This is a genomic window from Pseudomonas saponiphila, assembly GCF_900105185.1.
GTDB classification, from domain to species: Bacteria; Pseudomonadota; Gammaproteobacteria; order Pseudomonadales; family Pseudomonadaceae; genus Aquipseudomonas; species Aquipseudomonas saponiphila.
The window spans coordinates 2,503,776-2,561,446 of the sequence record NZ_FNTJ01000001.1 but is presented as its reverse complement, the minus strand read 5'-3'; the positions used below and the strand labels follow the sequence as shown (position 1 = coordinate 2,561,446).

Genomic DNA, 57,671 nt, shown 5'->3' with positions numbered 1-57,671 from the left:
GCGTGATCCCCAGTTGCCGCGCCAGGGCCCGGCCGCCGAAGCCCTGGGGTCCCAACGCCTCCAGCAGCGCCAGGCCGGCGTCGAGAACCTGGTCCAGGCTCAGCTCGCGACCCGCCGCCGGACGGCCGCTGCGCTTGGGGTGCTCAGTCATGGGCGGCCTCGCGCTCGACCCGATAACGAGTGCTGACCAGCCCGTCGGGATAGCGCCGGGAGTCGATGCAGCTCAGGCGCAGGTCCTGCGCCAGGGCGCCGAACAGTGGCCGGCCAGTGCCGATCAGCACCGGCACCCGGGTCAGGGTCATTTCATCGATCAGGCCGGCCTGGAGAAAGGCCTGGATCAGCTTGCCGCCGTCGACATAGGCGCTCTTCCAGCCCTCGGCCCGCAACTGCGCGACCAGTGCCACAGGCTGCGCGGCACTGATACGGACCTTGCCCTCCAGGCGCTGTGGCACATCCTGCTGGCCAAGGGTGCGGCTGAGCACCACCACCGGCTTGGTGAAAGGCCAGGGGGTGAAACCCAGCACGCTGTCGTAGGTGGCGCGGCCCATGACGATCCCGTCCACCGTATCCACGAAGGCGGCGTAGCCATAGTCCTCGGCGGATTCGCCGCTGGGCAGCCAGTCGATGGCGCCATCGTCGCGAGCGATGAAACCGTCCACCGAAGTGGCGATGAATACCTTGCCGAATGCCATGGGCGTTGCCTCCTGAGGGCTTAAACATACAGCGTATGATAAACCGCTGCCGGGGCCGCCGGACATCCCTTCTCAAGCTCCCGGCCGTCAACCGCCCTCGGCGTAGGCCGCCAGCCCCTGCACCAACGCGGCAAAGGTCACCGCGCAACGCGGGCTATCTCGCAGGTCTTCGTGCATGGCCACCCAGGTTTCCAGACGCGGCGCGAACTCCGCGGCCAGGACCCGCACCAGCCGCGGATCGGCACTGGCCAGCCGGACCTGGCAGGCACCAATGCCGAACCCCGCACGCAGCGCCGCCAGTTGCGCCAGATCGCTGTCGCTGCGCAGGGCAAAACGACCGCGGGAGAGCAGCGGGTACTGCTGTTGCATGCGGCGGATAAAGGCGCTTTCCCGGTCGAAGCCGATCAGCGCATGCCCCTCCAGCTGCTCCTGGGTCTGCGGCGTGCCCTCACGCGCCAGATAATCGCGATGGGCATGCAGACCCAGTTCGATCTCCCCGACACGGCGCACCAGCAGCGCTTCCTGGGTCGGGCGAAACATCCGCACCGCGATGTCCGCCTCGCGCTGCAGCAAGTCCTCGGCACGGTTGGACAGCACCAGCTCGACCACCAGCTGGGGATGCTGCTGGCGCAAGCGGGCAAGCATCGGCGGCAATACCTCGACACCGATGACTTCGCTGGCCGAAATCCGCACACAGCCTTGCACGCCCTGCCCGTGGCTGCTGGCCACCCGGCGCAAGGCCGCCTCTCCCGCCGCCAGCTGCAGCAGGTAAGGCTTGAGCTCCAACGCCGCTTCGGTGGCGGCGTAACCGTCGAAGGAGCGGATGAACAGCTTCAGGCCCAGGGCGGCTTCAAGCTGATCGATATGCCGGCCGACCGTGGGCTGGGTCAGGCCCATGGCACGGCCGGCAGCGGAAAGCGAACCGGTTTCCAGCACCGCGAGAAAGCTGCGGTACCAATCCCAGTGAGGAGTGCTGTCTGTCTGGGTATGCATTTTTTTATAGAGACCATCAAGGAACAGGCAATTTTCATTTAGCCGAGGATTTTGCACCCTGCAAGCACTCGTCAACCAGAAGGAACCTCAGCATGCCAAAAATCGCTCTGTTTGGTGCCGTCGGCGCCATCGGTCAAAGTATCGCCAGCAGCCTGCGCAGTCAGGGCCAGGCCTATCGAGTGGTGGGCCGCGATGCTGCCAGCCTGCAACAGGCGTTCGGCGCCGACCCGCTGGCCGAATGCGTGACCTGGAATCCCGACCAGAACGCCAGCATCGAAGCCGCAGCCGCCGGCATCGACACCCTGATCTATCTGGTGGGGGTCAACTACTGGCAGTTCGAACTGCACCCGCAACTGATGCGCAAGACCCTGGACGGGGCGATCGCCGCCGGGGTACGCAAGATCCTGCTGATCGGCACCGTCTACCCCTACGGCCCGGCCCAGAGCAATCCAGTGACCGAAGATCACCCGCGCCGGCCCAACAGCTACAAGGGGCGCATGCGCATGGCGCAGGAACAGGTGCTGTGGCAGGCCCACGCTGCGGGAAAAATCCAGGCCACGGTGCTGCGCCTGCCGGACTTCTACGGACCCGGGGTCGACAAGAGCCTGCTGCACAGCGCGTTTCAAGCCGCGCTCCAGGGCGGCACCGCGAACCTGGTGGGGCCCCTCGATCGCCCCCACGAATTCGTCTTCGTGCCCGACGTCGGCCCGGTGGTATGCCGCTTGCTCGAACAACCCGCCGCGTTCGGCAAGACCTGGCACCTGGGCGGCGCCGGCGTCACCAGCCAGCGTGAACTGCTGGACCTGATCCGCCAGCATGGCGCCGTGCCCTTCAAGCAACGGGTGATCGGCAAGACCCTGCTGCGCCTGCTGGGACTGTTCGACCCGTTGCTGCGGGAGATGGTGGAGATGCACTACCTGCTCAGCTCGCCGCTGATCCTCGACGATTCGGCCCTGCAACGCTTGCTCGGGCCGATCGTCAAGACCTGCTATGCCGAAGGCGTGCGCCAGACATTGGCCGCGGCGATGCATGCACCTCAGAAGCTGAAGCGATAACCCAGGTTGGCGGCCCACGGCCGGTCGATGTTCGAGCCCTCACTGGTCTCAAGCTCGGCATACAGCTGGTGGTGGCGGCTCAGCTCGGCGTTGATGCCGACGCCAGCGTACCAGCCGCCACCGCTGCCATCGGGGCGACTGGCGATGCCGTTGGTGCGGACCTTGTTCTGCGCCGACAGGTCCTCGACCCAGCCAGCCTTGAGGTAAGGCTGCAAACCCGTGCCATCGTCCAGTTGCAGGTAGCGCCCGGCCCGGACACCGCTGCGGATCTGGGTCGACAGGCCTTCGCCAGGCTGCACCTGCAGGCCGTTGTCCAGGCGGTAGTTGTCGGAGCGCGCATAGAGCATGGAGACCTGCGCCTGAGGCTCGACGAACCAGCGGTTGCCCAGGTCGATCTGCTTGCCGGCTTCCACCGACAGGCCGGCACCCTTGCTGCGTGAATGCCCGGCAACCTTGGCGCCGTCGGTGCCCCGCACATCCAGGCGGGTGGACCAGCGGTTGAGGGTCAACAGGGTATCGGTGTACCAGCCCGAATCATCCAGGTAGGTGGCGTAGCCGCCCACATGGTAACTGTCGAGCTTGCCACTGCCCTCGTGCTTGAAGTCGCGGTCGGTCTGGCTGTAGCCGGCCAATGCACCCAGCACCAGCGCACCGCCGGCGGTGTCGATCCGCGTATCCATTCCCAACTGAGTGCCCTGCACACGCTGGGAGAAATCGCGGCCGACGCCATTGTCCAGCGACTGCTGCTGGCCGAACCCGCGTATCCACAGCCCTTGGCGATCCGCCCCCTGGCGCAGGTCGCCCAGGCGCTGTACCAAGGTTGCGCGCTCGGCGTCCCAGGTGGCTCGCAAGCTGGCGATGGCGCTGCTGTTGACCGCCGCGCTGGCGCCGGTGGAAAGGTTGTCCGGTCCCGGCGCCGGTTGGGTACGGCCGACGTTCACCAGGTTCCAGTTGCCCGAGCCGTCGGCCTGCAAGCCGTAGCGGTAGGTGCCGGCATCCACCACGCCGTCACGGTTGGCCAGGCTGAACGCCCCCGGGCCACCCGCGCTTTGCACCAGGGTCAGGCTTTGCCCTTCGGCCCCTGGCTCACTGCCGGAGTTGCGTACCAGGATGTCGTTGTTGCCGGTGACCTGGCCACCGACGATCAACCGGTCACCCTGCTCCCGGCCCAGGTCGGTGTTCATGATGTAGTGGCCGTTGCCTTCGAGGTCGCCACTGACCTGCAACTGCTTGAAGGCCCCCGCCAAGCCGGGATCGGCGAACTCCACCACGCCGTTGTTGCTCAGGCGAGTGAGCTGGGAGTCGCCACGCAGGGTCCAGGCACTGCTGTCGTCCAGGCTCAACCGAGTGTCCCGGCTGCCACCCCTGATCGCCCCATCCAGGCTGGAATGGTCGGCCAGGGACAGTTGCAGGCTGCCGCCGTCCACCTGCACGTCACCCACCAACTGCGACCTGACAGCCTCCAGTTGCACCACGCCGGCCAGCACCCCGTCGGCGCGGTCGGTGATCCACAAGGCGGTGCCCGGCTCGCCAGCGCTGCGACCCGTCAGGCTGCTGTCGGTGAAGCGCGTGCTCAGGCCGCCGCCGTTGACCAGGATGCCGGCGCCGTTCTGGGTCTGGATATGGCTGGACGTGACCTCGACGTTGTTCACCACCCCGGCGCCGGTGGCGTAACTGACAATGCCGTTGGCGTCGGTTCCGCTGGTTGCCAGGGTCGCCCCCTGCAAGCGGGTGGTGGCGTTGTTGCTGATGGCCAGGCCGTGGGCCTGCGCGCCCGCGGTCTGCACGTCGCTGTCGAGCAGTTGCACGCTGGCGCCACGGCCCGAGGCGAACAGGCCATAGCCCAGATCACCGTGGGTGACGATGCGGCTGTTGCTCAGGCTGATCTTGGCACCCGACATCCGTGCCAATGCCCCTACGGCGCCACGCCCGCTGGTTTCGATCAATACGCGGCTGACGTTGAACTCCGCGCCGGGGCTGTTTGAAGTGTCCGGCGAGGCGTACAGCCCATGGGCGCTGTTGCCCTGGGTGATGATCGAACCGCCGTCCATGCTGAACACACCGCCACGGTTGTCGATGGCCACGGCCTGAGTGCCGCTGGTTTGCAGAATGCTGTTCTTGACGTCTACCCGGGTGTTGCTGCCCGGCATCCAGATCGCCGAGCCATAGTCACCCAGGGTGGTGATATGCACGTTGTCCAGGTCAGCGGCGGATTGGTTGGCATTGACGTTGATGCCGATGCCGTTCTGCGAGGTGATCCGGCTGTTGCTGACCACCGCCGTGCCGCCCGGCTTCTGGTACAGGCCGCTCAAGGTGATGCCATCGCCCTTGGCATTGATGGTGCCGTTGCTGAAGGTCAGCGCAGCACTGTTGACGCCCACGCCACGCCCGTTGCTGGCATTGATGTTGACGCCATTGGCTCCGATGGACGACCCCACGCCTTCGGCGGACAGCGCCGAGGAAGAGCCCTGGTAGTTGATATCAACCTGCTCCAGTTCGATGCTCGCGCCGTCCTGGGCCTGCACGACCTGGGAAAATCCGCTCGAGGTGCTGCTCAGGGTCAGGTTCGAGGCCTTGATCACCGAGCCCTTGCCAGTGGCCGACAATGCCGAGGCCTGGTTGCCCGAGGTACTGATAGAGCCCCCGGACAGTACCGCCTGACCACCGGCAGAGGCCACCACGCCGCTGCTCTGGTGACCTTGGGTGGTGATGTTCACGTCGTTGAGGATCAAGCGGCTGCCGGCGCCAGAGGACGTGGCGCCGGTGGCGAAGTCGGAGCCGCCAGTGGTGATGGTCACATTGGACAGCTGGGCCTTGCCGCCCGCCGCCACCTGCACGCCCACCACCGAGTTGCTCGGGCCTCCCGCGGTGGCGTGGATCTCGTATCCGCTGCCCTGCAACTGATTTTGCGAACCACTGACACGCACGGCCGGGCCGCTGCCGGAGTGGTCAACGCGGGCATCATCCAGAACCCGCGATTCACCTTCCGCGGAAGAAACATCGATGTTTTCAAAATCGCCAGCTCTGGCGGAGGGAGCAACAAGTGTCATCAATGACAGCGCGGAACTGACCGCGAGACTGACGGTTTTTTTAACCAGAACCATAACTTCCAAGCCTTTGCGTTAGAGCACAAGAGGCAGAAATGGTCGAGTCAACAGGCAAACTAACAAATGAGAATCTTCTTAAACCGCCGGCATTAAGAATATTCTGAAGATTGGCCTGGAAAGTTATTTCTACCATGGCCCAATGCATACACCAGCCCATTTCGAAAGCCTTACCAGCCACTTTTCCGGGTCCCATGCCCCGGTGATCCTGCTGCGGCTGTTCATGTACAGCCTGCTGTTCTGCATTCTGATCATCGCCGGCTTTGTGATTCATTGGTCACTTAATGAAACACTGTCCAACTATCGTCGGCAGATGAATGCCGCGGCATTCAAGGCCCAACAATTCTTCAATCAACGGGAAAACCTGTTGAAGGCCATTTCTTCCTCGGTGGTACGCACTAGCGATGATCGCCTTAGTTCTTCCACCCGCCATTTCCTGGCAACTAACGATCAACTGCGAGTATTACCATTCGGCCATGCAGGATCATCGCCCTGGGCTCTGGTACTCACTGCCCGCGATCTGATCGAGGTCGACAACACTCGCAGCCAACTGCTCTACATGGCCCCGGAACAGGGCCTGGTCAGCACCCTCTACCAGCCGCCAGGCCGCAAACCCATCTCGTCATCCGAGGACGCCAGCGCCGCCCCCTGGCTCAAGCAGCTTGACCTGCGCACCGCGCAGAACCTGCTGACCCAGCACCCAGGGGCGCGAACCTTGTGGTACTGGACCGGTGCCGACGGCAACAAGCAGGTGTACCTGCTGCGCCCGGTGGACGAGCAGCACGCCAGCGAGGGCTGGCTCGGCCTGGAGCTCACCGAGGCCGACCTGGCGCTCGACCCGCTGGAGCTGCACCAGGGCAAATACCTGCTCTATGACGCCGAAGGCGCGCTGGTGCTGCACAGCGCGAACTGGCAAGTGCCCGTGAGCCTGTCGCACCTGCCGGCCGACGCAGACTCCTTCGGCCTGCACCGCCTGGGCGGGCTGCCCGACTACATCGTGCTCAACCTATCGGTGGGCAACGCCGGCTGGCGCCTGGTGTACTACGCGCCGGTCAGCCAACTGCTGCAAGACAGTTCCGGCCCGCTGTACAGCACCCTGCTGGTGACCTTGCTGCTGTTCGCGGCGATTTTTCTCGGCGCGCGCTATATCCGCCTGCGCCTGGTGGAGCCGGCGATACGGCACTACAGCGCCCTGGCGGACAGCGTCTCCCTCAACCGGCGCTTCATCGAGGTAGCCCCCGTGGGCCTGTGCCTGATGCGCCGCGACAACGGCCGGCTGATCCTCGGCAACGAATCCGGGCGGCGCTGGCTGACTTCGGTCCCCGGCTTGCGCGAACGGATTCTTGGCGAATCGCATGGCCGCGTGCACGCGATTGACCATGCCCTTGAGGATGGCACGTTCATCCAGCTGACCTGCGCGCCCACCGGCTACAACGGCGTGGCTGCGGTGCTGTGCTGCATCAGCGACGTTACCGACTTCAAGGTGGCCGAGCAGTCGCTGCGGCAGGCCAAGCGGCTGTCGGACCAGGCCAACCGCGAGAAAACCCTGTTCCTCAGCACCTTGAGCCACGAGATCCGCACTCCCATGTACGGCATCCTCGGCTCCCTGGAAATGCTCCGTACCACCGCCCTCAGCGCACAGCAGAGCGACTACCTGGAAGCCACCCAACAAGCCTCCTCGGCGTTGATGCGGACCATCAACGACACCCTCGACCTGTCACTGATCGAGTCCGGTCGGCTGAGCTTGAACCACGCGCCGTTCTCGCCGATCCAGTTGGTGGAGGAAGTGGCCTTCAGTTACTCGGCCCGGGCCCGCAGCAAAGGCCTGCGCCTGTACGTGACCCTGGACCCGAATGTCGCCGAGCAGGTGCGCGGCGACGGCGAGCGCATTCGTCAGATCCTCAACAACCTGGTGAGCAACGCCATCAAGTTCACCGAGTCCGGCCATGTGGTGCTGCGCCTGCATGCCCAAACGCCGGTGGGCCAGGCTCCCGGCCTGCGTTTCCAGGTGGTGGACAGCGGCCCGGGAATAGCTCCGGAGTTCCAGGCCAACCTGTTCGAGCCCTACTACCGCGTCCCCAACTGGCTGGAACAGAAGACCTCGGGCACCGGGCTCGGCCTGGCGATCTGCCAACGACTGGCGCGCATGATGCAGGGTCAGTTGACCGCCGTCAGCGAGCCGGGGTTGGGGTCCAGCTTCAGTTTCAGCCTGGCCCTGGAGCCCTGTAGCGCGGCACCGGCGCCCGACCTGCCGCGCCTGGGGCTGACCCCGGTGTATGTGCGCGGTGATGTTCAGGAAGTGAACCTCAACCTCTGCCACTGGTTGCGCCGCTGGGGCGCATTGGCGATCCCCTACGTCGCCGACCGCGACCCGCCGAGCCACAAGGCGGTGCTGGTGGAGGCCTTTCTCGGGCCATCGCGGCCGGTGGCCTGGAGCGGCCCGCGAGTGATCATGCACGCTCCCGGCATGGGCCCGCCACGGCGCCAGGCCAGCGACAGCTGGATCGCCCGCACCTTCAGCCTCGACAGCCTGCGCAATGCCGTGGCCCAGGCCCAGTCCGGCATCGTCGCCGAGCGCTGCTTCGCCTCTCCCGAGGCTCTGGCTCCGAGCCTGGACCTCAAGCTGCTGGCGGTGGACGACAGCCCGCTGTCGCTGCAGGTGATCGTTCAGCAGGGTCGCTACCTGGGCAACCACATGGAGGCCTGCGACTGCGCCACCGATGCCCTGAAACGCAACGACCTGCTGTCCTTCGACGCAGTGCTGACCGACCTGCAGATGGAACACATGGACGGCCTGTCGTTTGCCCGTGCCCTGCGCAAGAGCGGGTTCCGCGGCCCCATCATCGGCATCACCGGCGAACTTTCACCGGTGCTGCGCAGCCGCTGCGAAGCGGCCGGGATCCGCCAATTACTCATCAAGCCGGTTCCCCTGGACGCCTTGAGCGAGGTATTGCAATCCATCAAGAGGAAAGTCATGTGAGCGTGCCCAAAACCCTGCGCGTCCTGGTGCTGGACGACCACCCGATGCACTGCATGCAGGCCCGGCAACTGCTACTGCAGGCGGGGTTCGGCCCGGTGGACAGCGCCCTGGATGCGCGCCAGGCCCTGGCCATGCTGCACCGCCAGGTCTACGACCTGGTGCTGGTGGACCTGCACATGCCGGAAATGGATGGGGTGCAGTTCATCCACGCCCTGACCGGTGTCGAGCAGGTGCCGATCCTGGCGATCGTTTCATCCTGCTCGCGACGGCTGAGGAACAGCGTCAGCCTGATGGCCAAGGAGCAAGGCCTGGCGGTGCTCGGGACCTTCCCCAAGCCACTGCAAGCAGCCCACGTCGAGCAGATCGGCACCATCATCGGCAACCGCCAGGCCCACGGGATAGCGCCCAGGCCCGAGCATGCGGCGGTGTTCGACCGCCAGTTGCTGGAGCGGGCCATCGAGCGTCGCGAACTCAAGGCCAGGTTCCAGCCCCGGCGCTCGCTGAGCAGTGGCCGGATCGTCGGCGCCGAGGCCCTGGTGCGCTGGGACAGCCCGTCATTCGGCCTGCTGATGCCGGATTCGTTCCTGGCCTCGATCAGCCGCTGCCAGCTGGACCATCAACTGTTGCTGCTGATGCTCGACGATGCGATCCAGGCGCAGCAGCACTGGCAGCGCCTGGGGTATCGCCTCAAGGTCTCGGTCAACCTGCCCACCGGGCTGCTGGACGATCCCGGCCTGCCGGACCAGTTGCAGCGCCTGACCGTTGCCGCGGGGCTGTCCACCAGCGACCTGTGCTTCGAGCTGCTGGAGACTGAACGGCCGCTGTCCCCGGGCCAGTACCACATGGGCGCCAGCCGCCTGCGCCTGAAGGGCTTCGGCCTGGCTCAGGATGATTTCGGCATGGGCTACAGTTCGATGTACGCGCTGATCTCCACGCCATTTACCGAGATGAAAATCGATCGCCACTTCGTCCATGGCGCCGCCGCCGATGACGCCCGTGCAGCGGCCCTGGTGGCGGCGGTGCAACTGGGCCGGCAACTAGGCCTGGAAGTGGTGGCCGAAGGCGTAGAATCGGCCCGCGACCTGGAGTTCTTGCGCTTGATTGGCTGCGATAGCGCCCAGGGCTATCTTATTTCTGCGGCATTGGAGCTGGACGCTTTTACACAATTGCTGGGATGCAGTGTCACCCCCCATTTTTCTTCACCCACCCGGCCCGTCTCTCCACATCCATGCCAGACCTCCCGCTACGACGCATTGCACAAAACTTCCGACGACTGAATCTGGTTCTGTTCGTCATCCTGCCCTTGCTGCTGATCATGGGTGGCGCCCTGTTCTGGGGCGGGCAGCGGATCATTCGCCAGGAGCAGGAACGGATTGCCGTGGACTTCAAACTGCTGACCCACTACCTGGGCGAGCAGAAGGCCCTGCTCGAACGCCTGCAGAACGAGCCGTTCGGCGACGACGACCTGCAGAGCACGGCTCGCATCTTTCACCTGATGGACCAGCAGCAGGCACTCGGCGCGACCCTGTTCCAGGGCAACCCGTCGTCTGTGGAAACCCCCTTCACCCTGGTCTGCGAGGACATGCTCCATTGCCCCCTGGACAGCGCGCGAGCCGCGAGCTTCGGCCGCTACCTGGCGGACCTCTACTCCAGCTTCTGGGTCCGCTCCAGTTACCCGGCCTCGGCCTTGCTGGTGGTGGATGCAGACACCGGCAGCAGCTTTGCCGTGCCGACCGTCGGCGCGCACCAGTCGCAACTGTCCGCCGCCCTGGTCATGACCAGCATCCAGGCGATCCGCAACAGCGCCCGCGGCGTCGGCAACGATGAACTCCGCTGGATCAGTCTGCCGGGGTTCGCCGACCACCTGCTGGCCTTCAAGCCCCTGCGCAACCCGCGCTTGAGCGATAGAGCCACAGACACCTATGTCGCCGCCCTGAGCTACCGCCAGCGCATCAATGTCTTTTCCCAGCCAAGGCAACCGACCTTCTATGACGCCTTCTGGCTGGAAAACCAGCGCGATGGCCTGCTGCTGGGGGAACGGCCGAAACCGGCGGACATGGACCGGGCGGTCAACCTGCGCAGCGACGGCCTGGTCTTTCGCGTCAGTGACGCCAGAGCCACCTGGACCGGCTACTACCTGCTGAGCTACCGGACCCTGTTCCTCGGCCATTCCTGGCCCCTGGCGGGGCTCCTCCTGCTGCTGGTGCTCAGCCCCGTGGCCGGCCGCGCCTACACCCGTTGGTATCAGCGCCGGGTCATCGTGCCGGCGCAGCGAGCCCACCGCGAGCTGGTGGAAAGCGAACAGTTCAACCGGACCTTGCTGGAAACCACCCCGGTGGCGCTGTGCGTGTTCCGCCGCGAGCGCAGCCTGATTGTCTTCGCCAACACCCTGGCGCTGAAATGGTTCGATACCCAGGTCGGCCAGAGCCTGCAGGACAGCGGCCTGGAACCGGCGCTGCTGGCAACGATCAGCCAGGCCAGGGAGCCGGGGGAAATCGAAAACTATCAGAGCCACGACGGTCGCTCGTTCTACATCGCCTACGCCCCGACCCGCTACCGCAACCAGGACGTGCTGGTCTGCGCCTTCGCCGACCTCAGCGTCCGGGCCCAGATGGAACAGCAGTTGACCCAGGCGAAGCAGACAGCCGACAAGGCCAACAGCGCCAAGTCGGTGTTTCTGGCGACCATGAGCCATGAAATCCGCACGCCGCTGTACGGCGTGCTCGGTTCGCTGGAGCTGATGGGCCTGACCGACCTGGACCGCGAGCAACGCCAGTTGCTCGAACGCATCCAGGTGTCCTCGGGCCTGTTGCTGCAGATCATCAGTGACATCCTCGACATCACCCGCATCGAATCCGGCCAACTGTCCCTGGCCGATCAGTCGTTCGACCCCAGGGCGCTGGTACAGCGCTGTACCGCGGCGTTTGTCGACGCGGCGCGAAGCAAGGGCCTACTGCTGTTTGCCTCGGTCGACCCGGCCCTGCCGCCATTGTCGGGCGACCCCGGGCGGATCAGCCAGATCCTCACCAACCTGATCAGCAATGCGGTCAAGTTCACCCATTCCGGACATGTGATCGTGCGGGCCCGCAGCGAGCCCGGCAGCCAGGGGCGGGTGCGCTTGTCACTGCAGGTGGTGGACACCGGGATCGGCATCGGCCAGGAAGAACAGCAGCAGTTGTTCATCCCCTTCTACCAGATCGACGCCCATTCCCACACGGTGCACGGCGCCGGACTGGGCCTGTCGATCTGCGCCCGGCTGGCGACACTGATGGGCACCCAGATCCACCTCACCAGCGAGCTGGGACTGGGCAGCAGCTTCACCATGAGCCTGGAACTGCCGGTGGCGGACGAGGTGCCCGACACGCCTGCGCCGGACCTCGGCGGTACGCAGATCCATGTCCACAGCCCGCACCACGAGCTGACCGACAACCTGTGCCTGTGGCTGCAAAAATGGGGCGCCCAGGCCAGCCCCCTGGACGCTGCGGCCGCCACGCTCCAAGGCGAGGGCATCCTCCTGCGCCTGCTGGACGACGGCACGCAAGCGCCACCGGCCAGCGGCATGCTGCACATTGACCTCGGCGGGCAGCCCCCGGCCCCAGGCACAAGCCTGGCCGAAGCCTGTGATTTCATGGCCATCGGCCGTTTGATCGAGCGCCGCCTGGGGCGCGCACCTGAGCCCGACGGACCATTGCCGGGCGACTTGAGCGGCCTACCGGCCCTGGGCCTGAACGTGCTGGTGGCCGAGGACAACCCGATCAACCAGGCGACCCTGAGCCATCAGTTGCAGCAACTGGGCTGTCGCAGCACCGTGGCCGCCGACGGCGCGGAGGCCCTCGACCTGTGGCGAGTGGGCGACTACGACGTGCTGCTGACCGACGTCAACATGCCACGCATGAACGGCTACGAGCTGACCTGCATCCTGCGGGCCTCGGGGGATGACCGGCCGATCATCGGCATCACCGCCAACGCCATATGCGATGAAGAAGCCCGTTGCCAGGCCGCCGGCATGGACACCTGGCTGGTCAAGCCGGTGCCCCTGCTGACCCTGCGGGCCAGCCTGGCGCGGCTGACACAGTTGGCCCCCGAGGACGATCAAGACCCGTTGCCCGACGCTCCGCCGCCCCCCGATAGCGGCAGGCTGCCGGCCAACCTGCAACAGCTTTTCACCCACACCATGAAGCTCGACCTCGAACACCTGCGCCGGGCCCTTGATCAACAAGACTACGAACGCATCTTCCAGCTGCTGCACCGGATTCGCGGGTCGTTGGCGGTAGCCGGCCACGAAACCCTGGTCCAACAGCTGGAAGCCTTGGGCCAGAGCCTGCGCGAAGCCGGTTTGACGGCCACCACGCGCACGAATAGCCTGACGCTGTTGCACGCCTTGCAGGACATCAGCCAGCCCGACTGACCTCTCGCAGCACCCGCATCCCTGCGCATCTCCTTTGACGAAAATGGATCGTGTCCACCATGAAAAAAATCCGAGTTGCCCTGGCTGACGATCATCCCCTGGTGCTCGCTGCCGTCAGCGACCTGTTGCACAAGACCGGCAAATATGAAGTGGTGGCCGCCGTCACCACCCCGAGCGCGCTGGTCCAGCAGTTGGCGGACGACCCACGGATCGATGTGGTGATCACCGATTACTTCATGGAGGGCGACGAGACGTTCGGCGACGGCATTCGCCTGGTGACCTACCTGATCCGCCACTTTCCCAGGGTCCAGGTGCTGGTGCTGACCATGATGTCCAACCCGATGATCGTGGCCGCGCTGTATGACATCGGCGTGCGCTCGGTGCTGCTCAAGCGCCACGACATGAGCGAACTGCTCAGTGCCCTGGAAAACGTCCGGCTGGGGCGCATCCACCACCCGCCGAGCCTGGTGCCGAACGAATTCCACAGCAGCCCGCTGCGCTCCATGGCCGACGGCCTGAGCAGCCTCACACCCAAGGAATACGAGGTGCTGCGGCACTTCGTGCGCGGTGAGTCGATGATGCAGATCGCCGCCAACCTCAAGCGCAGCGTGAAGACCGTCAGCGCGCAGAAGATCTCGGCGATCCGCAAGCTCAACCTCGACAGCGACCAGGCGCTGGTCGCCTTCTGCCTGGAGTCCGGCGAGTTCCAGTAGGCGCTGGGGCTTGGACAACGACAGCGCCGCGACCAGGGCTGTACAGCCAAGATTTCATGGCTCTGCCGGGGCAATCCTCAGGGAAACCGTTGCCCTACCTGGGCAGCGGCCGGGGAATCGCCAGCCGGCTGCTGGCCTTGATCTCGCACAGCGCCAGGCTCGACTGGATCGAGGCAATGCCCGGCTGGCGCCGGGGCACCTGTTCGCCGCCATGATCAAGCGTCACGCCCTGTCGCAAAGGCGCATTTATGGCGCCAAACGAATGACATGAATCAGTCACCAATCGAGCCTCCCAACACCTCCTCCCCACGCTGCAGATTTCAAATTAAATCCATGTAAAACAATAAGTTAAGCCAAACAAAGCCAAGCCAAAGAATTAACCGTTGACTTAGTAAGGCGCCAAGATAAACTGCGCCTTATGAATATTTTAGAGAACAAACATCACATCATGCTGCAGGCACTGGAGAACATTTCTCCCGAGGCTCGCGAGAGCGTCAGACTGTGCTTCGAACTGCTCTCGGCCGCAGCGGCAATCAACCGCGTCTGTGCTGTACGGCTTGCCCGCTACAGCCTTTCAGAGGGGCGCTTCGTGATCATGCTGACCCTCAAGAGTGCGGGCGGGAAGCTCTCGCCACTGGAGCTCGCGACGCGCTTGTCCATCACCACCGGCACCGTGACCGGACTGCTCGATGGCCTGCAAGGCGATGGCTTCATCAAGCGCAAGCCGGACCCGACGGATCGACGCAAGCTGATCATCAGCCTGACCCCGGAAGGCAAGCAGGTGGTAAACGAAGTCTTTGCCGATCACACCGATTGGATCTGCAGCATTATCGAAGGCCTGAGCGCGGAACAACGCCAGGCACTGACCGAAGCGATCTATTGCATTTCTGCAAGCCCCGCTCTGGCGCTGCAACCTCCTGACAGGGATTAGCGCCAGGCGTCAATGGTAGTAGCAACACATGGAGGTGACTGATGTTGCAGAGTCAAAAGGTAATGACCAATTTCGGCAGGAAGCCGCGTCTTCACAGTAGCGTCGATACGCTCAGGCATGGCCTGGCCTCATTGGAGCGTTACATTCCTCCCCCCCTCTACCGCCACCTGTTCCTCACGCGCATCGCCCGTGCACCACTGGCCATCGAGGGCTTCGAGTTCCGCCCGATACAAAGCCTCTTCGAGTTGGAAGAAGCCCTGCGACTGGTCAACGAGAGTTATGCGCGCCGGGGAATCTCCACCATCTGCCGTGCCGGCATGCGCTTTTCTGCCTTTCACCTGTTGCCCGGCACCACGACCTTCGTCGCGATCAAGGAACAGCAGATCATCGGCACGGTGTCATTGATCGAAGACTCGATGCTGGGCTTGCCGATGGAGGAAGTTCACGGCAACGAAGTACTGCTGCAGCGTTTGTCCGGTCAGCGCCTGGCTGAAGTCGGGACCCTCGCGGTATCCGCGCACTATCGTGGCAAGGGTGTGCCACTGATGCTCTACAACGCGATGTTCCGTTGGGCCATGCACTACCGTGGGATTGAACGGCTGCTGATCGCCGTACACCCCAGGGCCAGCTCCTTTTATCGCAAGGTGCTGTTCTTCTCGCCGATTGGCCGCGTGGAGCGCTACACCAAACTCAACGACGCCCTCTCGCAGCCCTTGTCACTGGGACTGGCAGACGCCCAGGACACTTTCAAAAGTGTTTACCAGTCCTCCAGCGTCAAGTTTGCGGTGGCGGGACAGAACACCAACTTCTTCGATTTTTTCTGCCAGCGCGACTTCGATGCGATTCGCCTGCCGGCCGATGCGGGCGTGCATCGCTGGCAGGAACAGGAAGTGCTGATCCATATGGCCCGTTGCGGGGTCCATGGCAGGCACCTGGGCAAGCGCATCAAACGGGCGCTGGCCCTGGCGTAAACACGCCCTTCCCCTGCCGATTTTCACACATCATTTCATGGAGGATGAGTCATGGATACGGGATTGCTGCGGGCGATTTACAGAGAAATAACCACCAGACAGCCGTTCACTCGCACACCGGAACCGGAGCTGGTCATGGAGAGCCAGCCCTGCGTCGCGTCTTATGCCAGCAGTGCCGGACAGGGCCAGGCCCTCTCTGGAACCTACCTTTATCACGCGGCGCAGATGTGCGCGCTGATCAAGCCCGGGGACGTGGTCCTGGATATCGGCTGCGGGCCCGCCAGCCTGTTGCTGCAGGTGGCGCGACTCAACCCGCGGGCCGAATTCGTGGGGGTCGACTTATCCAAAAACATGCTCGACATCGCCCGCGATTCGATCCGGCAACAAGGTATCGACAACGTCGAGTTGATTGAGGACGACATGTCTCGCCTGGGCCGGATCGGCGACCGCAGTGTCGACGTGGTGATCTCCTCCATGGCCCTGCACCACCTGGCGAGCCTGGAACAGCTGGAATCGACCTTCAGGAACATCGCCCGGGTGCTGCGTAACGACCGCGCCATTTACCTGAATGACTTCGGACGCCTGAAGTCGACCGAGTCGGTGGATTATTTCGTGCAGCGCGCCAGCGACGGCGCCGATCAGGAAACCCTGCTGGACTACCGCAACTCGCTGTTGGCGGCCTTTTCCCTGGAAGAGTTCCAGACGCTGGCGGCCAGTTATCTGGGGCCTTGCGCCAGGGTCTACAGCACGGCACTGAGCCCACTGATGATGGTGGTCCGCACGCCCAAGCGACGCTGCGTCAAGACCATGAAGCCGGAGTTCAAGCGCCGTTATGCCGCGTTGCCATCCAGCCGCAAGGCCGATGTACAGCAACTGCGCCTGTTCCTGCGGCTGGGAGGGTTGGCCAGTGCTTTCTGAGAGCACCCGCCTGCAGGCCGCCCTGGAGCAGTGGCGCGAAGTGCTGGGAGAGTCGCAAGTGCGCCTCGACCACGCCGGCATCGCCCACGTCCAGCACGACACCATGCATTCACCGGCCTATGCCCGGGCGGTGATCGCGCCGCTGTGCAGCGAGCAGGTGGCGGCCTGTGTGGTCATTGCCCGGCGGCACCGCATCGCCCTGCACCCCATCAGTACCGGCAACAACTGGGGCTACGGCTGCGCCGCGACCGGCCGCGAGCACTGCGTGGTCATGGATTTGTCGGGCATGAAGCGGATTCTGTCGTTCGACGAAGAGCTCTCGGTGGTCACACTCGAGCCCGGCGTTACCCAAGGCGCGCTGGCGCAATATCTGCAGGAACACGACCTGCCCTACCTGACCCCGGTCACCGGGGCCGGCCCCTCTTGCAGCCTGCTGGGCAATGCCCTGGAACGCGGTTACGGCATCACCCCGCAGACCGACCACTTCCAAGCCGTCCTGGCCCTGGAGGCGGTACTGCCAGACGGCCAGATCTACCGCTCACCGCTGTCGATGGGCGGCGCCAGCCCGTGTTTCAAATGGGGAGTGGGCCCCTATCTGGACGGCCTGTTCAGCCAGAGCGGGCTGGGCATCGTGACCCAGATGAGCCTCGCCCTGGTGAAAAAGCCCCAGGTCATCCAGCCGTTCTATTTCTGGATCGAAGACCCGGCCAGGCTTGGCGCAGCGCTGGAGGGCGTGCGGCGCATCATCGAACAGGCCCAGGGCCAGGTGGGCGGAATCAACCTCATGAACCGCACTCGCCTGCTGACCATGGCCAGTGAAGGCCAGGGCATCGCCGGACTGCCCCGCGAACAGCTGCGCCAGGCCGCCGATAGCCTCGGACTGCCGGCCTGGATGGGGGTCGGCTCGATCTATTGCCACGCGGACCAGTTGCCCTCGCTCAAGCGCATGATCCGCCGCGAACTCAAGGGCTTTGCCAATCGCTCGATGTTCAGGACCCGTCGCCAGCTGAGCCTGGCCCATGCCCTGTTGCAGCGGCTGCCGGGGAGTTGGTCGCGGCGCTGGCAGCGGACCCTGGAAAAGATGTTGCAAGGCGTTGAATTGATGGCCGGACGACCCAACGAGGTCGCCCTGCCGCTGGCCTACAGCGCAGGGGCCAAACCGCCTCCCGGGCCGGGATTGAACCCCGCGCGCGACCACTGCGGGCTGATCTGGTACGCCCCGATACTGCCGTTCAAGAAGCAGTTGATCGAAGACTTCCTGCACGCCATCAGCGAGCAGTGCCAGACCCAGGACATGCTCTGCCCGATCACCCTGACCACGCTCTCGACCCGGGCCATTGACTGCACCGTGCCACTGCTGTTTGCACGCAACGACGCTCTGGCATCCGCTCGGGCCCATGACTGCTATCAGCAACTGTTCCAGCTGGGCAAGGCTCAGGGGATCGTGCCCTATCGCGTCCCGGTGGCCTTCATGCCGCTGCTGGCAGACCGGGAACAAGCTGCCTGGCAACTGGGGGCTCGCCTCAAGCACGCCCTCGACCCCCATCATCTGCTCTCGCCAGGCCGCTACTGCCTGCCTGCCGACACCCGAGCGCCCCTTGCCAACCCCGAGCCGGTAGCCTGCCATGAGTGAAGACACCACCCACCTGATCAATCAGGGACTGATCGAGACCCGCAACCTGGCGCAGTGCCTGGCCGTTGACCAGACCGCGCTGGCCACGGCCATTGCCGGCCAGCTCGATGACAGCCTGGGACAGGCGCTGATCGCCGCCGCCCAGGCCACCGAGAAACAGGGCATCTCGAAAAGAATCGCCGCCCTGGGGCTGGCTCTCGGGCAATGGCTGGAGCATGCCCCGCCTCCCGTGCGGCAACAGGCCTGGAGCCTGTTGCAGGCCCATCCATCGGACACCGTGCGCAGTTGGGCCGCCTTCGCCAATGCCTACCGCGAGCGCAACCAACCCCTGGCCACTGCGATCCAGAGCCAGTTGCACTTTGCCTGCGACAGCCACTTCGGCGTGCGCGAATGGGCCTGGATCGCCTTGCGGCCATTGCTCAGCCAGGACCTGGCGACGGCCCTGTCCCTGCTGCGCCAATACACGCTCAGTGACGACCCGCTGATCCGCCGTTTCAGCATTGAGGTCCTGCGCCCCCGAGGCGTCTGGTGCGAGCACATCGCCGCCCTCAAGAACACCCCGGAATTAGCCGAACCGCTGCTGGTCCCGCTGCTCGCTGAAAGCCAGAAATACCCCCAGGACTCGGTCGCCAACTGGCTCAACGATGCCAGCAAAACCCGCCCGGACTGGGTTCGCCAGCTGTTTCAGCGCTACCCGCCTGCTTGCAAGGCCTCCCACAGGATTCACACCCGGGCTACCCGAAGCCTGTCTCACTAGCAAAAAGGAGTTACTCATGTCTCTCAAGGAAAAGCTGCAAGGTGCAAAACAGCAGATGGCCGAACAACTGCCGGGCGAGATCCTGCAGAAGTTCGGCGCATCACTGCAGTCACTGGTAGACAGTGGCCTGGCCGCGAAAGCCCTGAAAGCCCAGGACAAGGCGCCTCTGGCGGTGCTCAAGGATCCGGATGGACAGGATGTCGACCTGCGTCAACTGCTCGACAAGGGTCCTCTGGTGTTGGTGTTCTACCGCGGCCTGTGGTGCCCGTTCTGCAACCTGGCCTTGAGCGCCTACCAACAGATGGTCGGCGACCTGGCAGCCTCCGGCGCCACTCTGGTCGCGGTTTCGCCACAGACACCGCAATCCTCGGCCAAGACCCGTGAAGCGCTGGGCATTCGCTACTTGCTGCTCAGCGACCCGGAAAACCGCCTGGCCAAGCAATACGGCATTGTCTTCAAGCTTGAGGATGAACTGGACGCGGTCTATCGCTCGCTGGGCGCCGACTTGAAAGTCTTCAACGCTTCGCACGCCCTGACGCTGCCCATGGCCAGCGCCTTTGTGATCGGCCAGGACGGAGTGATTCGCCACGCCTTTATCAATGTCGACTACTCGGAACGCGTCGAGCCGCAAACCCTGATCGAGGCCGTTGGCCGCTAAACCGATCCACCCCGGCCGAAGGCCGTCACACCTTCGGCCCTCCCTATTTGTTCACGGACTGAGCCAATGAAACGTATCGCTATCATGGGGGCCGGCGTTGCCGGTCACCTGGCTGCCCTGTACTTCAAGAAACGCCTCCCCGGAGTCGAGGTCATCCTGATCGGCCGCCCGGATCGAAAGCGCCCGATAGTGGGCGAGTCGACCGTTGAGTTGACCACGCACTTCTTCAAGGGCCTGGGGCTGGGCAGCCTGCTGGAGGAGAAGCACTACCACAAGTACGGCCTGACCTATTACCTGAAGCTGCGTAACAACCCGGAATGCCGCAACTATGTGGTGCACGAGGCGCCGGGGGTGATCCGCATGCCGGCCTACAACCTCAACCGGTTCAGTTTCGACCGGGACCTGCGGCGGATCGTCGACGAGCATCAGGTGCAGTTGATCGAGGCCGACGTCAGCGCGGTGGACCTGCACCAGGGCGAGCATGCCACTCACCTGCTGACCTTGCGCAGCGACAGCGACGCGCACCAGCAACTGACCGCGGACTGGATCGTCGATGCCACCGGACGCAACCGCTTCATGGCCAAGAAGCTCAAGCTGCACAAGGAACCTACCTATCAGCGCAGCACCTTCTGGTTCCGCCTCAAGGACTTCGACCGCAACCTGCTGTCCACCATCGACATCCACAAGGTCAAGCACCACTGCTACGACCCCTACTACGTCACCCATCACTTCTATGGGAAGGGCTACTGGATCTGGATGATCCCGATGCGCAGCGACGATGGCAAAGACATGATCAGCATCGGCATCACCTACCGCCCGGACATGCTCGAGCAGAAGATCGGCACCCTCGAACAGTTCACCAACAAGGTCATGGCCGACCATCCGGTGATCACCGAACTGATCGCCACCGGCCAGGTGGTCGATGCCCACGCCATGTACAACTACATGTATGAAGCCCAGCAGTACTACTCCACCGATGGCTGGTTCCTGCTCGGCGACGCCGCGTTCACCTTCGATCCGGCCAACAGTGCCGGGCTGGCGTATGTGGCGCAGCAGATTCCGCAGATCGCGGCCATGATCGAGAAGGACATCCATGCCAGCCTGACCCCAGCCTATGTCAACTGCCTGGAGTCTCACATTCAGGCACAACTGGCGCTGCAGGACACCTGGAGCAAATGGTACGAGGTCATGGACGACCCGTTCATGATGGGCTGGACCCTGTTGTTCGCCAACATGGCCTACTTCCACGTCGTGTTGCCGATGTACATGACCGGCGACTTCCTCGACGGGCACCAGGCCCAGCAGTTTGCCGACCTGCTGCCGCGCTATCCCCGGGAGTTGCAGCCCTCGCCCCTGCCCTTTGCCTGCCTGCTGCGGGAAGTCCGCCGCTCCAACCCGGGCCTGAGCCCGGAGATGATGCCGAACCTGTACTCGCGCACGATCAACTTCGACCTGTACAAAGCCGAGAATCGTGCCCGGCCGCTGTATGCCGCGCATTACTACCTGCGTTCGGCGGCACTGCGGGTCCGCCTGATGAAGATGGTCAAGTGGTCACCGACACCGCGGCACTTGAAACTGTTGCTGCGCCACAGCTGCGGCGTGGTGCAGGACCTGGCGCGGTCCCTGAGCCTGAGGCTCAAGCCCTCGCTGTTCTACAAATATGGCGAATCGCCGGAACTGCTGAAGTCGCCGTTTGGCAATGACGGCGGCTTTCTCGATCTGGCCCGCCGTTGATGTCCGCGCTGAAGCCGTCGGCCTCCTGCAGCCGCTCGCCCGCATTGCTGGAACTGAGCGCCGTGCAACTGGCGCAGCTGATCAAGCGCAAGGAAATCTCGCCGGTCGAACTGGTGGAGCAGTCCATCGAGCGCTGCCAGGAGATCCAGGCCCTGTGCAACCCGATAGCGGTGGAACTCTACCGCTGCGCTCGTAGCGCTGCGCGTCGGGCGCAGGCTGATGTGTTGCGGGGCCAGCCCTTGGGGCGCTTGCATGGAGTGCCCTTCTCGATCAAGGAAGGCCTGGGGCTCGCGGGGTGGCCACAGACCTGCGGCTCGACCTTGCGTCGGCAGGTCACGGCCTCCTCGACGGCGACGGTCGCCCAGCGCCTGATTAGCGCGGGGGGCATTCCCGTGGCACTGGGCAACCAGGCGGAGATGGCCCTGTGGCCGGAAACCGACAATCTGCTCTATGGCCGCACCCTCAACCCCTATCGCGCCTCGCGCACCGCCGGCGGCAGCAGCGGCGGCGATGCGGTCATGGTGGCCAGCGCCTGCGTGCCGTTTGCCCTCGGCACCGATGGCGCAGGCTCAGTGCGCATTCCTGCCGCGTTCAATGGGGTCTTTGGTCTCAAGCCATCGCGCGGCCTGGTGCCCTTGAGCGGCCATTTGCCACTGGACGAGCGTGGTCGCCAGCAAGCCAACGCGCAGGCGGTATCCGCTCATTTTGCGGCCGGCCCACTGTGCCGACATGCCGAGGACTTGAGCGAAGTCCTGCAGATCATCGCCGGCCCCGATGGCATCGACCGCAATATCCATTCGCGGTACGCACCCGCTGCCGAACCCGCGCGCCTCAGGCGGGTGCACCTGTACCTGCCGGACAAGATGAAATGGAGCAGCCCGGTGTCCGAGGCAGTCGCCCAGGCCTTGAACGACGCTGGGCAATGCCTGGCCAGCCAGGGCGCCACGCTGCATGCCTGGCAGGAACCAGGCATGCACAACGCCTTTTTCATCTGGCTGGCGGTGCTGAAGCTTGAGGCGCAGGTCCGCCTGGCGGACTACCTGGGCGATGGGCAACCGCTGAGCTATTGGCGGGCCGCTCGCGCCAGCCTTGCAGGGCGTGCGCGACATGCCACGGGGCCGTTGCTGGCGACCTGGCTGGACAGTGTCGGCGACGCCCTGGGCAATCCGGGGCTGGGGCGCTTTCTGGCCCAGCGCGATCATTTGCAACGCGCCTTCGCCGAGCTCTTCGACGGCCATAGCCTGCTGCTGATGCCCGTCACGCCAGGCGTCGCACCGAAACACGGGCATGCCCTCAAGCGCCCCTTGGACGTTGCTTACTGCGCCCTGTTCAACGCCTTGGGCCTGCCGGCCCTCAGTGTGCCAATGGGGCGCCTGGATCAAGGGTGCCCGGTGGCCGTGCAGTTGGTCGCCGGCCCCGGCCAGGACGCTTTGCTGCTGGACGCCGCAGTATTTCTGGAAACTCAGTTTGGTGGCTGGCTCAAGCCAGCGTTTTCACACTTCAAGGGATAGGAAGTCTCTATGCAAACCACCAGCGCGACAACCCAACAGCCCGCCAGCCCACCCATGGGTCAATCTGCCGTGGGCTCCCAGGCCGAACACCTGACGTTGCTGTTCCTGATCCAGCTGATCGTGATCTTTTCCGTCAGTCGGGTGATCTCCTGGCTCAGCACCCGCTGCCTGGGACAAACCCCGGTGGCCGGTGAAATCCTTGCGGGCCTGGTACTGGGTCCCAGCTTGCTGGGGTATTTCTTTCCGGAGCTGCTGCACAGCATCTTCGTGCCACAGACCTCTACCGCCTTCATCGCGACGGCTCAGGTCGGGCTGATTCTACTGATGTTCCAGGTGGGCCTGGAGTTCGAATTTGGCGCGCATCTCAAAGGCCGCAAGCGCTCGATCATCTTCATCAGCCTCGGGGGCTTGCTGGTGCCTTTCGCCAGCGGCTTTTTCAGCGCCGAATTCTTCTGGCAGCAGATAACCGGTGACCGGCCTCCGCTGCTGGCCTTTCAACTGTTCTTCGCCACCGCCCTGTCCATCACCGCCCTGCCGATCCTGGGGCGAATTTTCATGGAACTGGGCCTGTCGCGATCACGGGTGGCCACCCTGACCATCGGTGCCGCGGCCATCGACGACGTATGTGGTTGGCTGATCCTGGGCGGCGTGACGTCGATCATCGCCTCGAACTTCAACGTCTGGACCTCGCTCCTGAGAATGCTGGCCCTGGCGCTGTTCATCATCGTGGTGCTGTGGCAGGTCCGCCCCTTGATCCTGCGCTGGATCATCGGCGACCTGGAGCGTCGGCCGCTGTCGGCACACGGCATTTCACTGATGCTGATCGTGCTCTTTGCCAGCGCCGTCATCACCAACCTGATAGGGGTGTTCTCGATCATTGGCGGCTTCATCATGGGCGTGGCACTGCATGCTCACCGGCCCTTTGTCGCGCAGTGGAACGCCAAGGTCGGCGGCCTGGTCAATGCGTTCTTCCTGCCGGTATTTTTCGCCTATACGGGCCTGCGCACCGACGTTGGTTCGTTGGAGGGCAGTCACGCCCTGCTCAACTGTCTCCTGGTGTGCATGGTGGCGTTTGCCAGCAAGTTCTTCGGGGCCTACGGTTCCAGCCGGCTGCTGGGAGAAAGCCCGCGAAACTCGGCGCTGATCGGGGTCTGCATGAACACTCGCGCGCTGATGGAACTGGTGGTGCTCAACGTCGGTTATGACCTTGGCGTGCTGCCCAAAGAGTACTTCACCATCCTGGTGATCATGGCGATTATCAGCACCTTCATCGCCTCACCGCTGATCCGCCTGCTGACCGCCCGCGAGCGCCTGGGGCAGCCGATGCCGATAGCCGGCAATCAGCCCGCCCAGTCGTGACACCTGCGGTCTGGTCGGTCGCGCCACCGACCAGATCCGCGCATCAGTCATGCGCCGAGGGTGGGCAGGCTCAAGGCAGTGTCCGGCTGCCTTGCCGGGTGCTCTGAGGCACAGGCAACAAAGTCTTCCTTGCGCAGCACCACCAGGGCAATCAGCGACGCCACGCCGGTGGCCACGTAGAAGTACCAGGGCGCGGTGATGTCGCCGGTGAGCTTGATCAGCCAGGTGGAGATCAGCGGCGCGCTGCCGCCGAACACCGCCACCGGAATGTTGTAGGCCACGGCGATGCCGGTGGAGCGGATGCGGGTGGGCAGCAGTTCGCTCATCAGCGCGTAGGTCGACGACGCGTAGAGCCCGAACAGGATCGCCACCGCCATCAACGGCCAGAACAGCGTGGCCGGGGTGGCGTTGGGCGCGGTCTTGAAGAACCAGTACATGGCCAGGGTCGCCAGGGTGCCAATCACCATCAGGAACGGCTTGCGTCCATAGCGGTCGGTGAAAGCCCCGCCCAGGGGCATGACCAGCGCCGCCGAAAGGCTGGCGACGAACACATAGAGCAAGGTGGTGCCGCTGTCGAACTTGAGGGTGTTGGACATGTAGGTCGAGGCGAAGGTCAGCACCAGGTAAAAGATCGAGCTGTGCAGGGTGATGATGAAAAACACCAGGGCAATCGAGCGTTTCCATTGCCAGACTTCGCGCAGCGGCGCCTTGGAGGTCTGCCCGGCCTGGGCCAGGGCGAGGAACTCCGGGCTGTCTTCCAGCTTCAGGCGGATGTACAGGGAAATGAAGCCCAAGGGACCTGCGAGCAGGAACGGCATGCGCCAGCCCCAGTCCTGCATCAGTTCCGCGCCCAGGCCCCAGGTCATGCCATTGGCCACCGCACCGCCCAGCAACAGGCCGAGCACCGCGGTGACCATCAGCCAGCAAGTGGCGAAGCCGCGGCGCCCGGGGCCGGCGTATTCGGCAATGAAGCTGGTGATGGTGCCGATCTCGCCACCGGCGGAAAACCCCTGCACGCAGCGGATCAGCACCAGCAGGATCGGCGCGGCGATGCCGATGCTGGCGTAGGTCGGCAACAGGCCCAGGAGGAAGGTCGAGCCGGCCATCAGCACCAGCACCGTGATCAAGGTCCGGCGGCGGCCGATGCGGTCCGCCAGCGGACCGAAGAACAGGCCGCCCAGGGGCCGGATGAAAAAGCTCAGGGCAAAGGCCGCGAAACTCGCCAAAAGGCTGCTGGTGGGGTCATCGGAGACGAAGAACGCCTTGCCGATGTACACCGCCAGAAAGCCGTAGACGCCGTAGTCGTACCACTCGATCAAGTGGCCGGAGGTGGCGCCGATAAAGGCCCGGCGCCGCTGGCGCTGGGGATTGCTAGAGGTCACGTCCATGTTGGGAGACTCCTGTCGTATTGCGGTCCATGGGAAAACGCGTTCAGCGGTCGGCGATGGTCCCTGTCGGGTCCTGCAGCCACTGACGCAAGCGGGTCTTGAGAATCTTGCCGTAGCTGTTCTTCGGCAGCTCGGTACAAAACAGGTATTTACGCGGTTTCTTGAACGACGCCATGCGCGTCACGAACCACTGGTTGAGCACCTGCGGATCGAGGCTGTCGGGGCTGCGAGGAACCACGAAAGCCACCACCGACTCGCCCCATTCGGCATCCGCCTCGCCCACCACGCACACCTCGAACACCCCGGGATGCTGCATCAGTACCTCCTCCACTTCCCGCGGGTAGATGTTGCTGCCGCCGGAAATGATCACATCCTTGGAGCGGTCGGTCAGGGTCAGCAAACCGCGGCTATCGAGGAAACCGATATCCCCGGTGAGCAACCAGCCGTCCACCAGGGTCGCCCGGGTAGCGGACGGGTTGCCCCAGTAGCCGTGCATCACCGGGGCGCCGCGCACGGCGATTTCCCCTGGCTCGCCGGCTGGCAGCGGCTGCCCGCCGGCATCGAGGATGCGCACTTCGACACAGGCCTGCGGGCGCCCCACTGACGCTGCGCTGGTCGGCCAGTCCGGATGCTCACGCCCGGCGATCAGCTCCCGGGACAGCGCGCTGATGCTCATCGGGCACTCGCCCTGGCCGTAGATCTGCACCAGCCGCGGACCGAAGGTGTCCAGGGCCTGGGCCAGGTCCGCCAGGTACATGGGCGCCCCACCGTAGACGATGGTCTTGATGCCCGTGCCGTCATAGCCTTGCCGCCGGGCCTGCTCGACCATGCGCTTGACCATGGTCGGCGCGGCAAACAGGCTGACCTGCCCCAGTTCCCGCGCCAGCCCGAACAGCTCTGGCGCATCGAACCCCCGGGACTGCGGCACCACGTGCCGGGCGCCACAGCGCACGTGAATGAAGTTGTACAACCCGGCGCCGTGGGACAGCGGCGCGGCATAGACCACGGCATCGCCGCCCTGCACCGGGTCGACATCCAGCGGGTAGCACAGCGACATGGCGATCAGGTTGCCGTGGGACAGCATCACGCCCTTGGAACGGCCGGTGGTGCCCGAGGTGTAGAACAGCCAGGCCAGCTCGTCGTCCGCGCACGGCCAGGGCTCGCGCAGTTCGCCGTCCGCGGCACCTGCCGGCGTCGGCAGGAGTTCGGCGGGCAGCTCGCGGCAATCGGCGGGCAAGTCCGGCAGCTCGAAGGTCCGGCCGCCGTCGGTGAAGATCAACCTGGCCCCGGCATTGCCGACGATCCAGGCCGCCTCCCGCGGGTGCAGCTTGGCGTTGACCGGCACCGCCACCGCTCCGCTCCACCAGATGGCGTAGAGCAGTTCCAGGTAGTCGCAGCTGTTCTTCAGCAGCAAGGCCACCCGGTCCCCGGCGGCGATGCCGTGCGCATGCCGCAGGTGCAAGGCGCGGCACCGGACCCGCGCCGCGAAGCCCTGGTAGTCGGCCACCTGGCGGCAGCCCTCGAACAGCGCCGGGCGCTGCGGCCAGCGTTGGGCCGCGTCCAGCAACCAATGGGCGATATTCATGTTCAGGCCCTGAGCGCTTGCAGGACCGAGGCGTAGTTGGCCACCGCCATCCCGCCCATGTTGAACAGCAGGCCGAACTCGGCCCGGGGTACGCCCAGGCCAATCGGCTCGCCGATCAATTGGCGAAAGCCCAGGGCATGCATCGACACGCCGGTGGCGCCCACCGGGTGGCCCTTGGCCTTGAGCCCGCCGGACAGGTTGACCGGCAAGCGGCCGCCGGGGCGCACGATGCCATCGTCCAGGGTCCGATGGCCTTCGCCCTTGGGCGCCAGGCCCATGGCTTCGTAGATCAGCAGCTCGGCGATGGTGAAACAGTCGTGGACCTCGGCAAAACTCATGTCGCCCAGGCTGACCCCGGCCTCGCGCAAGGCACCGTGGATGGCCCGCTGCGGACCGTCAAAGGCCAGGATGTCGCGACTGGCCATCGGCAGCAGGTCATTGACCTGGCTCAGGGCGCGGATCGCCACTTCACGGCGGAACGAGCGCGCGCGCTGCGGCGAAGCCAGGACGATCGCCGCCGCGCCGTCACTGATCAGCGAACAGTCGGTGAGACGCAGCGACGGCGCGATCAGCGGATTGCTCTGGGACACATTGTTGCAATGCTCGAAGTCCATCGGCCGATGCATCTGCGCCAGCGGGTTGGCCATGGCATTGGCGTGGTTCTTCACCGCAATCGCCGCCATCGAGGCCAGCGGACTGTGGTAGCGCTCGGTGTACTGCTGGGCGACCCGGGCAAACAGCTGGGCAAAGCTCAAGCCGGCCTCCGCGGGGTCGTTCTGGTAACCGGCACCGGCCAGGGCCTGAGTCACTTCGGCGGTGGAGTTGTCGGTCATCTTCTCCGCGCCCACCACCAGCACCAGTTCAGCGGCGCCACTGCGGATCGCATTGACCCCCGCGAGGATCGCCGCCGAGCCGGAGGCGCAGGCGTTTTCGCATCGGGTGGCCGGTTTGAAGCGCAATTGCGGGTCGGCCTGGAGCATCAGCGAGGCGGGAAAACCGTCCGGCACCAGGCCTGCGTTGAAATGCCCGAGAAACAGTGCGTCGATCTCGGCGGCGTCGATCGCGGCATCCGCCAGGGCCTCGCGGGTGACCTGGACAACCAGGTCCTCCAGGGTCAGCCCCTGAAGACGACCGAACGATGTGTGGGCGGCAGCGACAATGGATACGGAAGCATGATTCATGGTGATTTTCTTCTGTGCTTGAAGCGGACGTTCCCTACAATGGCGAGCGCCACAATCAGACGCTAGTTAGGGCAACTACGTACAACAGTAAGTAGTGCCCGGCCAGCCAGAGCGGCGCAACGACTTCCACCAGGCAGGATGCCCCATGACCGTATATGCCCAGCAGCTCCAGGACCTTGAGCGCCTGGCCTTCCAGGTGTCCCCCGCACCGCAGTTGATCACCGGGCATCGGCGCATGCTCGACTGCAACCAGGCCTTCCTGCGCCTGTTCGGCTATGAGCGCGAGGAGCTGCTGGATCACCTGACCCTGTTGCTGTACCCGTCCCAGGCCGACTACCAGAGCATCGGCGAGCGCAGCGAACACTGGCTGCGCAACGGCCAGGGCGCTTCCTACACCGACGAACGCTTCATGCAGCACCGCAATGGCGAAGTGTTCTGGGCCCGGGCCCACGGTTTCTCGCTGACCCCGGACGATCCGTTCGGGCTGATGATCTGGCACTTCGAACGCCTGGACCGGCAATTGGCGCCGACGGTGAGCCTGACCCCGCGCGAGCGGGAAATCTCCCTGCACATCGTCAACGGCCTGACCTGCAAGGAAGTGGCGCGCAAGCTGGCGATCTCCCACCGCACGGTGGAGGTGCACCGCGCCCGGCTGATGAAAAAGCTGCAGGCCAAGAACAGCGCCGAGCTGGTGTCGAAGATCATCTACATCAGCTAGATGCCTGCCCCAGCACCTCGCTGGCGCTCAGGCGGAACAACTGCAAGGGCCCGATCGTCCCGCCCTCCAGGCTGCCACCCTGGTTCAGCACTTTATTGGCGGCGTTCATCTCGGGGCTTTTCTGGGTGACGCTGACAAAGGTGCTATGCGGCAACTCTTCACTCCAACCGTCTTCGAGCGTGTTGTAGGCCAGCATCAGCGCGGCGGTGAAATAGTGCTGGCTGGAAACCGGGATCTGCACCTCCTGGTCATTGTCGTCGAAGGCGATGAAGTGCCCGACGAAGCCCTCCACACCCAGGCGCTTGAGCAGCGGCCAGCTCAGGGCCGAGGGCACGAAGGCGTTGAGCTTCTCGGCGACGATGGCCGAGTAGCCACGCGCCTGAAGCAGTTGCACGATCTCGTCTTCGCTGGCCTCGGGGTAGGCGCCCATCACTTGCAGGGCTTCGACCACGGCCTGGTGGGCGCTCTGGTGGTCGGGGTTTTCGGCGCAGTGCGCGCAGTTGGGCGGGCAGGTATCGGTCACGGGAGGCGAAGGTCCATATCGGTCTCGAAAAATGAGCCGCAGGGTAACCCCATGGCCTGCGGCCCGCCAGTGCCGCGTCATGCCGACCGGCATGACGCGGCGACGGTCACTTGATGACGATGGGGTTCACCGGCGCCCCGCTGCCGCCGACGATCTTCAACGGCGCGGCGGTGTAGAGGAAGGTCCACTGGCCGTCGGCGGCGCAATCCTCGGCCAGGTCTTCGAGCAGCACGATCTCGGTGAAGGCGATCCCCAGGTTGCGCATCAGCGCGCAGTGCAGCGGGATCTGCACCCCGGACACCGGGTCGGTGATCACCTCGTTGGCGATGGTGTCGGTCACCAGGTTGGGGATTTCCATCTGGTTGAACCAGTCCACCAGTTCGCGGCTGTAGGTCAGGCCGGGCTCCACCAGGTCCTTGAAGAACTCGGTCTTGCCGTACTCGTAGAAGGCGCCCATGGAACCGGTGCGGATGATCAGGATGTCGCGCTTCTCGATGGCCACGCCCTGGGCCTTGGCGGCGGCCAGCAGGTCCAGGTGGTTGAAGGTTTCGCCGCGGCCCAGGTACTTCTTGCCGCGATGCCGGGCCATGTCGATCAGCACCGCGCGGCCCACCACGCCACGCTCGGCAATCGGCAGCACGCTGGCCTTGGCCATGCCGCCGACGGTGCTGCTGGCGTCGTAGCCGTTCCACAGCTGGTTGTCGTACCAGGCGTGGCCCAGGGCGTCGTACTGGGTCGAGCCCTGCAACTGCATGAAGATCACGTCGTCGCAGTACTCGGCGCCGCCGGTCATCGACGGCTGCTTGCCGGCCTGATAGTGGCTGCGGTCCAGGGTGTTGAAGCGCATCGACGGGTTGCGCGCGGGCCACATCGGGTCGCCGCCGGGGTGGCCGATCTGCACCTGCAGGGTGAAGGTCTTGCCCTGGCGCACCGCGGCGACACCGCGCAGCACCTCGGCCTGTTGCAGGTAGTTGAGGGCGCCGACCTCGTCGTCCGGGCCCCATTTGCCCCAATTCTTCGGCAGGCCTTCAAGAAGCTGCTGGGTATTGGGGTGGTTCTTGTCGTTTTCGATCCCACACATGTCGACTGCACTCCATAGCTGGTTCAGGTCTGGCCAACAGGGTTCTACCGGTCATCAGACGCAACGTCCACCATCCACTTCCAGGCAGGTGCCGGTGATGAACGCAGCCTCGTCAGAGGCCAGGTACAGGCAGGCGTTGGCCACGTCCTGGGGGGTGGAGAAGCGTCCCAGGGGAATGGTCGCCATGAACTTCTGGCGGTTTTCCGGGGTATCCGGCACCCCCATGAACTCACTGAGCAGCGCCGTGGCGCCCACCACCGGGTTGACGCAGTTGACGCGGATGTTGTCCGGCCCGAGCTCGGCGGCCATGGTCTTGCTCATCACCACCACCGCGCCCTTGCTGCCGTTGTACCAGACCAGTCCGGGACGCGGGCGGATCGCCGCGGTGGAGGCGATATTGATGAACACCCCGCCGCCCTGGCCGCGAAAATGCGGCACGAAGTGCCTGGCGCTGAGGTAGATGCTTTTCACGTTGACCGCGAACACCCGGTCGAACTCGGCCTCGTCGACTTCCAGCATCGGCCGGTTGCGGTGGGTGGTGCCGGCGTTGTTGACCACGATATCCAGGCCGCCGTATTGCTCCAGGGTGTCGCGCAGCAAGGCACCAACGCTGGCGTCCTGAGCCACGTTGACCTCGACGAAGTGGGCCTGGCCGCCGGCGGCGCGGATCTCGTCCACCACCCGCTGGCCGCCGCTGGCGTTGATGTCGGCGACTATGACCTTGGCGCCCTGCCGGGCGAAGGTCTTGGCGATGCCTTCACCAAAGCCGGAACCGGCGCCGGTGACGATGGCAGTCTTGTTGGCTAGACGCATGGGAGTGACTCCTGTTTTTGTTGTTATCAGCCGCCGACATGGCGGCCCTCAGTCGTGACGAATGGCTATGGTCTTCAAGGTGGTGAAACCCAGCAGCGCCTCGAAGCCCTTCTCCCGGCCATAACCACTGGCCTTGACCCCGCCGAAGGGCAGTTCGACACCGCCGCCGGCGCCGTAGTTGTTGATGAACACCTGACCGCAGCGCAACTGGTGGGCCATGCGCAACTGCCGCGCGCCGTCCCGGGTCCAGACTCCAGCCACCAGGCCGAAGGCGCTGTCGTTGGCCAGGCGAATGGCCTCGGCCTCGTCGTCGAAGGGCATCACCGCCAGCACCGGGCCGAACACTTCCTCCCGGGCCAGGCGGCTGTCTGGCGGCACATCGCGAAACAGCACCGCCTCCTGGAAGTAGCCGCCACTGTCGGCATCGGCCACCACCTGCCCGCGCGCCGCCACCGGGATGCCGGCGGCCTCGGCCTCGCGGACAAACTCGCGCACCTGACGCAGCTGCTTGTGGTTGATCAACGGGCCCAGGTCCAGGTCCAGCTCCGAAGGCCCGGCGCGCAATTGGCCAAAGCACTGGGCCAGGCGCTCCAGCAGCGGCTCATAGAGGCTGCGCTGTACCAGCAGGCGGCTGCCGGCGGAACAGGTCTGCCCGCCGTTCTGCACGATGGCGTTGATCAGCACCGGCAACGCGCGCTCCACATCGGCATCGGCGAAGACGATCTGCGGCGATTTGCCCCCCAGTTCCAGGGTCACCGGGCAATGCCGTTCGGCCGCGGCCTTGGCCACCAGGGCCCCGGTGCCGGTGGAGCCGGTGAAGGAGATATGCGCCACCCCGGGATGGGCGCACAGCGCCGCGCCGGCTTCATGGCCGTAACCGCTGACCACGTTGATCGTGCCCGCAGGGAAGCCGACCTGGGCCGCCAGTTCCGCCAGGCGCAGCAGCGACAGGCTGGCGTCCTCGGCGGGCTTGACCACGCAGGCGTTGCCCGCGGCCAGGGCCGCGCCGACGCTGCGACCGAAGATCTGCATCGGGTAGTTCCAGGGAATGATGTGCCCGGTCACGCCATGGGGCTCGCGCACCGTGAGCACGGTGTAGCCGGCCTGATAGGGCAAGGTGTCGCCATGCAGCTTGTCGGCAGCCCCGGCGTAGTACTCGAAGTAGCGCGCCAGGGCGCTGGCGTCGGCCCGGGCCACCTTGAGCGCCTTGCCGGTGTCCCGGGCCTCGATCTGCGCCAGTTCTTCGTGGTGCTCCAGCACCGCCTGGCCCAGGCGCGCCAGCAGGCGTCCGCGCTCCAGGGCCGACAGGCCGCCCCAGGGCCCGTCGAAGTTGTCGCCCAGGGCCCGCTGCGCGGCCTGCACCGCCAGGCCGATGTCCTCGGCGGTGCCCCGGGCAATGTGCGCGTAGGTGATGCCGGTGCAGGGGTCGAGGACCGGAATGTTCTCGGCCCAGGACGAGGCGTGCCATTGGTTGTCGATGTAGTGTTCCAGACTCATCAGCTCAGCTCCTGTTGCCAGCCAGACATTCGGCAATCGCCCTGCCCACTTCCACGGTGCTGGCATTGCCGCCCATTTCCCGGGTGCGCGGGCCTTCGGCGAGCACCGTCTCGATGCTCTGGACAATCGCCGCCGCGGCCCGCTGGTAAAGCTCGTCGCCCTGCCCCAGGTGCTCGATCATCAGCGCCGCCGACCAGATCTGGCCGATCGGGTTGGCCACGCCCAGCCCGGCGATATCCGGCGCCGAACCATGCACCGGCTCGAACAGCGAGGGGTACAGGCGCTCCGGATTGAGGTTGGCCGAGGGCGCGATGCCGATGGTGCCGGTGCAGGCCGGGCCAAGGTCGGAAAGGATGTCGCCGAACAGGTTGGAGGCCACCACCACATCGAACCAGTCCGGGTGCTGGACGAAGTGCGCGCAGAGAATGTCGATGTGGAACTTGCGCGTGTCGACCTGGGGGTAGGCCTTGGCCAGTGCCTCCACCCGCTCGTCCCAGAACGGCATGGTGATGGCGATGCCATTGGATTTGGTGGCCGCCACCAGGTTGCGCCGGGGCCGGCGGCTGGCCAGCTCGAAGGCGTACTGCACCACCCGGTCGACGCCGTGGCGGGAGAACACCGACTCTTGCAGGGCGATCTCCCGCGGGGTGCCCTGCCACATGCGGCCGCCGACGCTGGAATATTCTCCCTCGGTGTTTTCCCGGACCACGATGAAATCGATGTCGCCGGGCTCCCGCCCGGCCAGCGGGCACGGCACCCCGGGCATCAGCCGCACCGGGCGGAGGTTCACGTACTGGTCGAACTGGCGGCGGATCTTCAGCAATGAATCCCACACCGCAATATGGTCGGGGACGATGTCTGGCGCGCCCACGGCGCCGAAGAAGATCGCCTCGTGGTCGCCGATCTGCTCGGCCCAGTCGGCGGGCATCATGCTGCCGTGGGCCTGGTAGTGCTCGCTGCACCAGTTGAAATGATCGAACTGCAAGGCGATGCCGAAGCGCCGGCTAACGGCGTCCAGCACACGCAAGCCTTCGGGAACCACCTCGCGGCCGATGCCGTCACCGGCGATCACCGCGATGCGATGGGGAGGTTTTACAGCGGGACTGATCCTGGACAAGCCGTCTCTCCTGGTCTGACGTGTTGTTGTTATGGAGGCAGGTCAAGCGCACGGGCGAGCCCATTCTGGGCATAGGAAGAGACGGCGGGGAATTGCTCATTACGGAAACCGCCTTCGCAAAATTCGAAGGCAGGGTTGCAAGGTTCAGCGACGACCCGGGGCTAGCCAGCCGTGGGCGCGGCCTGCCCGCAACCGGCCAGGTAGTCGAACAACTCGCGACTGGCCAGGGATGGCTGCTCCTGGCGCCGGCAGAGATACATCTGCCGATCGGCCCAGGCGTCGTCGATTTCAATAAAACGCAAGGCCATCTCCTTGCGAAAGATCTGCACCGCGCCCTGGGGCAATACCCCGACACCCTGCCCGGCGGCGATCAGCCGGCACACCGCCTCGAAGCTGCGCACCTGCACCCGCAGGCGCAGGGGCATGCTCACCGCAGCCGCAGCTTCGGTGATCAACGGGGTGATGGCGGCGTTGTCCTCCAGGCCGACGAAGTCGTAGCCCAGCAGGTCCTGGAAACGCGCCCGGCTCATCTTGAACGGGTGCTCCTGGGGCACGATCAGGCACAGGCGGTCGCGGCAATAAGGGATGTAGTGCAGGTCCTGGCCCCGCGGTCGGGTGGTGACGATGCCCACATCGGCGATGCCGTCACGCACGGCGAGGAGGATCTCGCGGCTGCGCTCCTCGCGGATGTCCACACGAATGCCCGGATGCAGGTCGCTCCACTGGGTCAGTTGCCGGGGCAGCTCCTGGCTCATGGCCGAGCTGTTGGCATACAGGCTGACCCGGCCGGTGGCGCCCTTGGCGAAGTCGGCCAGGTCGGCGTGCATCACATCCACCGCCCGCAGCAGGCCGCGTGCGTGCTCGGCCAGGGCCAGCCCTGCCGCCGTGGGCTGGACCCCGGTGGAAGTACGGATCAGCAGCGTCACCTTGAAATGCTGCTCCAAGAGCGACAGGCGCCGGCTGGCGGCGGACAGCGACAGGTGCGACTGTTCGGCAGCCCGGGACAGGTTGCCCAGGGTCAGGGCCTTGAGAAACAACTCGATGGAAGTCAGGTCCGGGGCCATGGCAGGTTCCTTGTGCACAGTCCGTGGAAACTACCCACTCGGGCGCACCCGGTGCAACCTGATAGCGCGGCTGGCGAGCCTGTTCAACGACGTCCCGCCACGCCGCTCGAGCGCCCGCCCCCAGCCTCGACATATTGTCCGACAATCATTGCGAAAGCCCCGCCCACACGGGGCCAAAACACCAATGATGGCAAACTGGAATTCCGCCAAAACTCGACAATACTAGCCCTCGGCAGGACGCCGGTGTCCGCCTCCGACCGAAAGGGAATTCCCATGAAAACTCCAGAACTCGAACTCGATGTGGCGGTTGTCGGCGGGGGGGCTTCAGGCACCTACAGCGCCTGGCGCCTGCAACATGAACAAGGTGAAAAACTGCGTGTCGGCCTGTTCGAATACAGCGATCGCATCGGCGGCCGGCTGTTCAGCATCAACCTGCCGGGCCTGCCCAACGTGGTCGCGGAAGTCGGTGGCATGCGCTACATCCCAGGTCCCGGCGGCCATGTGCTGGTGGACAACCTGGTCAAGCAGTTGCGCCTGCCGAGCCAGCCCTTCCCCATGGGCGCACCGCCGCCGGTGGGCTCGCTGAACAACCTGTTCTACCTGCGGGGCAAACGCTTCCGCTACCGCGACTTCAAGGAAGCGCCGCACAAGATCCCCTACGACCTGGCCTGGTCCGAGCGCGGCTTCGGCCCCGAGGACCTGCAAGTCAAGGTGATGAACTACGTGTACCCGGGCTTCGACCAGCTCAGCCTGTGCCAGCAGATGCAGGTCAAGGTGTTTGGCAAGGAGATCTGGAGGTACGGCTTCTGGGACTTGCTGTACCGGGTCATGAGCAACGAGGGCTACCAGTTCATGAAGGACGCCGGCGGCTATGACGCCAACGTCGCCAACGCCAGCGCGGTGACCCAGTTGCCCGCCACCGAATACAGCGACAACACCGTCTTCCTGACCCTGACCAAGGGTTTCCAGAGCCTGCCCCTGAGCCTGGCGGCCAAGTTCGCCAAACTGCCGGGGCTGCTGCCCGCCAAGCAGCGGGTGCAGATGAACCAGCGCCTGGTGAAAATCAGCTACGCCAAGGACCGCGACTTCCCCTATCGCCTGCACTTCCAGAGCACCGTCACCGAGGATGGCAACACCCGCGACACCACCGGCAGCCAGGTGGTGAAGGCCAGGCAGATCATTCTGGCCATGCCGCGCCGGGCGCTGGAGTTGATCGAGGCGCCGTTGTTCGACGATCCCTGGCTCAAGGAAAACCTCGGCTCGGTGCTGATGCAGTCGGCGTTCAAGCTGTTTTTGGCCTACGAGCAACCCTGGTGGCGCAGCCTCGGGCTGGTGGCCGGGCGCTCGGTCACCGACCTGCCGGTGCGCCAGGTCTACTACATGGGCACCGAATGCGAACAGCCCGGCGGCGAGCCGAGCCTCAACTCGCTGCTCATGGCCTCCTATAACGACATCGGCACCGTGCCTTTCTGGAAGGGCCTGGAAGGCGGCGCGCCCTTTGTCGGCCATGTACCGTCCAGCCATGCCGGGCAGTTGCAGGCCACCGAGGTGGTGCCGCGCTGCCAGTTCCAGGTCAGCGACGAAATGGTCCGAGTGGCGCAGATGCAAGTCACCCAGGTGCATGACCAGGTGGAATTGCCACGGCCCTATTCGGCGGTCTATCACGCCTGGGACGCCGATCCTTACGGCGGCGGCTGGCACGAATGGAAGGCCAACTACCGGATCGAGCAGATCCTCTACCGCATGCGCAAGCCGGTGGCCGACCAGCAGATCCATATCGTCGGCGAGGCCTATTCCATGGGCCAGGGCTGGGTGGAGGGCGCGCTGACCGTGGCCGAGTCGACCCTGCAGGAGTTCTTCGGCCTGAAACGCCCCAACTGGCTGCCGAAAAACTACGACCTGCTGCCGGCACTGACCCCGGATGACGGCGCCCTGCCCTGCCAGGACTGCGGCAAGACCTTGAACGCGGTCACCACCTTCGCCTACGAGGGCATCGACCATGGCCAGCAATGACAGCTTTACCGTTGCCGACTACCTGCTGACCCGCCTGCAGCAACTGGGCCTGCGCAAGGTATTCCAGGTGCCGGGGGACTACGTTTCGCATTTCATGTCGGCCCTGGAAGACTTCGACGGCATCGACGCGGTGGGCGAAATCAACGAAATGGCCGCGGCCTACGCGGCCGATGGCTATGCCCGCTACGCCGGGATTGGCGCGGTATCGCTGCAATACAGCGTCGGCACCTTCAGCGGCCTGAACGCCATCGCCGGCGCCTACGTCGAACGCAACCCGGTGGTGCTGATCAGCGCCAGCCCCACGGCGCAGAACCGCGAGCTGATCTGGTCCCAGGATGTGCTGTTCCACCATTCCACCGGTGATCTGGAGGTGGGCCGCAAGGTCTTCGAGCCGGTGACCGTGGCCAGCCTGATCCTCGATGACAGCAGTAGCGCCCCGGCGCTGATCGATGAGGCGCTGGTCAAGGCCATCAGCGAGCGCCGGCCGATCTACCTGGAGGCCTGGCAGAACGTCTGGGGCGAGCCCAGCCCACGACCGCAAGGCGAACTGCAGGCGCTGCCAGCGCGGTGCGACGAGGATTCGCTGAAAGCGGCCATCGACGCCAGCCTGCTGCGCCTGGACGGCGCCCGCGCGCCGCTGATCATGCTCGGCATCGAGATCGCCCGTTATGGCCTGCAGGAGCAGGCGATGCGCCTGATCGAGGCCAGCGGCCTGCCGTTCACCACCACCCTGGAAGCCAAGACCGTGGTCGACGAAAGTCACCCGCAGTTCATCGGCACCTACGCCGGCACCGCGTCGCGGCCATGGACCCAGGCCTTTATGCAGGACGTGGACTGCATCCTGGCCCTGGGGGTGATCTTCACCGACGACTACCTGCAACTGCTGAACCAGGATTTCAGCCGGATCATCCTGGTCAACAGCCAGCTGGCCCGCACCGGCCTGCAGTACTACCCCCACGTGCCACTGGCGCACTACCTGCAAAGGCTGCTGGGGGTCATGGGCCTGGACAGCGACTACCCGCTGCGCAACCACGCCCCTGAACCCGTGCGCCCGCCCCTGCTACAACAGGGCCTGGCCGACGATGCCCTGGGCTACGAGCTGTTCCTGGAGATCCTCGACGGCTTTGCCCGGCAGCAGAACCTGTGGTCGGGCAGCAGCCTGATCCTCGGTGAAAGCTCGGCGCTGTATGCGGCCAGCAACATCAACGGCCTGCCCCGGGACAGCTTTGTCGCCGATGCCATCTGGGGCTCCCTGGGCCACGAGACCGGCTGCGCCCTGGGGGTGGCCATGGCCAGTGGCCGACGGCCCATCGTGGTGGCCGGAGACGGCGGCTTCATGATGATCTGCCAGTCGCTGTCGACCCTGGTGCGCAACCGGGTCAACGCCCTGGTGTTCGTCATGAGCAACGAGGTGTACGCCATCGAGCAGGCCTTCGTCGACATCAGCGCCTTCAAGCCGGGCGGCCAGTTCGCCCCATTCGACATCCTGCCCGGCTGGGATTACCTGGCCCTGGCCAAAGGCTTTGGCGCCGAGGGCTTCAAAGTCTCGACCCGCTCCGGGCTGGAACAGTTGCTGCCGCAACTGCTGGCGCTCAAGGATCGCCCGGCGCTGATCCAGGTGGTGATTCCCCAGCGGGACCTGGCGCCGCAGATCAAGCGCCTGGCCCAGCCGGATGGCGAGCAGTTCGTCGCCCGCCACAGCCACGACAACGACTGAACCCCGGCCGTTGTCATTACCCGTTTCTCGGTAGGAGCCGGCGTGCCGGCGAACAGGTCGGCAAGCCGGCTCCTACCGAGCGTGTCCTTCAAGGAGCAAACCCGCATGGACGTCCCCTCTCTGCGCTCGACCCTGGCCGCCGGCCTGCTGCTGGCCAGCGCCGGCGCCCTGGCCCACAGCATGCACCACGGTGCCGATGACCACAGTGACGGCTTCACCCCGGTAGCGCCGGACACGCCCTACCTGCAAGTGCTTCACCAGTGCGTCAGCCCCCAGGACACCGAGGGCGACCAACTGCTCTCGGGCCTGGGCGGCACCCGCTACCCCCTGGTCAGCCTCAAGCAACCGGAACAGGTCCAGGCCTTCTACAGCCAGGGCATGGCCCTGCAATACGGCTTCAACTTTTCCGCGGCGATCCGCGCCTTCTACCAGGCCAGCCGTTTCGACGAGGGCTCGGCCATGCCCTATTGGGGCATCGCGCTGTCGGCCAACTCCAACATCAACAGCGTCGCCACCAAAGGTTGCAACCAGCTGGCCTACCGCTCGGCGCAGATCGCCCTGGAGCACGCCAGCGCCCGGCTCAAGGACAGCGCCGCACAAGCCGCCTTCAGCCAGCGCCAGCTGCAGCGCGAGGTGGATTACGCCAAGGCGCTGCTGAGCCTGTATAGCGAAAAGGACGGCCGGGTCAGCCTCGGCGATGAGGGTAACCAGCGCTACGCCGCCGCCATGAAAGCCCTGTCGGAAAACTACTTCGACGACCTCGATGCCGCGACCCTGTACGCCGACGCTCTGCTCAGCCGCGACCCGTGGAAATGGTGGGACGGCACCGAGGCGGTGTCCAACCAGGTCAAGCCGACCGACGCCGCCTACGAGGCCCTGCAAGTGCTCAACCGGGTGCTGGTGCAGGACCAGCAGCACACCGGGGCCAATCACTTCTACATTCACGCCATCGAGGAATCGCCGTTCCCCGACAGCGGCCTGCCCATGGCCAATCGCTTCCGCGAGCAGAACCCGGCCATCGGCCATCTGGTGCACATGGCCTCGCACATCTACCAGCGCACCGGCAACAACAACCTGGCCAGCGTGGCCAACTACACCGCCGTCTCGGTGGACCGCGCCTACGCCCACCAGGTGCAGCCGCAAAGCCCCTATGCCCTGCACTACCTGGGGCACAACCTGCACTTCCTGACCTGGACCCTGTCCATCGAGGGACGGCAGAACGAATCCCTGAACATGGCCGAGGAACTGGTGGAAAACACCACCCAGTACTCCGCCGTGCCCTTCCTCTGCCAGCAATACCGCGACGAGCTGAAGACCAAGACCGACTACTTCTACGCCGTGCCCTACTACTTCGCCGCGCGCTTCGAGGACTGGAATGCCCTGGCGCGGATCGAACCGAAGATCGACGCCGGCCTTGCGACCATCAACCAGACGTGCAAGGCGGCGAACCCGGACTGGCAGGACCTGAGCAAGCCCTACACCCAGCTGATGAAGGCCTATGCCCAGGCGTACCGGCAACTGGGCGCTCCGGACTTGAGCAAGGACGGGGCCCGCGATGCCCTGAAGGGGTTCTGGCAAGCAGTCGCCAGCTCGCCCCAGCCGTTGACCGGCAAGGACGCCCTGCAATACGGCAACAACCCGGCGTTGCAGCTGCTGCGCATCGCCAACCTGACCCTGCTCAACCGCGCCCAGGCCGGCGCCGCCGGTCCGCTGGAGCTGGCCGCCCTCAAGAGCCTGGGCAACCAGGTGTTCAACAACGATCAGGGGGGGCTGAACGCCGACCTGCAGGCCCTGACCGGCGATGCCGGCCAGCAGCAGATCGCTGCCTGGCGCAAGGCGGTGCAAGTGCAGGACGCCCTGGCCTACAACGAGCCGCCGGACTGGTACTACACCCTGCGCGAATCCCTCGGCTACGCCTTGCTGGAGCAGAAACAGTACGCCGAGGCGGAACAGGTGTTCCGTGAGGACCTGGCGGGCAATCGCCTCAGCGGCCGCTCCCTCAACGGCTTGAAGCTGAGCCTGGAAAACCAGCCCGACAAGCAGGTGCCGGCGCTGCTCAACGAGCAGTTGCAGACCGCCTGGCGCAATGCCACGGTGAGCCCGGTGCCGAGGCTGTAGGCTTTAAGCAAGGGTGGCCAGGGGAGGGATCGCAATCGCGGACAACCCGCCCCTGGGCGACGTTAGACAATGACTAGGACAGTCCCCGCGGATGCCGCGGCCAGGGCCAGTACCAGCGCAAGACCCGAGGCCGCAACAGGCGTTCGTAGAGCATCCACAGCATGCCCAGCAACATCAGCGCCACATGCCCCTGCTCCAGCAGCACCGGCAACAGCATCAGCGGCCAGCAGGAACCTACGCACCAAGCCCCAGCGGACAGGCCAAACCCCAGGCAGTCCCTCACATAGCCCAGGCCAAATGCACTGATCCGCGGCTGCCGGTGGCACTGGTTCAGGCAATGCTGCTTGAACGGCGAGGCCTGCCAGACCAGACACGGCAGCACCACGGCGAAAAAAAACGGCCACGCGCTCAGGCCAAACCACACCCGGACCGCCACCACCAGCCCCATCAGCAGCACCCCTGCCAAGCTCCAGACCGCACCAAAGCCCAGCACGAACAAGGCAATGCCCTGCCAACGCTTGCGCCGCAAGCTACGGTGCCAGACGTAGAACAAGGGTTGCGCCAACAGCAAAGGCAGCATGGCGAGCAGCATCAGCCACCAGCCCAGCAACAATTGCTGCGGTGGGTTGAACAGCAACACCTGCTCGATACCCTGCCAGCCCAAGGCATAACCGGCCAACGGCAGGCTGCCGCAGAACGCCGGAATCGACAGCATTGCCGTCGACCCCAGCAACCATCCCCACCCCGCTAGGCTGGCCAGCAGCAACCAGGGCAGCGGGCCTTGGCCCAAGGATCGCTGCCCACTGAACATGCCCCTCAACCGCCGAGCCGGGTGAGGCTGACCCGTGCCACCGTAATCTGGTCTTCGGCCGGCACCGCCGCCCTGGAGACCAGGCGAACATTCAACTGATCCGCCGAGGTGATGCCCCCCAGGTGCAGGGCATCGATGATATCGGTGATCTCGAACACCTCGGTAATGCCGTGCCCACCATGCTCCTGGTCGGCACGACTGGCACTGCTCACGCCGAACAACGACAAGACGCCGGCCCGCAGCTCCGGATGCTGGGTCGGATCGGCATCGGCCGGCAGGTTGACATAGACCTCCAGCAACACCGCATCGTTGTTGCCGCGAATGTTTTCCAGGTTGAGGAATACCCGGTCCGGCGGCGTCAGGCTGGCAGCCAACACGTTCGACTTAAGGCTGTTGAACACCTGTTGCGCGCCCTGCTTGTCCAGTTGCACCGAGGTCTGCACCGAGTGCCCGACTATGTCCAACGGCGCCTGATTAGCCCCTATGACCTCTGTTTCCGGCTCCTTGACCATCAATGCTCCGCTGACGCTGAAGTTCTGCAATTGACCGGCTGCCAGCCCTAGGCGCTGCAAGCGCTGATGCAGGCGGTTGCCTTGGCTCTTGACGGGAGCCGTGTTGTCGTATCGATAGTTGAGCCTGGGCGCCAGGGTGTCGAGCACCTCCACTACCTTGAACTTCCACGGTTCGCCATTGACCTGGGGCACGATAAAGGGCCGGCTCAACTTGTCGGGGCCGTTGTACCAGTGGGATTTGTCGGGGTTGCTGTGCTCATCGGGGCTGTCCAACCAGACCTGCCACAGGCGGTCGATGTTGGCATGGTGCAGCCAGAAGATCGGGTCCAGCGCGGCGGTTTCGGGATAGCTCATCAGGCCGCGAACCTCATACCGAGAACCGTCGTCCGCGATTCGCACCTGCTTGGAGCCCCCCACTTCGGTATGGACGACGTTGTGCGGGCACGACTCCAGGCGACCTGTGACTCCGCCTCTGTACAGGGATTTCGGAGTGCCGCCGAAACCGGGCGGGGTACCGTGTTTGCCACCCTCGTACCTCGGCTCGTCCAGACAGTCGAGTTTTATCAGGTCAGCATTGAGCACCACCTCGCCATTACCTGAGATACCGAACCGGTTTTCCACATACAGTGGATTGGGTCCCTCGTTGTCGGGCAGGACCTTGGCAGCAAAGGCTGGAGGCAGGTTCAGGGACTGCGACCCCTCGTTGTAATTCCAATAAGGCAAGGCCCAATCCTGGGGACCGCCCAGTCGGACAACCTCATCACGCACAATCTGCTCGAAAGACGCCAAGTAACCGCGATGCCAGGGCAGAAAGAACCAGTTGGAGTGCTGGCATTGGTCCCAGTACAGCAGCCGCTCCGATTCCTTCGGTAGCCTCTCGTCGGCCTTGAGGTAGCCGTCCCTCTTCCACCAGAACTCGGAGAAGCCGTGAATCCCCGCGAGAAACCGCCAGCTGGTGCGATCGGTGATCGGTCGCTGGCGCAGAACTCCCACCGCCCTGGCATACCACAACAGGGTCGGGTCCCAATCGCCGCTCAATTTCCCGACATCACGCCGTATAAAAACCATGATTTATCTCCCTGAAAAGGCTCCTTTGCGGAGGAAGCGCTCGCTCCGCTGGCAACGCTAGATCAGGTGATATCAATCTGCCTGCTCTGCTCCCGTAAAAGCAGACCGACGGCGGGCTTTTCAACGCCCGGAAAAACGCAGCCGCGACAACTGGCGCAGATCCCCTTCCAGGTAGTAGGCGTTGCTCCAGCTGTCGTCCACCGCCAGGGGCTGGACCTGCTTGAGGGCCAGTTGCTTGGCGAAGTAGCGGAACCGGTAGTGCTCGTAGAAGCGCAGCAATTCCAGGCCGTAGCGGTCCGCCAGGTCGGTATCGCCACGGATGATCAGGAAGTTCTCGTCGTTGCTCTGGCTGGCGCCGACACTGAGGTTGTGACTGCCGCTGATGATCACCGGCGCCTCGCTGGTGAAGTCGGTGACGATGGCCTTGGTGTGCACCAGCAGGTTGCCCTTCTGGCCCTTGAGGCCCTCCTTGAGCCAGCCCTCCAGGCCGTTGTTGAGCAAGGCGGTGGCGGCGAACTCGGCGGTGCGGTCGGCGTGGAAGCCGGTGATGCGGCTGGCGGTGTTTTGCAGCCCATAACGCAGCACATCGTCATGGGGTTGGCCGAGCAAGGCATCGAGAATGCTGTCGGGCAAGGCGAAGGCGGTGACGAACAGCAGGTCGCGGCGGGCGCCGTTGATGATCTCGACGAACTCGCTCAGGTCGCCCTGGCCGCTGCGCGGGGAAAACCCGGCGAACAGTGGCGCATCGGGCTGCATGGGGTTGTGCTGGGTCAGCCATTGGCGGGTGGCACCGACATCCTCCGGGGTCGCCCAGACCTGTTCGAACACCTCCAGGTAGCGCCCGGCAAGATCGGCGCGGTCGAGGCTGTGCAGCACGTTGGCCTGGCGGTAGACACCGTTGGCGGTGAAGTTGGTGCTGCCACAGAGCACCGCCTGGGGCTGGCGCTGGCCGCTGGCGTCGAGGCGGCTGAGGACGATGAACTTGTCGTGGAAGATGGCGTGGGTCACCCGCCCGCGCTTACAGTCCTGCGGCAGGTGCTGCAGGCTGGCCTGGTTCATCGTGGTGTCGGCGTCGCCGGGGGCGGCGTGGTACAGCACCCGCACCCGCACGCCACGGTCGAAGGCCGCGTTCACCGCATCGATGATCGCCTGCAACTGGTACTCGTAGATGGCGATGTCCAGGCTCCAGCTGGCGTCCGTGGCGCGCTGGATAAAGCCCAGCAGTTCCTCCAGCAGGCCGTTTTCCAGCCATTGCCGGGGCGCGTCCGGCCAGTCCTCGATGGCCAGGTTCTTGTTGGCGCTGAGCAGCGCATCCAGTTCGGGAAACTTGCGCGAGAACGCCTGGCTGGCGGCCACCGCGCGATTGAAGATCACCCGCTGCCCCGGAGGCTGGCCGTTGTCGGCGCTGATGCTCAACTCCAGGGCCTCGCCCAGTTGCGGCGCGTCGGGGCTGCCATACACCAGGTGCACCCGGTAGTTGAGGGTGGCGCCGGGGTTGACCGCGTAATCGGCCCAGCGGAATTTCTGCAGCGGCGCCTGATCGCTGGGGGTGGCGTTGTATTGCGCGAAGGTATGGGCCTTGCCGGGGAAGGTCAGGCTGTTGAACAGGAACAGCCAGGGCTTGCCGGCGGCCTGCTTCTCGATGGCGAAGCCCAGCAGGCCCTGGCGCCGCGAAGCATCCAGGTCCATGGCCAGCAGCACGCCGTTGGTCCCGGCATAGGCCTTGACCCGGAAATCGTCCTTGTCGTTACGCACCAGTACCCGCATGAAGTCACTCCTGTGAAAGACAGCGCAAAGCGTAGCCGCTTCCGCGACGCCCACAAACACCCCCGACAACACCGCCCCTGTAGGAGCCGGCTTGCCGGCGAAGAGGCCTTTGAGCCTTGCGCCGCCCTGGCCGACGCTTTCGCTGGCAAGCCAGCTCCTACAGTCAGTGCGTAACGCACGATGTGGCAGATTCCTGTGGGAGCCGGCTTGCCGGCGAAGAGGCCTTTGAGCCTTGCGCCGTCCTGGCCGACGCTTTCGCTGGCAAGCCAGCTCCTACAGTCAGTGCGTACAGCACGATGAGGCAGATTCCTGTGGGAGCCGGCTTGCCGGCGAAGAGGTCCTTGAGCCTTGCGCCGTCCTGGCCGGCGCTTTCGCTGGCAAGCCAGCTCCTACGGTCAGTGCGTAACGCACGATGAGGCAGATTCCTGTAGGAGCCGGCTGGCCGGCGAAGAGGCCTTTGAGCCTTGCGCCGCCTTGGACGACGCTTTCGCTGGCAAGCCAGCTCCTACAGTCAGTGCGTAACGCACGATGAGGCAGATTGCTGTGGGAGCCGGCTTGCCGGCGAAGAGGTCCTTGAGCCTTGCGCCGCCTTGGACGACGCTTTCGCTGGCAAGCCAGCTCCTACAGTCAGTGCGTAACGCACGATGTGGCAGATTCCTGTAGGAGCCGGCTTGCCGGCGAAGAGGTCCTTGAGCCTTGCGCCGCTCTGGACGACGCGTTCGCTGGCAAGCCAGCTCCTACCGGGAGGGGGGCAGTGTGTCGGGGTTGTAGTCAGGGGGTATGGACATCGAGGTGCTGGTAGGCGGCGTTGAGGCTCGCGGCCAGTTCGCGGGCCCGGCCAAGGCGGATCGGGCCGCGTTCGATGTCGAGCAGTAAGGTCGGGCAGTTCAAAGGCTGCAGCGGCGGCAGGCTTTTCAGGCGGCCATCGGTGATCAGCAGCACCCGCTGTTGCTCCGCCGGCAGGCGCCGCTGGCGCCGCTCCAGCCATTGACTGGCCTCGGCCAGGGCTTGTGACAAGGGCGTGCCGCCACCGGCGCCGAGGCCGTCGAGCCAGTGCCGCAGGTCCTTGGAGGCCTTCAGGCCCTGGACCTGCCAGTTCGGTGCGCGGCCGCTGGCGGTCAGCAAGGCCAGGCGCGCGCGCTGGCGGTAGGCGTCGTCGAACAGTTGCGCCAGCAGGCCCTTGGCGTCGCTCAGGGCACTGTGGCGACGGGTCGAGGCCGAGGCATCGACAATCACCAGCCACAGTTCATGGGGCGAGCGGCTGCGCAGGCGAAACAGCAAGTCTTCACGCAACCGCGGCCGGCCCTTGAGCAAGGTGCCGGGCCAGTTGATCGAACCGCTGCCGGCCGCGCGACTGGCGCCGTGCCGGCCTTGATCCAGATGCCCCGCCCGGGGCTTGGCATCCGCCCCCCGGTAAGTACGGGGGCGGATGCCTAGGGCTTTTTTGGCCAGCTCGGCACTTCGCGGCGGGCGCCGGTGGGCAGGGCCTGGGCCGGCATTTCGCCCCATTGGCCCTGACCTTCACTGGGGTCGGGGCTCGGGTTGGCGGATGCCGGTACCTGGGGGCTTGGCCCCGATGACGGCGCGCTGGGGGGAACCTGCCGCCGCCGGTGACGCAAGGCGAACTCGGCCACGGCGTCGATATCCTCCTCGGCAATCGCCGGAGCACCGCGCCAGGCGGCATGGGCCCGGGCCGCGCGCAGCCAGACCAGGTCGGCGCGCAAGCCGTCCACGGCGGCGGCAAAGCAGCGCTCGGTGATCAGCGCCAGGGCCTGGTCGTCCAGCGGGATGCCGGCCAGGGCAGCCCGCGCCTGCTGGCAGCGCTCGCGCAATGTGGCCTGGGGTTCGGCCCATTGGGCACAGAAGCCCTGGGGATCGCTGTCGAAATCCAGACGGCGGCGAATGATCTGCCCGCGCTCTTCGGGGGCGGGCTGGCCGCTGAGGGCGACGTTGAGGCCGAAGCGGTCCAGCAGTTGCGGGCGCAGTTCGCCCTCTTCCGGGTTCATGGTGCCAATCAACACGAACTTCGCCGAATGGCGATGGGAAATGCCGTCGCGCTCGATCAGGTTGGTGCCGCTGGCGGCCACGTCCAGCAGCAGGTCCACCAAGTGATCGGGCAGCAGGTTGACTTCATCGACGTAGAGCACGCCACCGTCGGCCTTGGCCAGCACCCCAGGGGAAAACTGCGCACGGCCTTCACCCAGGGCGGCGTCCAGGTCCAGGGTGCCCACCAGACGCTCTTCGCTGGCGCCCAGGGGCAAGGTGACGAACTGCCCGCTGGACAACAGATCCGCCAGGCCCCGGGCCAGGGTCGACTTGGCCATGCCGCGGGGGCCTTCGATCAGCACACCGCCGATCTTCGGATCGATGGCGGTGAGGCACAGGGCCAGTTTCAGGCTTTCAGCGCCGACCACGGCGGACAGCGGGAAATGGGGGGTGTCGCTCATGTCGGGGGCTCGCTTGGGTCGGGTCTTGGGGTGTTCGGGAGGACGCTTTCGCGAGCAAGCTCGCTCCTACGGGTAACGCATTGCCGTTGTAGGAGCGAGCTTGCTCGCGATCGAGTGCGCAGCACTCGCTGCATCAACCGTCCTCTTCAATATCCAGCAGCAGGTGCTCCAGGGCCTCGCGGTAATCACCCGGCTCTTGCCACAGGCCACGCTGCTGAGCTTCCAGCAGGCGCTCGGTCATGTCACGCAAGGCGTGGGGATTATGCTGGCGGACGAACTCGCGGGTCGAGTCGTCCAGCAGATAGGCATCGGCCAGCAACGCGTACTGGTGATCGTCGATCAGTTCGGTGGTGGCGTCGAAGGCAAACAGGTTGTCCAGGGTCGCGGCCATTTCGAAGGCGCCCTTGTAGCCGTGCCGCTTGACCCCTTCGATCCACTTCGGATTGGCCGCCCGGGAGCGGATCACCCGGTTCAGCTCTTCCTTGAGGGTGCGGATCTTCGGCAGGTCCGGCTGGCTGTGGTCGCCGTGGTAGCTGGCGGCCTTGCCCCCGCTGAGGCTTTCCACCGCCGCCAGCATGCCGCCCTGGAACTGGTAGTAGTCGTTGGAATCGAGCAAGTCGTGCTCGCGGTTGTCCTGGTTCTGCAGCACCGCCTGCACCTGCCCCAGGCGGGTGGCGAACTGCTCGCGGGCGGCGGTGCCTTCATCCTGGCCGCCATAGGCGTAGCCGCCCCAGTTCAGGTAGACCTCGGCCAAGTCTTCGCGGCTCCGCCACAGGCGACCGTCGATGGCGCCCTGGACCCCGGCGCCGTAGGCCCCGGGCTTGGCGCCGAAGATCCGCCAGCCGGCCTGACGGGCCGCGGTGTCCCGATCCAGGCCGGAGGCGATCAAGGCTTCGCGCTCGGCGCGGACCCTGGCCGCCAGCGGGTTCATCTCCTCAGGCTCATCGAGGGCCGCCACCGCCAGCACCGCCGCGTCGAACAGGCGGATCAGGTTGGCGAAGGCGTCGCGGAAAAAGCCGGACACCCGCAGGGTCACGTCGACCCGCGGCCGGTCCAGCAGGCTCAGGGGCAGGATCTCGAAATCGTCGACTCGCTGGCTGCCGGTGGCCCACACCGGGCGCACGCCCATCAGGGCCATGGCCTGGGCGATGTCGTCGCCGCCGGTGCGCATGGTGGCGGTGCCCCACACCGACAGGCCGAGGTGCAGCAGGTGGTCGCCGTGATCCTGCAGGTGGCGTTCGAGGATCAGGTTGGCCGACTGGAAACCGATGCGCCAGGCGGTGGTGGTGGGCAGGTTGCGCACGTCCACCGAATAGAAGTTGCGTCCCGTGGGCAGCACGTCGAGCCGCCCACGGCTGGGCGCGCCGCTGGGCCCGGCGGGGACGAAACGCCCGTTCAGGGCTTCCAGCAGGCCGTGCATCTCCGCCGGGCCGCAAGCGTCCAGGCGTGGTGCGACCACCTCGCGCAGGCCGTCGATAATGCTCTGCACTGGCTCCCAGCCGGGTTGGTCCAGCTGCGCCACCGGGCCCCGCAGCGCCGCTTCGATCAACTCGGCGGCATACAGCTCCAGGCGCTCGCGCGCATCGCCAGCGGTACGCCACAGCGCATCACTGATCTGCCGTAACGCTTGCGGCCGACGCCCGGTCCAGGGTTCGGCCAGGGCGCAGTCCAATGGATCGAAATCCAGGCCGAAGGCCTTGGCCAGGGCCCGCAGCAAGCTGGCGTGAGCGCCCTTGCCATCGCCCCGGGGAATGCGCAGCAAGGCCAGCAGGGTGTCGAGGCGCAAGCGGCCCTCGGGGGATTCGCCGAACACGTGCAGGCCATCGCGGATCTGCGATTCCTTGAGATCGCACAGGTAGGTGTCCAGCCGCGGCAGCCAGATGGCGGCATCGGCGTCGCTGTCGAGGGCACCCTCCAGTTGCAGCTCACGGTCGATATGGGTTTCGCGCACCAGTTGCAGAATGTCCCGCTGCAGCTCCCGCGCGCGCCGTGGATCCAGCAGTTGGGCTTCGTAGTATTCGTCCGCCAGCAGTTCCAGGTTGCGCAGCGGGCCGTAGGTTTCGGCGCGGGTCAGCGGCGGCATCAGATGGTCGATGATCACCGCCTGGGTGCGGCGCTTGGCCTGGGCGCCCTCCCCCGGGTCGTTGACGATGAACGGATAGATGTTCGGCAGCGGCCCCAGTAGCGCGTCCGGCCAGCAGTTCTGCGACAGGCCGACGCCCTTGCCCGGCAGCCATTCCAGGTTGCCGTGCTTGCCGACGTGAATCAGCGCATGGGCGCCGTAGGTCTGGCGCAACCAGAAGTAGAACGCCAGGTAGCCATGGGGCGGCACCAGGTCCGGGTCGTGGTAGACCGCGCTGGGGTCCACCTGATAACCCCGGGCCGGCTGGATGCCGACGAAGGTCAGGCCAAAGCGCAGGCCGGCGATCATCATCCGCCCGTTGCGGAACATCGGGTCTTGCTGCGGTGCGCCCCAGCGTTGCAGCACCGCCTCGCGATTGACTGGCGGCAGCGCCTGGAACATCGCCGCGTAGTCGTCCAGGGCCAGGCTTTGCTGGCACGGACGCTGGTCGAGGCTGTCCAGGTCGTTGCTGACCCCACCCAGCAACTGCCGGATCAGCTCGCTGCCGCTGGCGGGCAACTCGGCCGGCAGCGGATAGCCTTCAGCGCGCAGGGCCTTGAGGATATTCAATGCCGCTGCCGGGGTATCCAGGCCGACGCCGTTGCCGATGCGCCCGTCCCGGGTCGGGTAGTTGGCCAGCACCAGGGCAATGCGTTTGTCGCCGTTGTCCAGGCGCCCCAGTTCGACCCAGCGCCGGGCCAGCTCGGCGACAAAATCCATGCGCTCGGGCTGGCCGCGGTAGCACACCACGTCCGACTGGCTGCGCTCGCTGCGCCAGGCCAGGTCCTTGAAGCTGATGGGCCGGCTGATGATGCGCCCGTCCAGCTCCGGCAAGGCGATGTGCATGGCCAGGTCCCGCGGGCCCAGGCCCTGCTCGCTGTCGCGCCAGCCCGGCTCGTTGTCCTGGGCGCAGATGGCCTGGATCACCGGGATATTGCGCCGGAACGGCCGCAGGTGCGGGGCCTCGGGGCTGGATTGGGCAAAGCCGGTGGTGTTGAGGATCACCCCGGCCGCGGTTTCATCCAGCCAGTCTTCAACCTGACTCAGGCAGCCGGCTTCCTTGAGGCTGGCCACGGCGATCGGCAAGGGGTTGAGCCCCGCCGCTTGCAGGCGCTGGCAGAACAGATCGATGAAACCAGTGTTGGCCGCCTGCAGGTGGGAGCGGTAGAACAGCAGCGCCGCCACGGCTTGGCCAGGCTGCCAATCGCCCTGCCAGTCGCTGAGGGCGGCCTGGCTTTTTTGCGGGTGATAGATCGCCGTGCGTGGCAGAGTCTGCGGTTCGCTCCAAGGGTAGTCGCGCCCCAGCAGGCCGCTGGCCAGGCAGCGATAGAAATTCAAGGCATTGTCGCGCCCGCCCTGGCGCAGGAACTGCCACAGGCGGTCGCGCTCGATGGCAGGCACAGTGCTCAGGTCGCTGAGTTCGGGGTCGGGGCGATCGTCCCCCGGCACCAGGATCAGCTGCACGCCGCGCTGGGACAGCTCCACCAGCCGCTCGACACCGTAGCGCCAGTAGGCGATACCGCCGTGCAGGGAGATCAGGATCACCTTGGCATGGCGCAGCACCTGGTCGACATACAGGTCGACCGAGGCATGGTTCTGCACCTGCATCGGATTGGCCAGGCGAAAGCTGGGGTAGTCCTCGGGCAACTGCTCGGCGGCGTCCGCCAGCAGCGCCAGGCTGGAGTCGCCGCTGCACAGGATCACCAGTTCGGCGGGGGTTTGTCCGAGGTCGGCGATGTTGTCGTCCGCGACAAAACCGCCGGGCTGGGTCCTGAGCAGGTGCATGGCTTACACGCTGAGCGCGGCGCGCAGTTGCGCTTCGAGCTGGGCGGCGTCCAGTTCCTGGCCGATCAGCACCAGGCGCGTGGTGCGGGCTTCATCGGCGCCCCACTTGCGGTCGAAGTGTTTGTCGAAGCGGGTGCCCACGCCCTGGATCAGCAGGCGCATCGGCTTGTTGGGGATCGCGGCAAAGCCCTTGACCCGCAGGATGCCGTGCTTGACCACCAGCTGGGTCAGGGCGTCCAGCAGCAGGCTTTCGTCGGCCTGGGGCAGTTCGATGGAGATGGAATCGAAGGCGTCGTGGTCGTGGTCGTCGTGGTCGTCATCGCCGTCGTGGTGATGGTCGTGGTGGCTGTGACGGCTGTCGATGTGTTCCTCGGAACCGGCGCCCAGGCCCAGCAGCACGTCCAGTGGCAGGCGGCCGCTGCTGGCTTCGATGACCTTGACCGCCGGCGGCAGTTCCTCGGCCACTTCCAGGCGCACCTTGGCCAGGTCTGCGGGATCGATCAGGTCGGTCTTGTTGAGGATCACCAGGTCGGCGCTGGACAGCTGGTCGGCGAACAGCTCGTGCAGCGGCGATTCGTGGTCCAGGTTGGGGTCGAGCTTGCGCTGGGCGTCTACTTGCTCGGGGAACGCGGCAAAGGTGCCGGCGGCCACGGCCGGGCTGTCGACCACGGTGATCACCGCGTCGACGGTGCAGGCACTGCGGATTTCCGGCCACTGGAAGGCCTGGACCAGGGGCTTGGGCAGGGCCAGGCCGGAGGTTTCGATGAGGATGTGGTCCAGATCGCCACGGCGCGCCACCAGTTCACGCATCACCGGGAAGAACTCTTCCTGCACGGTGCAGCACAGGCAGCCGTTGGCCAGCTCGTAGACCCGGCCGCTGGCCTCTTCCTCGGTGCAGCCGATGGCGCATTGTTTGAGGATTTCGCCATCGATGCCCAGCTCGCCGAACTCGTTGACGATCACCGCGATGCGCCGGCCCTGGGCGTTGTCCAGCATGTGCCGCAGCAAGGTGGTCTTACCCGAGCCAAGGAAGCCGGTGACGATGGTGACGGGAAGTTTGGCCAGTGTTTTCATCGGATGCCCCTAGGCAAAGGTGGCGGGCATACGGGACGAGAACCGCAGCGCGAAGGCGCGCGGAGATTTCGCCACCGGATCACCCCGCCCGGTTGTAGTGAGAATCTTCGATCGAGGCAGGTCTCCTGGCTGAGGGCTTGCCGGTACGCGACCGACGCTTGCTGCGCCTTCCCGCCGGCGTCGTCGACGCCCATGCAGTGGCCTTGCAGCAATCCAACCCATCACAGTTGCGGGGGCAGCCGCGGCATCGACCGCGTTCCCTTCTTAGCTTCGACCGCTGGCCGAAGAACCTCGAACGCGCAAGGCTACGCAGAGCGCGGGGGACGGTCAATCGGCAATGCAGCGCCTGGCGCAATTGACGGCATCACCCCGCCCATGATTTGCTACGCGCCTTGTTACGGGTGCCCTTCACAGGGTGAAACGGGAAACCGGTGAATCACGTGCTTAACTAAAAGGCCGTGACCAGTCCGGTGCTGCCCCCGCAACGGTAAGCGAGCGAAGTGTCAGATCCACTGTGCCCCGGCATGGGAAGGCGACACTTAGCGGCATGGCGTCAGCCCTGCCCCTCGCGAGCCCGGAGACCGGCCCGCAACACTTACATAACAAACCCGCGGTGGGCGGGCGCTGTTGCAAACCCTGCGTGCTCCTCACGCGGGGTTTTGCTGCGCTCCTCCCCAGCCGACACTCCAAAGGGAAGCGCCATGTCGATCATCAGCAGCACCAGCCATTCCGCCAGCAGCACCTCCACCCTGAGCCAGCGTCTGGTGGCCGCCATCGGCGCGTCGCTGCTGGGCGCCTGCCTGGTGTATTTCGCCGGTTTCTCCCATATCGAAGCGGTGCACAACGCCGCCCACGACACCCGTCACAGCGCCGCCTTCCCTTGCCATTGAGACTTGCCGAGATGATCAAGCGTATTGCGCAAACCGCAGGGTTCACCGGGCTGCTGGCGGCCCTGCTGCTGACCCTGCTGCAAAGCTTGTGGGTCGCTCCGCTGATCCTGCAGGCGGAAACCTATGAACAGGCTCCGGCCGCCGAAGCCCATGAACATGCCTCCGGCGCCATGGCCGCGCACAGCCACGATGCCGAAGCCTGGGAGCCGGAAGACGGCTGGCAGCGCACGCTGTCCACCACCGGCGGCAATCTGGTGGTAGCGGTCGGCTTCGCCCTGATGCTGGCCGGGCTCTACACCCTGCGCGCGCCCAGCCGTGCCTCGCAAGGCCTGCTCTGGGGGCTCGCCGGCTATGCGACCTTCTGCCTGGCGCCCACTCTGGGCCTGCCGCCGGAATTGCCGGGCACTGCAGCCGCCGACCTGGTGCAGCGCCAGGTGTGGTGGATCGGGACTGCCGCGTCCACCGCAGTGGGCATTGCCCTGATCGTGTTCGCCGGCCATTGGCTGCTGAAACTGCTGGGCGTGGCGATTATCGCCGTGCCCCACGTGATCGGCGCGCCCCAACCTGAAGTGCACTCGATGCTGGCGCCAGAAGCGCTGGAAGCACAGTTCAAGATTGCCTCGCAGTTGACCAATGCCGCCTTCTGGCTGGCCCTGGGGCTGATCAGCGCCTGGCTGTTCCGGCGCAAGAACACGGACCTGTACCCGGCATGATCGACATGCGCGCGGCGCCGGCCCTGGTGGTCGGCCTGGGTTGCCGGAAGGGCTGCCCAGTGACCACGCTGCGCGCCCTGCTTGAGCAGGTACTGCAAGCCCACCGCCTGGAGAGCGGGCAACTCCTGGCCCTGGCCAGCATCGACCTGAAGCGCAACGAGCCCGGCCTGCTGCAACTGGCGGATCAACTGGCCCTGCCGCTGACCTGCTTCAGCAGCAGTCAACTGGCGCCATACGCCTCGCGCCTGAGCCACCGCTCGCAGATTGCCTTTGAACGCAGCGGCTGCTACGGCGTTGCCGAAAGCGCCGCCCTGGCCCTGGCCGAACAGTTGCACCCCGGTCCGGCCCGGCTGTTGATCCCCCGCCAGAAATACGCCCAGGCCACCCTCGCATTGGCCGCCAGCCGGTAAACTGGCCGACAATTCCCCGTCGCGAATATGAACATCGTTCATCTGCGGCCCTGTTCCCGCCTTTTTTTTCACAGGACACAGCCATGACTGTCTATTTCATCGGTGCCGGCCCCGGCGACCCGGAGCTGATCACCGTCAAGGGCCAGCGCCTGATCCATCGCTGCCCGGTGATCATCTACGCCGGCTCGCTGGTGCCCGCGGCCGTCCTCGAAGGTCACCGTGCGGACCGGGTGATCAACAGTGCCGAACTGCACCTGGAACAGATCATCGAGGCGATCCGCGAGGCCCATGCCCAAGGCCAGGATGTGGCCCGGGTGCACTCCGGGGACCCGAGCCTGTATGGCGCCATCGGCGAACAGATCCGCTGCCTGCGGGAGCTGGGCATTCCCTACGAGATCGTCCCCGGAGTCACCGCCACCGCTGCCTGCGCCGCCCTGCTGGGGGCCGAATTGACCCTGCCGGATGTGTCCCAGAGCGTGATCCTGACCCGCTATGCGGACAAGACCGCCATGCCCGCCGGCGAAGAGTTCGCCAGCCTCGCGGCCCACGGCGCCACCATGGCGATCCACCTGGGGGTCAATCACCTGGAAAAGATCGTCGCCGAGCTGCTGCCCCATTACGGCGCCGACTGCCCGATTGCCGTGGTGCATCGGGCCACCTGGCCGGATCAGGACTGGGCGCTGGGCACCCTGGCGGACATTGCCAAGAAGGTTGCGGCCAAGGGCTTCCGGCGCACGGCGCTGATTCTGGTAGGCCGGGTACTGGCCACGGACGCGTTCAGCGAATCGTCGCTGTACCGCGCCGGGCACGCGCACCTCTATCGCCCCTGACCCCCTTATCTCGGCATTGATGCAAGGCTTGCGGGCCCTTTCGCCGGCGAGCCGGCTCCTACGAGGTTGGAGTTCCTATGTTGGCGCGCTGGAGGCTTTGTAGGAGCTGGCTTGCCAGCGAAGGCGATCTGGGAATTGGTACAAGGCTCTAGAGCCCTTTCGCCGGCAAGCCGGCTCCTACGAGGTTGGAGTTCCTGTGTTGGCGCGCTGGAGGCTTTGTAGGAGCTGGCTTGCCAGCGAAGGCGATCTGGGAATTGGTGCAAGGCTCTAGAGCCCTTTCGCCGGCAAGCCGGCTCCTACGAGGTTGGAGTTACTGCGTTGGCGCGCTGGAGGCTTTGTAGGAGCTGGCTTGCCAGCGAAGGCGATCTGGGAACTGGTGCAAGGCTCTAGAGCCCTTTCGCCGGCAAGCCGGCTCCTACGGAGGCTTTTTTTCGGAGCGCTGGTTTGCGGGCATAAAAAAACGGCGCTCACGGGGCGCCGTTTTTCATGCCGCAGTGAACGCCTTAGTAGTAGGCGTTTTCTTTCTGCGTGTGGTCGGTGACATCACGTACACCCTTGAGCTCGGGGATGCGCTCGAGCAGGGTGCGCTCGATGCCTTCCTTCAAGGTCACGTCGGCCTGGCCGCAGCCCTGGCAACCACCGCCGAATTGCAGCACGGCGATGCCGTCGTCCACCACGTCGATCAGGCTGACCTGGCCGCCATGGCTGGCCAACCCCGGGTTGATCTCGGTTTGCAGGTAGTAGTTGATGCGCTCGTTGATCGGGCTGTCGGCATTGACCATCGGCACCTTGGCGTTGGGCGCCTTGATGGTCAGTTGGCCGCCCATGCGGTCGGTGGCGTAATCGACCACCGCATCATCGAGGAAACCCTCGCTGAAGGCGTCGATATAGGCGGTGAAGCTCTTCAGGCCCAGGGCCTTGTCTTCGGGTTTCTCTTCGCCCGGCTTGCAATAGGCGATGCAGGTCTCGGCGTACTGAGTACCTGGCTGGGTGATGAAGATGCGGATGCCAATCCCCGGGGTGTTCTGCTTGGACAGCAGATCAGCCAGATAATCGTGGGCGGCGTCGGTAATGGTTATGGCGCTCATGGTGGTTCCTCGCAGACGTGGGCGCAGTTTACGCCAATCGAAGCCGCCGACAAAGTCCCAGTATTTTTGTCGGGATAGACCTTGGTATAAGGCATCCCCGGGGCCCGCCAGCGGGCGTCCCGAGGACAGATAGCGGCCCTGTATCAGAGGTTTTCGTAACGGTTCATGTCCAGAACCCCGGCCTCCACCGGGTCGGTTTCCTGCAGGTAGCGGGTCTGGTCGTGGAAGTACTGCCAGAACTGCGGGTGGCTGCGACGAATGCCCCAGCGCTCGACGACCTTCTCGAAGCTGGCGGCATCCCGCGCCTCTTGCATGGCCTGGACAAACGCCGGCACCTGCTCGGCCGGAACGTTGAACATGAAGTTCGGGTAGCTGCTGAGAATGCCCGGGAAAATCGTCAAGGTGTCCAGCCCCGGCTGGTAGCGCAGCGACTCGCCGAGCATGAAGGCCACGTTACTGTGGGCTCGATTGCGCAGCATGCTGTAGAACTCGCGCTTGCCGCTCGGGGCCTGGACCCGCAGCAACGTCGCCTCGGGCAGTTGCTCGATGACCCTGAGCCCCGCCGCCGGACGCGACGCCAGGCGACTCAGGGCCTGCTCGGCGTCCTGCAGCGCCGGGTCGATGTTCGGGCGCGAACAGTAGGCGCCGTCACAGCGGTTGATCGGATCGGGCTTGGCGTTGAGCTCGCCGTAACGCGCCAGCAACTGGTTGGCGAAGTCTTTTTTCGGGTCCTTGAGGTCGAGCTTCAGCGCGCTGCGCTTGCCGTCGTCGATGGACTCGTAGTCCAGCCACATCTTGAACTTGCCGCTGTTCTGGTACCAATCATCGAGGAAGTCCTCGCGGGTGCCCGCTGGCATCAGGCGCAGGAAGTTCTGCTCGGCGCCGTTGCGGATCAGGTCGAAGTACAGCCGGGTCTGGGCCT

General features: G+C 65.3%; 44 protein-coding genes, 1 pseudogene and 2 riboswitches (2 of these 47 cut by a window edge). Of the genes and pseudogenes, 22 read left to right on the top strand and 23 right to left on the bottom strand.

The genetic code is table 11. The features are described from left to right. From BLV47_RS12055 to BLV47_RS12045, 3 genes are all read right to left on the bottom strand, one after another. A protein-coding gene (locus BLV47_RS12055) for a TetR/AcrR family transcriptional regulator (protein ID WP_092313793.1) crosses the window boundary here: on the bottom strand, positions 1-151 show its beginning. The gene continues 422 nt to the left of window position 1, outside the view; only the first 151 of its 573 coding nucleotides appear in the window; it begins with the start codon at positions 149-151; its stop codon lies beyond the left edge, outside the window. Further along, a complete protein-coding gene (locus BLV47_RS12050; RefSeq protein ID WP_092313790.1) occupies positions 144-692 on the bottom strand; it encodes a dihydrofolate reductase family protein in 549 nt (182 codons plus the stop codon). Before BLV47_RS12050 ends, BLV47_RS12055 begins: the two co-directional genes overlap by 8 nt. Before the next feature lie 87 nt (positions 693-779). Then, positions 780-1,685: a LysR family transcriptional regulator gene (locus tag BLV47_RS12045; RefSeq protein ID WP_092313787.1), complete on the bottom strand. Its 906-nt coding sequence runs from the start codon at positions 1,683-1,685 to the stop codon at positions 780-782. Positions 1,686-1,777: 92 nt separating this feature from the next. Between BLV47_RS12045 and BLV47_RS12040 the strand changes: the two genes are divergently transcribed. Further along, a complete protein-coding gene (locus tag BLV47_RS12040; protein ID WP_092313784.1) occupies positions 1,778-2,740 on the top strand; it encodes an SDR family oxidoreductase in 963 nt (320 codons plus the stop codon). Here the strand turns inward: BLV47_RS12040 and BLV47_RS12035 are convergent. Continuing rightward, positions 2,722-5,844, bottom strand: a complete 3,123-nt coding sequence (locus BLV47_RS12035; protein WP_092313781.1) for an autotransporter outer membrane beta-barrel domain-containing protein — start codon at positions 5,842-5,844, stop codon at positions 2,722-2,724. The two genes, BLV47_RS12040 and BLV47_RS12035, sit on opposite strands and share 19 nt — an antisense overlap. Before the next feature lie 142 nt (positions 5,845-5,986). Between BLV47_RS12035 and BLV47_RS12030 the strand changes: the two genes are divergently transcribed. Genes BLV47_RS12030 through BLV47_RS12015 form a run of 4 tightly spaced genes read left to right on the top strand, consistent with a single transcriptional unit; the run spans position 5,987 to position 13,945 of the window. Continuing rightward, positions 5,987-8,824 carry an ATP-binding protein gene (locus BLV47_RS12030; protein WP_092313778.1) on the top strand — a complete coding sequence of 946 codons (2,838 nt, stop codon included), beginning with the start codon at positions 5,987-5,989 and terminating at the stop codon, positions 8,822-8,824. After that, positions 8,821-10,101: an EAL domain-containing response regulator gene (locus tag BLV47_RS12025; RefSeq protein ID WP_092313775.1), complete on the top strand. Its 1,281-nt coding sequence runs from the start codon at positions 8,821-8,823 to the stop codon at positions 10,099-10,101. Before BLV47_RS12030 ends, BLV47_RS12025 begins: the two co-directional genes overlap by 4 nt. After that, positions 10,053-13,232: a hybrid sensor histidine kinase/response regulator gene (locus BLV47_RS12020; protein ID WP_244168867.1), complete on the top strand. Its 3,180-nt coding sequence runs from the start codon at positions 10,053-10,055 to the stop codon at positions 13,230-13,232. The genes BLV47_RS12025 and BLV47_RS12020 overlap by 49 nt, the downstream gene beginning before the upstream one ends. Positions 13,233-13,291: 59 nt before the next feature. After that, positions 13,292-13,945, top strand: coding sequence for a response regulator (locus tag BLV47_RS12015; protein ID WP_092313772.1), 654 nt, complete (start codon positions 13,292-13,294; stop codon positions 13,943-13,945). A 94-nt stretch (positions 13,946-14,039) separates the two neighbouring features. Here BLV47_RS12015 and BLV47_RS12010 read toward each other — a convergent pair. Continuing rightward, positions 14,040-14,150, bottom strand: a pseudogene (locus BLV47_RS12010) (Lrp/AsnC family transcriptional regulator); the annotation flags it as partial. Between the two features lie 243 nt (positions 14,151-14,393). On the opposite strand from BLV47_RS12010, the gene BLV47_RS12005 reads away from it, so the two are divergent. From BLV47_RS12005 to BLV47_RS11965, 9 genes are all read left to right on the top strand, one after another. After that, complete coding sequence (locus BLV47_RS12005; RefSeq protein WP_208605259.1) at positions 14,394-14,876, top strand: MarR family winged helix-turn-helix transcriptional regulator; 483 nt, start codon at positions 14,394-14,396, stop codon at positions 14,874-14,876. Between the two features lie 41 nt (positions 14,877-14,917). Continuing rightward, a complete protein-coding gene (locus BLV47_RS12000; protein WP_092313766.1) occupies positions 14,918-15,847 on the top strand; it encodes a GNAT family N-acetyltransferase in 930 nt (309 codons plus the stop codon). 135 nt (positions 15,848-15,982) lie between these two features. Continuing rightward, positions 15,983-16,765 carry a class I SAM-dependent methyltransferase gene (locus BLV47_RS11995; RefSeq protein ID WP_244168866.1) on the top strand — a complete coding sequence of 261 codons (783 nt, stop codon included), beginning with the start codon at positions 15,983-15,985 and terminating at the stop codon, positions 16,763-16,765. Beyond that, positions 16,755-18,398 carry an FAD-binding oxidoreductase gene (locus BLV47_RS11990; protein WP_208605258.1) on the top strand — a complete coding sequence of 548 codons (1,644 nt, stop codon included), beginning with the start codon at positions 16,755-16,757 and terminating at the stop codon, positions 18,396-18,398. Before BLV47_RS11995 ends, BLV47_RS11990 begins: the two co-directional genes overlap by 11 nt. Continuing rightward, complete coding sequence (locus BLV47_RS11985) at positions 18,391-19,155, top strand: DNA alkylation repair protein (RefSeq protein WP_092313757.1); 765 nt, start codon at positions 18,391-18,393, stop codon at positions 19,153-19,155. The genes BLV47_RS11990 and BLV47_RS11985 overlap by 8 nt, the downstream gene beginning before the upstream one ends. Positions 19,156-19,171: 16 nt before the next feature. Then, positions 19,172-19,813, top strand: a complete 642-nt coding sequence (locus BLV47_RS11980) for a peroxiredoxin-like family protein (protein WP_092313753.1) — start codon at positions 19,172-19,174, stop codon at positions 19,811-19,813. Between the two features lie 66 nt (positions 19,814-19,879). Then, a complete protein-coding gene (locus BLV47_RS11975) occupies positions 19,880-21,547 on the top strand; it encodes an NAD(P)/FAD-dependent oxidoreductase (protein WP_092313750.1) in 1,668 nt (555 codons plus the stop codon). Continuing rightward, the gene (locus BLV47_RS11970; protein ID WP_092313747.1) at positions 21,547-23,058 is read left to right on the top strand and encodes an amidase; all 1,512 of its coding nucleotides are present in this window, start codon (positions 21,547-21,549) and stop codon (positions 23,056-23,058) included. Before BLV47_RS11975 ends, BLV47_RS11970 begins: the two co-directional genes overlap by 1 nt. 54 nt (positions 23,059-23,112) lie before the next feature. Continuing rightward, complete coding sequence (locus tag BLV47_RS11965; protein ID WP_244168865.1) at positions 23,113-24,417, top strand: cation:proton antiporter; 1,305 nt, start codon at positions 23,113-23,115, stop codon at positions 24,415-24,417. Positions 24,418-24,464: 47 nt separating this feature from the next. On the opposite strand, the gene BLV47_RS11960 is transcribed toward BLV47_RS11965, so the two are convergent. Genes BLV47_RS11960 through BLV47_RS11950 form a run of 3 tightly spaced genes read right to left on the bottom strand, consistent with a single transcriptional unit; the run spans position 24,465 to position 28,571 of the window. Beyond that, entirely contained in the window at positions 24,465-25,805 is a 1,341-nt protein-coding gene (locus BLV47_RS11960) for an MFS transporter (protein WP_092313740.1), read from the bottom strand. A 43-nt stretch (positions 25,806-25,848) separates the two neighbouring features. Then, complete coding sequence (locus BLV47_RS11955) at positions 25,849-27,390, bottom strand: class I adenylate-forming enzyme family protein (protein ID WP_092313737.1); 1,542 nt, start codon at positions 27,388-27,390, stop codon at positions 25,849-25,851. Positions 27,391-27,392: 2 nt separating this feature from the next. Further along, a complete protein-coding gene (locus BLV47_RS11950) occupies positions 27,393-28,571 on the bottom strand; it encodes an acetyl-CoA acetyltransferase (protein ID WP_092313734.1) in 1,179 nt (392 codons plus the stop codon). Between the two features lie 145 nt (positions 28,572-28,716). Between BLV47_RS11950 and BLV47_RS11945 the strand changes: the two genes are divergently transcribed. Next, entirely contained in the window at positions 28,717-29,289 is a 573-nt protein-coding gene (locus BLV47_RS11945) for a LuxR C-terminal-related transcriptional regulator (RefSeq protein ID WP_092313731.1), read from the top strand. On the opposite strand, the gene BLV47_RS11940 is transcribed toward BLV47_RS11945, so the two are convergent. The 6 genes from BLV47_RS11940 to BLV47_RS11915 all read right to left on the bottom strand — a co-directional run bounded on the left by BLV47_RS11940 (position 29,282) and on the right by BLV47_RS11915 (position 35,384). After that, positions 29,282-29,812: a hypothetical protein gene (locus tag BLV47_RS11940; RefSeq protein ID WP_092313728.1), complete on the bottom strand. Its 531-nt coding sequence runs from the start codon at positions 29,810-29,812 to the stop codon at positions 29,282-29,284. The two genes, BLV47_RS11945 and BLV47_RS11940, sit on opposite strands and share 8 nt — an antisense overlap. Positions 29,813-29,918: 106 nt before the next feature. Beyond that, positions 29,919-30,893, bottom strand: coding sequence for a cyclase family protein (locus tag BLV47_RS11935; protein ID WP_092313725.1), 975 nt, complete (start codon positions 30,891-30,893; stop codon positions 29,919-29,921). Between the two features lie 54 nt (positions 30,894-30,947). Continuing rightward, on the bottom strand, positions 30,948-31,706 hold the full coding sequence (locus tag BLV47_RS11930) for an SDR family oxidoreductase (RefSeq protein WP_092313722.1): 759 nt from the start codon (positions 31,704-31,706) through the stop codon (positions 30,948-30,950). Between the two features lie 48 nt (positions 31,707-31,754). Then, positions 31,755-33,203: an aldehyde dehydrogenase family protein gene (locus tag BLV47_RS11925; protein WP_092313719.1), complete on the bottom strand. Its 1,449-nt coding sequence runs from the start codon at positions 33,201-33,203 to the stop codon at positions 31,755-31,757. Between the two features lie 4 nt (positions 33,204-33,207). Beyond that, positions 33,208-34,320 carry a tartrate dehydrogenase gene (locus BLV47_RS11920; RefSeq protein WP_092313716.1) on the bottom strand — a complete coding sequence of 371 codons (1,113 nt, stop codon included), beginning with the start codon at positions 34,318-34,320 and terminating at the stop codon, positions 33,208-33,210. 161 nt (positions 34,321-34,481) lie between these two features. Continuing rightward, positions 34,482-35,384: a LysR family transcriptional regulator gene (locus tag BLV47_RS11915; protein WP_092313713.1), complete on the bottom strand. Its 903-nt coding sequence runs from the start codon at positions 35,382-35,384 to the stop codon at positions 34,482-34,484. A 273-nt stretch (positions 35,385-35,657) separates the two neighbouring features. On the opposite strand from BLV47_RS11915, the gene BLV47_RS11910 reads away from it, so the two are divergent. From BLV47_RS11910 to BLV47_RS11900, 3 genes are all read left to right on the top strand, one after another. Further along, entirely contained in the window at positions 35,658-37,397 is a 1,740-nt protein-coding gene (locus BLV47_RS11910) for a flavin monoamine oxidase family protein (RefSeq protein ID WP_092313710.1), read from the top strand. Then, positions 37,384-39,114, top strand: a complete 1,731-nt coding sequence (locus BLV47_RS11905) for an alpha-keto acid decarboxylase family protein (protein WP_092313707.1) — start codon at positions 37,384-37,386, stop codon at positions 39,112-39,114. Before BLV47_RS11910 ends, BLV47_RS11905 begins: the two co-directional genes overlap by 14 nt. Positions 39,115-39,219: 105 nt before the next feature. After that, positions 39,220-41,232 carry a hypothetical protein gene (locus tag BLV47_RS11900; RefSeq protein ID WP_092313704.1) on the top strand — a complete coding sequence of 671 codons (2,013 nt, stop codon included), beginning with the start codon at positions 39,220-39,222 and terminating at the stop codon, positions 41,230-41,232. Between the two features lie 73 nt (positions 41,233-41,305). On the opposite strand, the gene BLV47_RS11895 is transcribed toward BLV47_RS11900, so the two are convergent. The 7 genes from BLV47_RS11895 to cobW all read right to left on the bottom strand — a co-directional run bounded on the left by BLV47_RS11895 (position 41,306) and on the right by cobW (position 52,818). Continuing rightward, entirely contained in the window at positions 41,306-41,947 is a 642-nt protein-coding gene (locus BLV47_RS11895) for a copper chaperone (RefSeq protein ID WP_167365650.1), read from the bottom strand. Positions 41,948-42,048: 101 nt separating this feature from the next. Next, on the bottom strand, positions 42,049-43,623 hold the full coding sequence (locus tag BLV47_RS11890) for a tyrosinase family protein (RefSeq protein WP_092313698.1): 1,575 nt from the start codon (positions 43,621-43,623) through the stop codon (positions 42,049-42,051). 120 nt (positions 43,624-43,743) lie between these two features. Further along, positions 43,744-45,390, bottom strand: coding sequence for a phospholipase D-like domain-containing protein (locus BLV47_RS11885; RefSeq protein ID WP_092313695.1), 1,647 nt, complete (start codon positions 45,388-45,390; stop codon positions 43,744-43,746). A gap of 771 nt (positions 45,391-46,161) precedes the next feature. Continuing rightward, positions 46,162-46,899, bottom strand: coding sequence for a vWA domain-containing protein (locus tag BLV47_RS11880; RefSeq protein WP_167365649.1), 738 nt, complete (start codon positions 46,897-46,899; stop codon positions 46,162-46,164). Next, complete coding sequence (locus tag BLV47_RS11875; protein WP_092313692.1) at positions 46,824-47,837, bottom strand: magnesium chelatase ATPase subunit I; 1,014 nt, start codon at positions 47,835-47,837, stop codon at positions 46,824-46,826. The genes BLV47_RS11880 and BLV47_RS11875 overlap by 76 nt, the downstream gene beginning before the upstream one ends. Positions 47,838-47,970: 133 nt before the next feature. Beyond that, a complete protein-coding gene (cobN, locus tag BLV47_RS11870; RefSeq protein ID WP_092313689.1) occupies positions 47,971-51,744 on the bottom strand; it encodes a cobaltochelatase subunit CobN in 3,774 nt (1,257 codons plus the stop codon). A 3-nt stretch (positions 51,745-51,747) separates the two neighbouring features. Further along, positions 51,748-52,818, bottom strand: a complete 1,071-nt coding sequence (gene cobW / locus BLV47_RS11865; protein ID WP_092313686.1) for a cobalamin biosynthesis protein CobW — start codon at positions 52,816-52,818, stop codon at positions 51,748-51,750. 98 nt (positions 52,819-52,916) lie between these two features. Beyond that, a riboswitch (cobalamin riboswitch) is annotated at positions 52,917-53,127 on the bottom strand. Between the two features lie 73 nt (positions 53,128-53,200). Beyond that, a riboswitch (cobalamin riboswitch) is annotated at positions 53,201-53,422 on the top strand. 97 nt (positions 53,423-53,519) lie between these two features. Between cobW and BLV47_RS11860 the strand changes: the two genes are divergently transcribed. The 4 genes from BLV47_RS11860 to cobM all read left to right on the top strand — a co-directional run bounded on the left by BLV47_RS11860 (position 53,520) and on the right by cobM (position 55,661). Further along, positions 53,520-53,708 (top strand): CbtB domain-containing protein, encoded by a 189-nt coding sequence (locus BLV47_RS11860; RefSeq protein ID WP_060839964.1) that lies wholly within the window; start codon positions 53,520-53,522, stop codon positions 53,706-53,708. A gap of 11 nt (positions 53,709-53,719) precedes the next feature. Then, positions 53,720-54,421 (top strand): CbtA family protein, encoded by a 702-nt coding sequence (locus BLV47_RS11855; protein WP_092313683.1) that lies wholly within the window; start codon positions 53,720-53,722, stop codon positions 54,419-54,421. Then, on the top strand, positions 54,418-54,831 hold the full coding sequence (locus BLV47_RS11850) for a cobalamin biosynthesis protein (protein WP_092313680.1): 414 nt from the start codon (positions 54,418-54,420) through the stop codon (positions 54,829-54,831). The genes BLV47_RS11855 and BLV47_RS11850 overlap by 4 nt, the downstream gene beginning before the upstream one ends. A gap of 83 nt (positions 54,832-54,914) precedes the next feature. After that, positions 54,915-55,661 (top strand): precorrin-4 C(11)-methyltransferase, encoded by a 747-nt coding sequence (cobM, locus tag BLV47_RS11845; RefSeq protein WP_092313677.1) that lies wholly within the window; start codon positions 54,915-54,917, stop codon positions 55,659-55,661. Between the two features lie 503 nt (positions 55,662-56,164). Here cobM and nfuA read toward each other — a convergent pair. Together nfuA and BLV47_RS11835 are read right to left on the bottom strand one after the other, a co-directional pair. Further along, positions 56,165-56,749 (bottom strand): Fe-S biogenesis protein NfuA, encoded by a 585-nt coding sequence (gene nfuA, locus BLV47_RS11840; RefSeq protein WP_047305029.1) that lies wholly within the window; start codon positions 56,747-56,749, stop codon positions 56,165-56,167. Between the two features lie 143 nt (positions 56,750-56,892). After that, a protein-coding gene (locus BLV47_RS11835; RefSeq protein WP_092313674.1) for a fatty acid cis/trans isomerase crosses the window boundary here: on the bottom strand, positions 56,893-57,671 show its 3' end. It continues 1,513 nt past the right edge of the window; the window shows 779 of its 2,292 coding nt (coding positions 1,514-2,292); its start codon lies beyond the right edge, outside the window; it ends in the stop codon at positions 56,893-56,895.

What these genes read in the sequence shown, in the direction of transcription:
- BLV47_RS12050 (WP_092313790.1), bottom strand. Translation starts at nt 692, where the DNA reads ATGGCATTCGGCAAGGTATTCATCGCCACTTCGGTGGACGGTTTCATC.
- BLV47_RS12045 (WP_092313787.1), bottom strand. Translation starts at nt 1,685, where the DNA reads ATGCATACCCAGACAGACAGCACTCCTCACTGGGATTGGTACCGCAGC.
- BLV47_RS12040 (WP_092313784.1), top strand. Translation starts at nt 1,778, where the DNA reads ATGCCAAAAATCGCTCTGTTTGGTGCCGTCGGCGCCATCGGTCAAAGT.
- BLV47_RS12035 (WP_092313781.1), bottom strand. Translation starts at nt 5,844, where the DNA reads ATGGTTCTGGTTAAAAAAACCGTCAGTCTCGCGGTCAGTTCCGCGCTG.
- BLV47_RS12030 (WP_092313778.1), top strand. Translation starts at nt 5,987, where the DNA reads ATGCATACACCAGCCCATTTCGAAAGCCTTACCAGCCACTTTTCCGGG.
- BLV47_RS12020 (WP_244168867.1), top strand. Translation starts at nt 10,053, where the DNA reads ATGCCAGACCTCCCGCTACGACGCATTGCACAAAACTTCCGACGACTG.
- BLV47_RS12015 (WP_092313772.1), top strand. Translation starts at nt 13,292, where the DNA reads ATGAAAAAAATCCGAGTTGCCCTGGCTGACGATCATCCCCTGGTGCTC.
- BLV47_RS12005 (WP_208605259.1), top strand. Translation starts at nt 14,394, where the DNA reads ATGCTGCAGGCACTGGAGAACATTTCTCCCGAGGCTCGCGAGAGCGTC.
- BLV47_RS12000 (WP_092313766.1), top strand. Translation starts at nt 14,918, where the DNA reads ATGTTGCAGAGTCAAAAGGTAATGACCAATTTCGGCAGGAAGCCGCGT.
- BLV47_RS11995 (WP_244168866.1), top strand. Translation starts at nt 15,983, where the DNA reads ATGGAGAGCCAGCCCTGCGTCGCGTCTTATGCCAGCAGTGCCGGACAG.
- BLV47_RS11985 (WP_092313757.1), top strand. Translation starts at nt 18,391, where the DNA reads ATGAGTGAAGACACCACCCACCTGATCAATCAGGGACTGATCGAGACC.
- BLV47_RS11980 (WP_092313753.1), top strand. Translation starts at nt 19,172, where the DNA reads ATGTCTCTCAAGGAAAAGCTGCAAGGTGCAAAACAGCAGATGGCCGAA.
- BLV47_RS11975 (WP_092313750.1), top strand. Translation starts at nt 19,880, where the DNA reads ATGAAACGTATCGCTATCATGGGGGCCGGCGTTGCCGGTCACCTGGCT.
- BLV47_RS11970 (WP_092313747.1), top strand. Translation starts at nt 21,547, where the DNA reads ATGTCCGCGCTGAAGCCGTCGGCCTCCTGCAGCCGCTCGCCCGCATTG.
- BLV47_RS11965 (WP_244168865.1), top strand. Translation starts at nt 23,113, where the DNA reads ATGGGTCAATCTGCCGTGGGCTCCCAGGCCGAACACCTGACGTTGCTG.
- BLV47_RS11960 (WP_092313740.1), bottom strand. Translation starts at nt 25,805, where the DNA reads ATGGACGTGACCTCTAGCAATCCCCAGCGCCAGCGGCGCCGGGCCTTT.
- BLV47_RS11955 (WP_092313737.1), bottom strand. Translation starts at nt 27,390, where the DNA reads ATGAATATCGCCCATTGGTTGCTGGACGCGGCCCAACGCTGGCCGCAG.
- BLV47_RS11950 (WP_092313734.1), bottom strand. Translation starts at nt 28,571, where the DNA reads ATGAATCATGCTTCCGTATCCATTGTCGCTGCCGCCCACACATCGTTC.
- BLV47_RS11945 (WP_092313731.1), top strand. Translation starts at nt 28,717, where the DNA reads ATGACCGTATATGCCCAGCAGCTCCAGGACCTTGAGCGCCTGGCCTTC.
- BLV47_RS11935 (WP_092313725.1), bottom strand. Translation starts at nt 30,893, where the DNA reads ATGTGTGGGATCGAAAACGACAAGAACCACCCCAATACCCAGCAGCTT.
- BLV47_RS11930 (WP_092313722.1), bottom strand. Translation starts at nt 31,706, where the DNA reads ATGCGTCTAGCCAACAAGACTGCCATCGTCACCGGCGCCGGTTCCGGC.
- BLV47_RS11925 (WP_092313719.1), bottom strand. Translation starts at nt 33,203, where the DNA reads ATGAGTCTGGAACACTACATCGACAACCAATGGCACGCCTCGTCCTGG.
- BLV47_RS11915 (WP_092313713.1), bottom strand. Translation starts at nt 35,384, where the DNA reads ATGGCCCCGGACCTGACTTCCATCGAGTTGTTTCTCAAGGCCCTGACC.
- BLV47_RS11910 (WP_092313710.1), top strand. Translation starts at nt 35,658, where the DNA reads ATGAAAACTCCAGAACTCGAACTCGATGTGGCGGTTGTCGGCGGGGGG.
- BLV47_RS11905 (WP_092313707.1), top strand. Translation starts at nt 37,384, where the DNA reads ATGGCCAGCAATGACAGCTTTACCGTTGCCGACTACCTGCTGACCCGC.
- BLV47_RS11900 (WP_092313704.1), top strand. Translation starts at nt 39,220, where the DNA reads ATGGACGTCCCCTCTCTGCGCTCGACCCTGGCCGCCGGCCTGCTGCTG.
- BLV47_RS11895 (WP_167365650.1), bottom strand. Translation starts at nt 41,947, where the DNA reads ATGCTGTCGATTCCGGCGTTCTGCGGCAGCCTGCCGTTGGCCGGTTAT.
- BLV47_RS11890 (WP_092313698.1), bottom strand. Translation starts at nt 43,623, where the DNA reads ATGGTTTTTATACGGCGTGATGTCGGGAAATTGAGCGGCGATTGGGAC.
- BLV47_RS11885 (WP_092313695.1), bottom strand. Translation starts at nt 45,390, where the DNA reads ATGCGGGTACTGGTGCGTAACGACAAGGACGATTTCCGGGTCAAGGCC.
- BLV47_RS11880 (WP_167365649.1), bottom strand. Translation starts at nt 46,899, where the DNA reads ATGGGGCGAAATGCCGGCCCAGGCCCTGCCCACCGGCGCCCGCCGCGA.
- BLV47_RS11875 (WP_092313692.1), bottom strand. Translation starts at nt 47,837, where the DNA reads ATGAGCGACACCCCCCATTTCCCGCTGTCCGCCGTGGTCGGCGCTGAA.
- cobN (WP_092313689.1), bottom strand. Translation starts at nt 51,744, where the DNA reads ATGCACCTGCTCAGGACCCAGCCCGGCGGTTTTGTCGCGGACGACAAC.
- cobW (WP_092313686.1), bottom strand. Translation starts at nt 52,818, where the DNA reads ATGAAAACACTGGCCAAACTTCCCGTCACCATCGTCACCGGCTTCCTT.
- BLV47_RS11860 (WP_060839964.1), top strand. Translation starts at nt 53,520, where the DNA reads ATGTCGATCATCAGCAGCACCAGCCATTCCGCCAGCAGCACCTCCACC.
- BLV47_RS11855 (WP_092313683.1), top strand. Translation starts at nt 53,720, where the DNA reads ATGATCAAGCGTATTGCGCAAACCGCAGGGTTCACCGGGCTGCTGGCG.
- BLV47_RS11850 (WP_092313680.1), top strand. Translation starts at nt 54,418, where the DNA reads ATGATCGACATGCGCGCGGCGCCGGCCCTGGTGGTCGGCCTGGGTTGC.
- cobM (WP_092313677.1), top strand. Translation starts at nt 54,915, where the DNA reads ATGACTGTCTATTTCATCGGTGCCGGCCCCGGCGACCCGGAGCTGATC.
- nfuA (WP_047305029.1), bottom strand. Translation starts at nt 56,749, where the DNA reads ATGAGCGCCATAACCATTACCGACGCCGCCCACGATTATCTGGCTGAT.